Origin of the sequence: Snodgrassella alvi wkB2 (genome assembly GCF_000600005.1) — a bacterium.
GTDB classification, from domain to species: Bacteria; Pseudomonadota; Gammaproteobacteria; order Burkholderiales; family Neisseriaceae; genus Snodgrassella; species Snodgrassella alvi.
In genome coordinates this window covers 977,982-1,035,652 of sequence record NZ_CP007446.1, presented here as the reverse complement: position 1 = coordinate 1,035,652, position 57,671 = coordinate 977,982, and the positions used below count along the sequence as shown (strand labels likewise).

General features: G+C 39.9%; 44 protein-coding genes and 1 tRNA gene (1 of these 45 only partly in view). 16 read left to right on the top strand and 29 right to left on the bottom strand.

Annotation, left to right across the window (positions count from 1 at the left end; all coding sequences use genetic code 11):
- The first annotated feature begins 31 nt into the window (after positions 1–31).
- Together SALWKB2_RS04700 and SALWKB2_RS04695 are read left to right on the top strand one after the other, a co-directional pair.
- On the top strand, positions 32–253 hold the full coding sequence (locus SALWKB2_RS04700) for a hypothetical protein (protein WP_144353285.1): 222 nt from the start codon (positions 32–34) through the stop codon (positions 251–253).
- A gap of 971 nt (positions 254–1,224) precedes the next feature.
- Positions 1,225–1,959, top strand: a complete 735-nt coding sequence (locus tag SALWKB2_RS04695; RefSeq protein ID WP_025330527.1) for a hypothetical protein — start codon at positions 1,225–1,227, stop codon at positions 1,957–1,959.
- Positions 1,960–2,130: 171 nt separating this feature from the next.
- On the opposite strand, the gene argH is transcribed toward SALWKB2_RS04695, so the two are convergent.
- Both argH and tgt read right to left on the bottom strand, forming a co-directional pair.
- Positions 2,131–3,513 carry an argininosuccinate lyase gene (gene argH, locus SALWKB2_RS04690; RefSeq protein ID WP_025330526.1) on the bottom strand — a complete coding sequence of 461 codons (1,383 nt, stop codon included), beginning with the start codon at positions 3,511–3,513 and terminating at the stop codon, positions 2,131–2,133.
- Between the two features lie 123 nt (positions 3,514–3,636).
- The gene (gene tgt / locus SALWKB2_RS04685) at positions 3,637–4,752 is read right to left on the bottom strand and encodes a tRNA guanosine(34) transglycosylase Tgt (protein WP_025330525.1); all 1,116 of its coding nucleotides are present in this window, start codon (positions 4,750–4,752) and stop codon (positions 3,637–3,639) included.
- A gap of 241 nt (positions 4,753–4,993) precedes the next feature.
- Between tgt and thrS the strand changes: the two genes are divergently transcribed.
- From thrS to SALWKB2_RS04640, 9 genes are all read left to right on the top strand, one after another.
- Entirely contained in the window at positions 4,994–6,901 is a 1,908-nt protein-coding gene (thrS, locus tag SALWKB2_RS04680; RefSeq protein ID WP_025330524.1) for a threonine--tRNA ligase, read from the top strand.
- 7 nt (positions 6,902–6,908) lie between these two features.
- A complete protein-coding gene (infC, locus tag SALWKB2_RS04675) occupies positions 6,909–7,442 on the top strand; it encodes a translation initiation factor IF-3 (RefSeq protein WP_080690443.1) in 534 nt (177 codons plus the stop codon).
- Between the two features lie 287 nt (positions 7,443–7,729).
- Entirely contained in the window at positions 7,730–7,927 is a 198-nt protein-coding gene (rpmI, locus tag SALWKB2_RS04670; RefSeq protein ID WP_025330522.1) for a 50S ribosomal protein L35, read from the top strand.
- Between the two features lie 12 nt (positions 7,928–7,939).
- Positions 7,940–8,296, top strand: a complete 357-nt coding sequence (rplT, locus tag SALWKB2_RS04665) for a 50S ribosomal protein L20 (RefSeq protein ID WP_025330521.1) — start codon at positions 7,940–7,942, stop codon at positions 8,294–8,296.
- Between the two features lie 275 nt (positions 8,297–8,571).
- On the top strand, positions 8,572–9,561 hold the full coding sequence (gene pheS, locus SALWKB2_RS04660; protein WP_025330520.1) for a phenylalanine--tRNA ligase subunit alpha: 990 nt from the start codon (positions 8,572–8,574) through the stop codon (positions 9,559–9,561).
- Between the two features lie 341 nt (positions 9,562–9,902).
- Positions 9,903–12,260 (top strand): phenylalanine--tRNA ligase subunit beta, encoded by a 2,358-nt coding sequence (pheT, locus tag SALWKB2_RS04655; protein WP_025330519.1) that lies wholly within the window; start codon positions 9,903–9,905, stop codon positions 12,258–12,260.
- Positions 12,261–12,363: 103 nt separating this feature from the next.
- Positions 12,364–12,666: an integration host factor subunit alpha gene (locus SALWKB2_RS04650; protein ID WP_025330518.1), complete on the top strand. Its 303-nt coding sequence runs from the start codon at positions 12,364–12,366 to the stop codon at positions 12,664–12,666.
- Positions 12,650–12,976: a hypothetical protein gene (locus SALWKB2_RS04645; RefSeq protein ID WP_025330517.1), complete on the top strand. Its 327-nt coding sequence runs from the start codon at positions 12,650–12,652 to the stop codon at positions 12,974–12,976. Before SALWKB2_RS04650 ends, SALWKB2_RS04645 begins: the two co-directional genes overlap by 17 nt.
- 35 nt (positions 12,977–13,011) lie before the next feature.
- Positions 13,012–13,088, top strand: a tRNA-Pro gene (locus SALWKB2_RS04640).
- A gap of 77 nt (positions 13,089–13,165) precedes the next feature.
- Here SALWKB2_RS04640 and tssE read toward each other — a convergent pair.
- The 24 genes from tssE to SALWKB2_RS11605 all read right to left on the bottom strand — a co-directional run bounded on the left by tssE (position 13,166) and on the right by SALWKB2_RS11605 (position 48,839).
- Entirely contained in the window at positions 13,166–13,573 is a 408-nt protein-coding gene (gene tssE / locus SALWKB2_RS04635; protein WP_051506417.1) for a type VI secretion system baseplate subunit TssE, read from the bottom strand.
- A 128-nt stretch (positions 13,574–13,701) separates the two neighbouring features.
- The gene (gene tssJ, locus SALWKB2_RS04630) at positions 13,702–14,421 is read right to left on the bottom strand and encodes a type VI secretion system lipoprotein TssJ (protein ID WP_025330515.1); all 720 of its coding nucleotides are present in this window, start codon (positions 14,419–14,421) and stop codon (positions 13,702–13,704) included.
- Positions 14,422–15,384, bottom strand: coding sequence for a type VI secretion system baseplate subunit TssG (locus tag SALWKB2_RS11620; RefSeq protein ID WP_025330514.1), 963 nt, complete (start codon positions 15,382–15,384; stop codon positions 14,422–14,424).
- The gene (tssF, locus tag SALWKB2_RS04620) at positions 15,381–17,141 is read right to left on the bottom strand and encodes a type VI secretion system baseplate subunit TssF (RefSeq protein WP_158500016.1); all 1,761 of its coding nucleotides are present in this window, start codon (positions 17,139–17,141) and stop codon (positions 15,381–15,383) included. Before tssF ends, SALWKB2_RS11620 begins: the two co-directional genes overlap by 4 nt.
- 9 nt (positions 17,142–17,150) lie before the next feature.
- Positions 17,151–18,728, bottom strand: coding sequence for a type VI secretion system protein TssA (tssA, locus tag SALWKB2_RS04615; protein ID WP_025330512.1), 1,578 nt, complete (start codon positions 18,726–18,728; stop codon positions 17,151–17,153).
- Entirely contained in the window at positions 18,718–21,960 is a 3,243-nt protein-coding gene (locus SALWKB2_RS04610) for an ImcF-related family protein (protein WP_025330511.1), read from the bottom strand. Before SALWKB2_RS04610 ends, tssA begins: the two co-directional genes overlap by 11 nt.
- Positions 21,961–21,981: 21 nt before the next feature.
- Positions 21,982–23,103: a hypothetical protein gene (locus SALWKB2_RS04605; RefSeq protein WP_025330510.1), complete on the bottom strand. Its 1,122-nt coding sequence runs from the start codon at positions 23,101–23,103 to the stop codon at positions 21,982–21,984.
- A complete protein-coding gene (locus SALWKB2_RS11615) occupies positions 23,090–23,728 on the bottom strand; it encodes a tetratricopeptide repeat protein (RefSeq protein ID WP_025330509.1) in 639 nt (212 codons plus the stop codon). The genes SALWKB2_RS04605 and SALWKB2_RS11615 overlap by 14 nt, the downstream gene beginning before the upstream one ends.
- A gap of 13 nt (positions 23,729–23,741) precedes the next feature.
- Positions 23,742–24,515, bottom strand: a complete 774-nt coding sequence (locus SALWKB2_RS04595) for a DUF4123 domain-containing protein (protein WP_025330508.1) — start codon at positions 24,513–24,515, stop codon at positions 23,742–23,744.
- Between the two features lie 3 nt (positions 24,516–24,518).
- The gene (locus tag SALWKB2_RS11610; protein ID WP_025330507.1) at positions 24,519–26,948 is read right to left on the bottom strand and encodes a type VI secretion system Vgr family protein; all 2,430 of its coding nucleotides are present in this window, start codon (positions 26,946–26,948) and stop codon (positions 24,519–24,521) included.
- Positions 26,949–27,485: 537 nt separating this feature from the next.
- Positions 27,486–31,889, bottom strand: coding sequence for a T6SS phospholipase effector Tle1-like catalytic domain-containing protein (locus tag SALWKB2_RS04585; RefSeq protein WP_025330506.1), 4,404 nt, complete (start codon positions 31,887–31,889; stop codon positions 27,486–27,488).
- Between the two features lie 23 nt (positions 31,890–31,912).
- Positions 31,913–32,668 carry a DUF3304 domain-containing protein gene (locus SALWKB2_RS04580; RefSeq protein ID WP_025330505.1) on the bottom strand — a complete coding sequence of 252 codons (756 nt, stop codon included), beginning with the start codon at positions 32,666–32,668 and terminating at the stop codon, positions 31,913–31,915.
- A gap of 123 nt (positions 32,669–32,791) precedes the next feature.
- Positions 32,792–33,544 (bottom strand): DUF3304 domain-containing protein, encoded by a 753-nt coding sequence (locus tag SALWKB2_RS04575; protein ID WP_025330504.1) that lies wholly within the window; start codon positions 33,542–33,544, stop codon positions 32,792–32,794.
- Positions 33,545–33,675: 131 nt separating this feature from the next.
- Positions 33,676–34,428, bottom strand: coding sequence for a DUF3304 domain-containing protein (locus tag SALWKB2_RS04570; RefSeq protein ID WP_025330503.1), 753 nt, complete (start codon positions 34,426–34,428; stop codon positions 33,676–33,678).
- Between the two features lie 131 nt (positions 34,429–34,559).
- Positions 34,560–35,312 carry a DUF3304 domain-containing protein gene (locus SALWKB2_RS04565; RefSeq protein WP_025330502.1) on the bottom strand — a complete coding sequence of 251 codons (753 nt, stop codon included), beginning with the start codon at positions 35,310–35,312 and terminating at the stop codon, positions 34,560–34,562.
- A gap of 119 nt (positions 35,313–35,431) precedes the next feature.
- A complete protein-coding gene (locus tag SALWKB2_RS04560; protein WP_025330501.1) occupies positions 35,432–36,184 on the bottom strand; it encodes a DUF3304 domain-containing protein in 753 nt (250 codons plus the stop codon).
- Positions 36,185–36,733: 549 nt separating this feature from the next.
- A complete protein-coding gene (narI, locus tag SALWKB2_RS04555; protein WP_025330500.1) occupies positions 36,734–37,423 on the bottom strand; it encodes a respiratory nitrate reductase subunit gamma in 690 nt (229 codons plus the stop codon).
- A gap of 12 nt (positions 37,424–37,435) precedes the next feature.
- Positions 37,436–38,071 (bottom strand): nitrate reductase molybdenum cofactor assembly chaperone, encoded by a 636-nt coding sequence (gene narJ, locus SALWKB2_RS04550; protein WP_025330499.1) that lies wholly within the window; start codon positions 38,069–38,071, stop codon positions 37,436–37,438.
- A gap of 9 nt (positions 38,072–38,080) precedes the next feature.
- Positions 38,081–39,634, bottom strand: a complete 1,554-nt coding sequence (gene narH / locus SALWKB2_RS04545) for a nitrate reductase subunit beta (RefSeq protein ID WP_025330498.1) — start codon at positions 39,632–39,634, stop codon at positions 38,081–38,083.
- 13 nt (positions 39,635–39,647) lie between these two features.
- Positions 39,648–43,343, bottom strand: a complete 3,696-nt coding sequence (locus SALWKB2_RS04540) for a nitrate reductase subunit alpha (protein WP_025330497.1) — start codon at positions 43,341–43,343, stop codon at positions 39,648–39,650.
- A 98-nt stretch (positions 43,344–43,441) separates the two neighbouring features.
- Positions 43,442–44,812, bottom strand: coding sequence for a NarK family nitrate/nitrite MFS transporter (locus SALWKB2_RS04535; RefSeq protein ID WP_025330496.1), 1,371 nt, complete (start codon positions 44,810–44,812; stop codon positions 43,442–43,444).
- Between the two features lie 12 nt (positions 44,813–44,824).
- Entirely contained in the window at positions 44,825–46,048 is a 1,224-nt protein-coding gene (locus SALWKB2_RS04530) for an MFS transporter (RefSeq protein WP_025330495.1), read from the bottom strand.
- Positions 46,049–46,237: 189 nt separating this feature from the next.
- On the bottom strand, positions 46,238–46,891 hold the full coding sequence (locus SALWKB2_RS04525; RefSeq protein WP_025330494.1) for a response regulator: 654 nt from the start codon (positions 46,889–46,891) through the stop codon (positions 46,238–46,240).
- Between the two features lie 16 nt (positions 46,892–46,907).
- On the bottom strand, positions 46,908–48,839 hold the full coding sequence (locus SALWKB2_RS11605) for a histidine kinase (protein ID WP_025330493.1): 1,932 nt from the start codon (positions 48,837–48,839) through the stop codon (positions 46,908–46,910).
- A gap of 201 nt (positions 48,840–49,040) precedes the next feature.
- Between SALWKB2_RS11605 and SALWKB2_RS04515 the strand changes: the two genes are divergently transcribed.
- The 4 genes from SALWKB2_RS04515 (at position 49,041) to SALWKB2_RS04500 (ending at position 51,198) form a co-directional block, all read left to right on the top strand.
- Positions 49,041–49,409 (top strand): tlde1 domain-containing protein, encoded by a 369-nt coding sequence (locus tag SALWKB2_RS04515; protein WP_025330492.1) that lies wholly within the window; start codon positions 49,041–49,043, stop codon positions 49,407–49,409.
- A gap of 26 nt (positions 49,410–49,435) precedes the next feature.
- Positions 49,436–49,777 carry a hypothetical protein gene (locus SALWKB2_RS04510; protein ID WP_025330491.1) on the top strand — a complete coding sequence of 114 codons (342 nt, stop codon included), beginning with the start codon at positions 49,436–49,438 and terminating at the stop codon, positions 49,775–49,777.
- 245 nt (positions 49,778–50,022) lie between these two features.
- Positions 50,023–50,364, top strand: coding sequence for a hypothetical protein (locus SALWKB2_RS04505; protein WP_025330490.1), 342 nt, complete (start codon positions 50,023–50,025; stop codon positions 50,362–50,364).
- A gap of 474 nt (positions 50,365–50,838) precedes the next feature.
- Entirely contained in the window at positions 50,839–51,198 is a 360-nt protein-coding gene (locus tag SALWKB2_RS04500; RefSeq protein WP_025330488.1) for a hypothetical protein, read from the top strand.
- Positions 51,199–51,511: 313 nt separating this feature from the next.
- On the opposite strand, the gene SALWKB2_RS04495 is transcribed toward SALWKB2_RS04500, so the two are convergent.
- The 3 genes from SALWKB2_RS04495 to panC form a co-directional block, all read right to left on the bottom strand.
- Positions 51,512–51,889, bottom strand: a complete 378-nt coding sequence (locus SALWKB2_RS04495) for a DUF805 domain-containing protein (RefSeq protein ID WP_025330487.1) — start codon at positions 51,887–51,889, stop codon at positions 51,512–51,514.
- 766 nt (positions 51,890–52,655) lie between these two features.
- Positions 52,656–56,327, bottom strand: a complete 3,672-nt coding sequence (locus SALWKB2_RS12515) for a DNA translocase FtsK (RefSeq protein WP_025330486.1) — start codon at positions 56,325–56,327, stop codon at positions 52,656–52,658.
- A gap of 53 nt (positions 56,328–56,380) precedes the next feature.
- Positions 56,381–57,220, bottom strand: a complete 840-nt coding sequence (gene panC / locus SALWKB2_RS04485) for a pantoate--beta-alanine ligase (protein ID WP_025330485.1) — start codon at positions 57,218–57,220, stop codon at positions 56,381–56,383.
- A 243-nt stretch (positions 57,221–57,463) separates the two neighbouring features.
- On the opposite strand from panC, the gene SALWKB2_RS04480 reads away from it, so the two are divergent.
- On the top strand, positions 57,464–57,671 hold the 5' end (the start) of the coding sequence (locus SALWKB2_RS04480; protein WP_025330484.1) for a basic amino acid ABC transporter substrate-binding protein. The gene runs 596 nt beyond the window's last position; only the first 208 of its 804 coding nucleotides appear in the window; the start codon lies at positions 57,464–57,466; its stop codon lies off the right edge, out of view.

Genomic DNA, 57,671 nt, shown 5'->3' with positions numbered 1-57,671 from the left:
ACCACTTAATCATATTTTCAAGGAGCTAATTATGTTGGAAATCGTCAAACCTTCAAGCGAGAGAATTACATATCCGGTAGCTCGCAGAGATCCGGATTATGGATTTATTGTTTTGTTTTTTTCTGAAAGCCATGGAGTAGTTATTTCTACAACTGAAGAAAATGAGTACAACATTGGCGACACATCTCTTAGTTGGTTATCTTGTAAAAATAGTGATGATTGGGAACCAATCGATATAACCATTTCAGGCTAAAACCAACTGCTATATGTACTGATAACATAATAAAAATAGATTTGAATAAAATTAATACACTTAACATATTTTGATTAAATACATAAAAAATATTAATTTATTCATTAATAAAAGCATGATGAAATAGTATATTTGCCAAAATACATAAGCAGGTCTACAAAGGAGAAACATTGATTAATTATTGATTATCATGCAGGTCAATTTTTTGACTACCTTTATCAGTATCAGGTTCTTTTAATCATCTGAAAAAAATGTGATAGCCAGTATTTAATAAAGAGAAACATGAGGAAATCAAACGAGAAAAAAATAAGAAAAAAGTTAAGAACAGTAAAGAATATAATCTTATAAGCGCTGTTATATTAGAGGCATAGTAATGATTAACAATAAAATAACTTTACACCATTTTACAGACGAGGAACTGATTAACTATGTATGGCAAAATAGTGAAAAATTTACCAACACCTGTTTATAAACAGAACTTTGTAAACGCCTGGATAATCGTCTGAATTGGATAAATCCGCTGCTATTACAGCAATATTGCTATGCAGATTGTAGTGCTTTAATAGCAGATCTGGATATGCTTGCCCGGTTGCGAAACTACTTTTACCCTAAGATTGAATAATAAAATAAACAAAAGGATTTATGAATACATTCATTGTATCAGCTGCTAAAATTCTTTATGACTTAATCTTAAATTTCTATGAAATAAATCCAACTGATTAAGTGAATACAAATTTATCTTAAATTAGTTTTCTATTCAAAATAAGATAATATTTTATTAAACACTCATTATCTATTAAACATACTTCATAAGAAATCAATACATTTGATATGAGCAATGCTATCCATGATATAAGACTAATTATTGTTGATCTTAAATATAATAATAAATTATATAAGCAAAATTTATATAAATAATGATAATATGTTTTATTAATTGTCAGAATTCTTCTTAATTTAAAGGAATTTCTATGTGGGTGAAATTTAAAAAATGTTTTTTTATATTCGCAGTTGTAGAAATAGTTTCTTCATGTAGCCATATAATTGAAAACTCACTAGATACAAAACCATCTACTCATGCTTCAGATACCATACCTGACAATAAACGAACAATAAATAACAAGGATATTCAACCACCAATATCACAGGAAACCATATCTGATATCTCTGTATCAGATTTATTAAAAAATTTACCCGATTATACATCTGATAGCTACACCGCCGATCAAGGTGTCTTCAAAAAAGTAAATATTTATGACAGTTATGCAGCAATTAATCCCAATGCTTTCAAAAAGGTAAATGTTGACAAGTACGGCAAAAGGCTAAAAGCAAAATATCAGCTCAAGCTGAATACAGATAATATTGCAAGCTTGAAACATAATACAACATATCTTGATAACCTGAATATTTCTACGATATTAAAAGAAAGGTTATACAAAGCATATCCTGATAGTAAATATAAACCTGAGTTAGACGCTGCTGTAAAGAATATAGCTGCTTCATTATCTGATAGAAATAATTTTTTTATAAATAACTCAGATCAATTCGAATATCAATTTCTTCCAATGGTAAGCGATTTCTATTTTGATTCAAACGGAAAATTCATTAGTACAAGCTATCGTATTAAGATTCAAATAGAAATCAAAAATATAAACAAACCAATAAAAATAATTGTACCAATAGTATTCAGAGCCAAAAAAATATAATTATCTGAATTAATACTTTAAGCCGGTATGCACTGCATACCGGCTGTTTGATCCTGACAAATTATTCAGAGGAGATAATCTGAATTTAAATCCAATAATATAAATCAGACAAAAATATCTGACCCGTTTTTTTTAATATCCTCATAACCAGCTAAGCTGGTTTAACAAACGCTAAACCGCCTGCAAATACTGACGCCAGCGAGCAATCTGTGCGCGTACCTGAGTCGGCGCAGTACCGCCAATATGATTACGGGCATGAAGACTGCCCTCAGGAGAAAGTACCTGATAAACGTCTTCTTCTATCAAGCCGGAGAAAGACTGTAATATATCCAGCGGTAACTCACTTAATTCCCTTTGCTGCTCTTCTGCCAGTCGGACAGCACGTGCAACGACCTCATGACTATCGCGAAAAGGTAAACCTTTTTTAACCAGATAATCAGCCAGGTCTGTTGCTGTCGCAAAGCCTTGCAACACTGCCGCACGCATATTTTCAGGTTTAACGCTAACACCTCGCATCATCTCTGCGTAAATACGCAAAGTATCTGTCAAAGTATCAACTGTATCAAAAAGCGGCTCCTTATCTTCCTGATTATCTTTGTTGTATGCCAGTGGCTGTGATTTCATTAAAGTAATCAGCCCCATCAGATGTCCTACAACTCTTGCGCTTTTTCCACGTACAAGCTCAGGTACATCGGGATTCTTTTTCTGCGGCATAATACTGGAACCGGTACAGAACCGGTCGGCAATGTCAATAAAGCCAAAACGCGGACTCATCCAGTAAATTAACTCTTCACTCAGACGGGAAAGATGTACCATCAGAATGGATGCTGCAGCAGTAAACTCAATGGCAAAATCGCGATCAGACACTGCATCCAGAGAATTCTGGCAAATCTCTTCAAAACCAAGTAATTGAGCAGTTATCTCGCGTTGAATAGGAAATGTCGTTCCGGCCAGAGCAGCCGCACCCAATGGCATACGGTTTACACGATGACGGCAGTCCAGCATCCGTTCACTATCACGTCCCAGCATTTCCACATATGCCAGCATATGATGGCCGAAGCTTACAGGCTGAGCTACCTGCATATGAGTAAAGCCTGGCATCACCACTTCTGCATTTTTATCTGCCAGATCAACCAAAGCAGATTGTAAATCTTTAATTAACAGAACAATACTGTCTATTTCATCACGCAACCACAAACGAATATCCGTAGCAACCTGGTCATTACGACTACGTCCTGTATGTAAACGTTTACCGGCATCCCCTACTTTCTGAGTCAGTAAATGTTCCACATTCATATGAACATCTTCCAGATCTACTGACCAGTCAATTTTACCGGCAGCAATTTCTGCCAGGATTTCCTGCATACCGGTTTTAATTGCTGCAAGATCTTCTGCACTAAGCACGCCAGACTGATGCAGCATCTGTGCATGCGCCAGAGAACCCTGAATATCACATTGTGCCAAACGTTTATCAAAAGTTATTGATGCTGTGTACTGTTTAACCAGTTCACTTACCGGTTCATGAAAACGGCCTGACCAGGCTTTTTCACTCATACTTGCTCTCCACTATAACTCAACAATATTCAAAAAATTTACTAACTGCAGATTATAACCACTAGCCTGACATCATTTGCCTCTATCATATAAAGACAATAGTCGCTACCGTGCTTTTTCTGATCACAATACACCCCGGGCACGCTCAGCATGAAAGCGTGTTTGAAAATCTTCGAATTTACCAGCTTCAATAGCCAGACGCATTTCTGCAGTCAGTATCTGATAATAGCGCAAATTATGTATCGTATTTAACTGTGCACCCAAAATCTCACCCACACGCTGTAAATGATGCAGATAAGCCCTGCTGAAATTGCGACATGTGTAACAGTCACAGCTTTCGTCCAGCGGACGCTGGTCATGCCGGTATATGGCATTTCGGATTTTTACATCACCAAAACGGGTAAACAGCCAGCCATTACGCGCATTGCGGGTAGGCATAACACAATCAAACATATCAATGCCGCATGCCACACCGTATACCAAATCTTCAGGTGTACCTACTCCCATCAGATAATGTGGTTTATGTGCCGGAAGTTTAGGTCCGATAGCACGCAAAATACGGTACATTTCAGGTTTTGGCTCACCCACAGACAGCCCGCCTACAGATAATCCGGGAAAACCAATTTCCTCCAGTCCGACCAGTGATTGTTCGCGCAGATCCTCGTACATTCCACCCTGAACAATACCGAATAAAGCATTCGGATTATTCAGGCGTTCAAACTCATTTTTACTGCGTTCAGCCCAGCGCAAACTCATTTGCAGAGATTTTTCGGCTTCTCTGGCATCTACATTTCCGTCAGGACACTCATCCAGCTGCATGACAATATCTGAATTGAGTACCGTCTGAATCTGCATAGAAATTTCTGGAGACAAAAACAGCTTGTCGCCATTAATAGGACTGCGGAAAGTACAGCCTTCTTCCGTTAACTTACGCATTTGTGCCAGTGAAAATACCTGAAAACCACCAGAGTCTGTCAGTATTGGCCTGTTCCAGCCAATAAAATCATGTAATCCGCCAAAATCACGGATAACATCGAGTCCGGGTCTGAGCCATAGATGAAAAGTATTGCCCAGAATAATCTGTGCCTTGATTTCTTCCAGATTACGCGGCGACATAGCCTTAACTGAACCATATGTTCCTACCGGCATAAATACTGGTGTTTCCACCGTACCATGATTCAACTCCAGAGTACCACGACGCGCAAAGCCATCCGTGCGCTTTAACGAAAATTTCAGCATATTAAATAATTCAGAGGCAAAAATTATGACAGAATATATCATTATAGCCTAAACCACCACATTTCGCCGACCAAGCATTGCCAAGCAAAATCCAAATCGCTAAAATAAATTATTTAACAGAAGCAAAAGTGCACCAAAGTAACTTTGGCTTCTATTTACCCTTAATAAATATAATCAAAAGCAGCCATTTGATTTTCTCACTTGTATTAAGCGAGTCTGGTCTGTTGTTTGTGGAGTATGCATGCTGAACATCACCCTGCCTGACGGTTCTGTCCGTCAGTTTGAAGCGCCATTAAGCATAGCTGACATTGCCGCTTCCATAGGTGCAGGCTTAGCCAAAGCCGCAATTGCCGGAAAGATTAACGGCAAACTGGTAGATACATGTGATCAGGTAACAGAAGATGCTCAAGTCAGCATCATTACAGCCAAAGATAAAGAAGGTGTCGAAATCATTCGTCACTCCTGTGCACATCTGGTTGGTCATGCCGTTAAACAATTGTATCCGGAAGCCAAAATGGTTATCGGGCCGGTAATTGAAGATGGCTTCTATTATGATATCTGGTACGAGCGTCCGTTTACACCCGAAGATATTGCTGCAATTGAAACTCGCATGAAAGAATTGATTGCACAAAATTATGATGTAATTAAAAAAGTTACCCCGCGCGAAGAAGTAATTAATGTATTTAAGCAGCGTCATGAAGATTATAAGCTGCGCCTGATTGAAGATATGCCCGATGAAAAAGCTATGGGTCTGTATTACCATCAGGAATATGTTGACATGTGTCGCGGACCTCATGTCCCTAATACTCGCTTCCTCAAGAATTTCAAACTGACCAAGCTTTCAGGCGCCTACTGGCGCGGCGATGCTAAAAATGAACAGCTGCAACGTATTTACGGCACCGCCTGGGCCAGTAAAGAAGATCTGAATGCTTACATCCAGCGTATTGAAGAAGCAGAGAAACGCGATCACCGCAAACTGGCAAAACAAATGGATTTATTTCATTTGCAGGATGAAGCACCGGGTATGGTATTCTGGCATCCCAAAGGCTGGTCACTGTGGCAGGTTATTGAACAGCATATGCGTCGCGAGCTGTCTGCTGCCGGCTATCAGGAAATCAAAACACCCATGATTATGGATCGCACATTATGGGAAAAATCCGGTCACTGGGATAACTACAAAGAAAACATGTTTATTACTGAATCAGAAAAACGTGTTTATGCTGTAAAACCCATGAACTGCCCTGGTCACATCCAGATTTTTAATCAGGGGCTGCGCTCATATCGTGATTTACCGCTGCGTCTCGCTGAATTTGGTTCTTGTCATCGTAATGAACCATCTGGTGCCCTGCATGGCCTGATGCGCGTACGCGGCTTTACTCAGGATGATGCGCATATATTCTGTACCGAAGATCAGATTGTCAGTGAAGCAAAAGCATTCAATGAGCTGGTAATGCGTATTTACCGTCAGTTCGAATTCAATGATGTAGCGGTTAAATTATCCTTGCGTCCGGAAAAGCGCGCTGGCTCTGACGCCATCTGGGACAAAGCTGAACAAGGACTGCGTGATGCACTGACAGCCTGTGGTGTAACCTGGGAAGAACTGCCCGGAGAAGGCGCTTTCTACGGACCTAAAGTAGAGTACCATATTAAGGATGCATTAGGTCGCTCATGGCAATGCGGTACCATTCAGCTGGATTTCGTTCTTCCGGAACGTCTGGGTGCAGAATATGTAACAGAAGAAAACGGACGAGCCCGTCCGGTAATGCTGCATCGCGCCATTCTGGGTTCACTGGAACGCTTTATCGGCATCCTGATTGAACATCATGCAGGTGCATTTCCACTGTGGCTGGCACCTGTACAAATGGTAATTATGAATATTACTGAAGCACAAACCGAATATTGTCAGCAACTTGCCACGCGATTAACCGCAGAAGGGTTCCGCGTGCATTTAGACTTGCGTAATGAGAAAATTGGATACAAAATCCGAGATAACAGTACGCAACGCCTACCCTATCAACTGGTTATAGGCGAGAAAGAAAAACAGGACAACAAGGTTGCCGTTCGCAAACGCGGCGGTGAAGATCTTGGTCAGATGGATATTGAAACATTCATTAGCCAGCTGAAACAAGAAGCCTTGTCTCTTCATTAAACCGTGAATAAGGAGTACGACCATCGCTCAAGAACGCGAAGCACGCATCAACGGTGAAATCACCATTAAAGAAGTGCGTTTGATTGGTCCAACTGGAGAACAGTTGGGTGTAGTATCGACTCAGCAAGCCCTGAAACTGGCCGAAGAGCACGATGTGGATCTGGTGGAAATTGCCCCCACCGCCAAACCACCCGTCTGCAAATTAATGGATTTCGGTAAATTCAAATACGAGCAATCCAAAAAACGCGACGAGCAACGCAAAAAGCAGAAACAGGTACAGGTTAAGGAAATTAAATTCCGGCCTGGTACCGATGAAGGTGACTATCAGATTAAATTGCGTAACATTGTTCGCTTTTTGACTGACGGTGATAAAGTAAAAGTTACCTTACGTTTCCGCGGACGCGAAATGGCACATCAGCATCTGGGCACAGAACTACTCAAGCGTATTCAGGCTGATTTAATCGAAATTGGTACCGTTGAGCAGTTTCCAAAAATGGAAGGTCGCCAGATGGTAATGATTATTGCAGCGAAGAAAAAATAATCATTAACCGGAATTTCAGCCTGTCTTAAAAAAGTCTCATTTTATCTCAGTAAAATGAGACTTTTCATTTTATTAAAAACACAAATAATAACTTAACAAATCCGGATATATCTGGTCATAAGTTATTAACGCTATATTGTCTTAGCAGCACAGGTATATTATAATCCGCTTCTTGTGCATCGCCGCTGTGCATGAATCAAATTTTAAGCGGCAAAAACCGTGGTGTGCGGGTTAAAGTGCTGAATTCAGCCACCCCTCGCCTGATCAAACAACAATGGAGTTTTCCCATGCCGAAAATGAAATCCAAATCAAGCGCGAAAAAACGCTTTAAAGTATTGGGTAACGGTGGTGTAAAACGCGCTCATGCGTTCAAACGTCACATTCTGACGAAAAAAACCACCAAAAACAAACGTCAATTGCGTGGCACCTCTATGGTGAATGAACGCGATATGGCTTCTGTTCATAAAATGTTACCCTACGCTTAAGGAGTTTAAATTATGCCTCGCGTAAAACGTGGTGTTACCGCTCGTGCACGTCATAAAAAAGTTTTAGCGTTAGCCAAAGGCTATCGTGGTCGTCGTAAAAACGTCTATCGCATTGCCAAACAGGCAGTAATGAAAGCCGGTCAGTATGCTTATCGTGACCGTCGTCAGCGTAAACGTCAGTTCCGTCAGTTGTGGATCGTTCGTATTAATGCAGCAGCCCGTCAGAATGGTTTGTCTTACAGCAAATTCATGAATGGCCTGAAAAAAGCTGCCATTGTTATTGACCGCAAAGTACTGGCTGATCTGGCTGTATTCGATCAGGCTGCATTTGCTCAATTGGCAGCACAGGCAAAAGCTGCTTTGGCCTAACAGACAAAAAGCTTATCAAAAAGGAAACTTCGGTTTCCTTTTTTTGTATTTCTGCTTTAGTAAAAATTTCCATCATTGTTCCATCAATATTTAGCATTGTTGAACAGATGAATTTCGCGCTAAAATAATCTTTTAGTACACATTTTATTATAAATTGTTATATAGCTCATTTAAGATCTGATATACGGTAATCGATAAAATACAGCTGCCATATTCAGCAAAACTAAAGAGCATCAAAACATTTTTTCATTATATTTTAAGTAAAGAATCTTGTTATGGAAAATGCCAACCGCATCGTTGCCGAAGGCATCGCTGCTGTTAATTCAGCCATTGATTTACCTGCTTTAGAATTAGTAAAAGCCAGCTATCTTGGTAAAACAGGTGAATTGAATGCTTTATTAAAAACATTGGGTAAAATGTCGCCAGAAGAACGCAAAACAACTGGCGCACATATCAATGAGTGTAAAAACCAATTTCAGGATGCATACAACCGACAACGTGATGCATTAAATGAAGCAAAACTTCAGCAGCAACTGGCGGCAGAAGCGCTGGATGTGACCCTGCCCGGATGCGGACAAAATCTCGGGGGTTTGCATCCGGTTACCCTTACTTTGCAACGTATAGTAGAACTGTTTCATAGCATGGGTTTTACTGTAGCAGACGGACCGGAAATAGAAGATGATTTTCATAACTTTCAGGCTTTAAATATCCCGCCAAATCATCCGGCTCGTGCTATGCAGGATACTTTTTATGTAGAAAATGGTAACGTACTGCGCACCCATACATCTCCTATCCAGATTCGTTACATGCTGGATAAAAAAGAACCTCCGATTCGCATTATTGCTCCCGGACGTGTATACCGTGTCGATTCAGATGCAACACATTCTCCCATGTTCCATCAGGCTGAAGGATTATGGATAGAAGAAGGCGTTACTATGGCCGATCTGAAAGCAGTCTTTACAGACTTTATCCGCCGTTTCTTTGAGCGCGATGATTTACAGGTACGTTTTCGCCCTTCCTTCTTCCCGTTTACAGAACCTTCAGCAGAAATTGACATCATGGGTGAACGCGGCTGGCTGGAAGTAGGCGGCTGCGGCATGGTACACCCCAATGTATTAAAAAATGTCAATATAGATGCAGAAAAATATACAGGTTTTGCCTTTGGCATCGGTCTGGATCGCTTTGCCATGCTTCGCTATGGCATTAATGATTTACGCCTGTTTTTTGATAATGACCTGAATTTTCTTAAACAATTTCAGGATTAAGATTACTGATCATATAACTGACAGGTAATACTGAGCGGACTAAATCCCGTAAATATAGCGATTAAGTAGTTAGATTTTACATTCAGCCAGTTATCAATTACTGATTGTACAGAACACCGGATAGCGCATTAAAAATGAATCTCTCAGATTTAACCGACCGGAAACTGCCAGAAAATTATTTAGTCCAATTAAGTAACCTGAACTAATTTCATTAATCAAAGATATTAATTCCAAAAGTAAAAAAAGCGTTTGTAAGGCTTTATAATCGTGTCACTGAGCATGCCTGAATCAGCCTCCGAACTTTTGGATTAAACCGAAACAGAATATATACTGGAAGCATCATGCAATTTTCTCAAAATTGGTTATATTCATGGATTAACCCTGAATTATCTGCACAAGAGCTGGCACATTTATTAACCATGGCCGGACTGGAAGTAGAAGAAACCACCCTGGCTGCCCCTCCATTTCATGGGGTGGTCATCGCAGAAGTTAAATCTGTAATCAAACATCCGGATGCAGACCGTCTCAATATTACACAGGTTGATGCCGGTACAGGAGAACTGATACAAATCGTTTGCGGTGCTCCTAATGTACAACCGGGAATCAAAGTACCTTGTGCATTAGCTGGTGCTGTCTTACCGGGCGATTTCAAAATCAAACCAACAAAAATGCGCGGACAAGTCTCTAACGGGATGCTGTGTTCTGCCAAAGAATTAGGTTTACAAGATGAAGTAAACGGCTTACTGATTCTGCCTGCTGATGCACCAGTCGGCAATAATATCCGCGATTATCTCAATCTGGATGATGCTCTGCAAACCTTAAAAATCACACCTAACAGAGCAGACTGCCTGAGTATAAAAGGCATAGCACGTGAGGTGGGCGCTTTAACCCAGAAACCACAAAATCCAATAGAGATTGTTACTAATCCATCAACACTGGATGCCAGCCAGCCTGTCACCATCGAAGCACCGGAAGACTGTGGCCGTTTTATCAGCCGGATAATTCGCGGAATTAATATTAATGCTGTAACGCCTGTATGGTTAAAACAGCGGCTCGAACGCAGTGGCCTGCGTAGCATTAATCCTCTGGTTGATATAGGTAACTATGTCATGCTTGAGCTGGGCCAGCCAATGCATATGTTTGACGAAGATAAAATCTCCGGCAAACTGATCGTGCGGCGTGCCCATGAAGGTGAAACACTGGAATGCCTCAATGATAAAACCGTAACTCTAAGCAGTAACACACTGGTAGTAGCTGATGAAAAACAAGTTCTGAGTATTGCCGGATTAATGGGTGGTGTTGACAGCTCAGTAACAGACAGCACGCGTAATGTTGTGATTGAAAGCGCATGGTTTACCCCGGATATCATTGCCGGAAAAGCACGGCAGTATGGATTCGGTTCAGATTCATCATTCCGTTTTGAACGCGGAGTAGACTTTAATTTACAACAACAAGCCATTGAACGGGCAACTACGCTGATAAAAGAAATCTGTGGCGGTGAAATTGGTGCAATTACAGAAGCAACCGGTAATCTGCCTGCAGTTAAACAGGTAAAAGTGCGTACAGCAAGAGTAGCAAAAGTATTAGGCGTTGCCATTGATTCAGCCAGAATTGCCATCATCCTGCAACATTTAGGGCTGGAGCCGCAAGCTTGTGAAGAGGGCTTTATCGTTACCTCACCCAGCTTCCGATTTGATATTGAAATCGAAGCCGACCTGATAGAAGAAATTGGCCGCGTGTATGGTTATGAAAATATTCCCAATGATCATACCAATGGCAAATTGAATATGGTAGCTTTGCCGGAAACACAAAAGCCACTGTTTAGTGTTTACCATCAACTGGCTAATAGCGGCTATCAGGAAGTAGTCAGCTATGCATTTGTAGAAGAAGCATGGGAACGCGATCTGGCCGGTAATACTGATCCGATTCGTTTACTAAATCCGATAGCCAGTCAGCTCAGCGTTATGCGCTCTACTCTGTTTGGCGGCCTGATTGAAATATTACACAATAATCTGAACCGTAAACAAAACAGAGTAAGATTATTTGAAGTAGCACGTGTATTTCAAAAACAAAATCAGCAATATACACAAACCACAAAAATTGCCGGTTTAGCTTATGGTTCTGTCTTTCCTGAGCAATGGGCAGTACCCACTCGCAACACCGATTTCTATGATGTCAAAAATGATGTTGCAGGCCTGTTAAGTGCGCATAAAGTAAATTATCGCGCAGCACAGCACCCTGCACTTCATCCGGGCAGAACTGCTGAGATTATCATTGATAATAAAGTAGTTGGTGTTATTGGTGAATTGCATCCGCGCTGGACACAAAAATACGACCTGCCCTTGTCGCCTATTTTATTTGAGCTTGATTTAAGTGCTGTTCTGGCACAAGCCAGGATTACTTATCAGCCAGTATCTAAATTCCAACCAGTACGGCGTGATCTGGCCTTTATCATCCCCGAACAAACTACTGCTGAAGAGCTGATTAATGTGCTGTCTACAGTGAAACATCCAGCCATTCAGGAAATATCTGTTTTTGATGTTTATCGCGGTAAAGGTATGGCGGAAAATACGAAAAGTCTGGCGGTCAAAATTATTTTACAAAGTACAGAACAAACCTTAACTGATGAAGAAGTTGAAGAAATAATGACAAAACTCATTGATACAGCAGCCACAATTGGTGCACAATTACGTACTTAAAAAATTCAAACTGGGCAATTTGCCTGGCTAAAAAATTTACATACTTGAAAACAAAAACTAATTTAGGGATAATAACGCCCTCTTTAATGAAAGAAATTCTGATATGACGCTAACAAAAGCTGAACTTGCTGATATCCTGGTTGAAAAAGTTGCCGGCATGAGCAAACATGATGCCAAAGAAATTGTTGAACTATTCTTTGAAGAAATTCGCAGTACTCTTGAAAAGGGCGAACAAATTAAAATTTCCGGCTTTGGTAATTTCCAGTTGCGTGATAAACCGCAACGCCCGGGACGTAATCCAAAAACTGGAGAAGAAGTACCTATTTCTGCCAGACGCGTTGTTACTTTCCACGCATCACAAAAATTAAAAGGTATGGTTGATCACTATAATGGAAAACAAGCCTAAGCAGTTGTTACCCATACCAGCACAGCGGTATTTTACCCTCGAAGAGCTATGCCGCCTTGCAGACATCAGTGCCGAGCAATTCTCTGTCTGGCAACAGACACATGGCATTATTGTAGGCTATGGCGGTAAGCACTATACCCGTGCTGATGTGATTAAAGTCAGACAATTGCGCGACAGCTTTACACCATATATAGACTCATTTACACGTAATCAGGTAGATGCTGATGGTAATCCCGTCATTAATGCACTGGAAACCCGTCAGCAAATTGAAAAAGTGGTAGATAACCTGAATAGTGTACTTGCTAAGTAATACGATTACTTTTATAATCGCTTCCTTTACAAAGTCGGAGTGTGGCGCAGTCTGGTAGCGCACTTGCATGGGGTGCAAGGGGTCGAAGGTTCGAATCCTTTCACTCCGACCAAAAAATAAATACAGCCTAAGTGGCTGTATTTTTATTTCCTATGATTCATATAAACATCATTCAATACTAAAAATCGATTATCTGAATACCTTAACTGCTTCATGCCCATCAAATGTGGTTGAAAATCGAATATAACCAACCTCTTTTAATTGGCATAATAATTCATAAGCAATAATAAAATCAGTAGATTTATTTTCAACTATTTGAATTTGTAATGCTTGTACGCGTGGTTCATATTTCAATAAAGTAAAAGTAATATATTTCTGTAATACAGACAAGCTGGAAGGCAAATGACGATAAATAATGCTTAAATCTGGTAATCCGTAATCAGGTATGTGTTTAACGCTACCACGCCGAGTGTTTAAAATACGCTCAATATTATTCATAACGCTATAAATATAGCGTTCTTTAAGATCCAGAGTAATTAATGGAACATCTCCAGAAAAATTCAGAGTAATTTTCTCTAATAAAGACGCATCAATCATAATAAACTTATTTACACCTTCATAATATGTAATAATTATTTGAGTTTAATTATTTAACCATTTACCATCAGAATATTTTAGCCATGATAAATCATGTAGTCCGGTTATTGATATCACCAGACAATACTCTATTTTTTCTTATCAGGTAATACTTTTTCTATTTTCTTCGCTACTTTATCCTGAGCTTTCTGCATACCCTGCTGCTGTAATTTATCCATCTGCTCCTGCATAGCCTGCTGAGCTTTTTTAGCTATCTTTTCCTGTTTTTTCTTCTCTTTTGATGCTTTTTTCTGTGCCTTCTCCGCTTGTTTTTGTTGTTTGCTTAAATCCTTAACCTGTTTTTTAGATTTTAACTGAGCCTGTGCTCCTTCCACCAAAATATAATTATTCCTAAATAATTTTAAATCATCTATAGGAATTAGTATTTTCCAGGTTTTATTGTCAGACTCTGGCTGATTAAAGAAAAACACTAATCCCAAATATTGTGTTTTACTATCTATATCTCCTTTTATATTCTGTGTATCAAAAGGATAAATCATACGTATATCTTGTTTAACCAGTTCATCACCAAGAGCATTGTCTGCATTAGTAAGTAAATCATAATAACTGGCCTGATTAAATAGATTATTACTCTTTAATTGAAAAATTACCATTCTGAAGGTATTTTGCTGCGAATTATCTGTCTGGTTTAAAAGATGCGCAGAAACCACCCTGAAATCATAATGATAATGTTTTAACTCAATTGCTTCTTTTCCTGTTTTGCGTACATCCTCATATCCTTGTTGCAATAATCCACAACCAGATAATCCTGTTAGTAAAATTAATACAGACAAGAAACGATAATTCATCTATAGCACTCCGAGAAAAATCGAAAATAGTGCACCAGCTTCTGGCTGCCCTGCAGTAACACCAGCTTTGATTATCTGCGGGTTACTGCCATTTAATTGTGCCTGAGGTAATAAATCAGCACTGATTTTTGCCACTAGCTCTACATCCAGAGCGCATCCCACATATTTCCTGACCAAAGTTTTTAAAACCGTTCGCACAGGCTGATTTTCATAAAGTAAACTTAATATTGCATAATCATTAAGTTTCACAGATATCCTTATTCTGCTATTGGCATCATATAAAAACCGGCCTAGCACAGCCGTATCAAAAGTTATTCCAGTACCTATAGATCGTTGAGGCACGGCATATTTGACAGCAATAAACTCATCTATGACTACCTCTCTGGCAGCAGGAATAACATATTGAACAATCTCTTTTAAACCAAATATATTTTTATTTTTTTTATTTAAATTTTTAATTACACCAAGATAATAACATGGATCAATATCTAATTTGCTCTTACCATGAATCAGTGTCAGTAATGCCCGTGAAAGACGATCTGAAGCATCCGGACGAAATTGAAAATCATAATGAAAACGTTTCCATATCTGGTAAAACATAGTCATCATACGGTGATGAAACATATCCAGAAAGGCTAACAGATTTTCCATCCCGTCTTTTTTTTCTGCACTTTCTGCTATGAGCCAGTTTGGCATGACACCATCTGTACCGATTAAGCCCATAAAGGTAGTAAACACAACCGGTAATTTATAATCATATACAGATTCAGGCAGAGACTGTTTTAGCTCACTTGCAGGAAAACCAAGATATGGCCATGCACAAAATTGAAGAGTTAATTCACTATCACTTTGCAAGTCAGGTACGCGTAAATTAACCTGATGTGACTCCAGTAAATGACAAAACTGAAAAAAATTATATGCCTCTGGAGCCAGCATTAATCTGTTAAATAAACTGACATTCATAAAATTTTTTCATCCACACTTACTGGCCAGCTCAATGTAATAGCTTCAGGCTGCAATATGACATTTACTTTTATAGCCAGATTTAATTGTGCATAAGCTATTAAATAACAGTTCAGAACATAAGCAAATAAAGCAGCATCTGCTTCATTGATAAATCCAGTACTATCCAGTTCGATATCGATTACCAAACATCTAATCATCATACCATGATGTATAATATGTTGAATTTCAGTCTGAACAGAGTGAATAGCTGCTATATTTTTTTCATTTGCCGCTGCTGTCGACCAGTTCAATAAACGCAAGCTATTTTTCAAAGTACCGGTATCTAAGGTAGCCAGATAATTATTACTCATCTCAAACAATAATTGCCATTGCTGATTCTTATAATCCGGCGGGTAATGTAAAGCTGTAGGTACCATTACCATTTGAGCATCTTTTACACCCAGTACAGGCGAATGCAGACTGAGTATTTTGTTATATTTAGTAATCTGGCGTGGTAGATTACCATTAGCGCCAAGAATACTGATTGAAAAAATCTCTTCTTCATCAGGTTGGATTTCACCACTAAAACTTATAAAATTATCATAATGATTGCCGATACCTTGACGTGAGCGGATATAATAATATGGTCTGTCTTTATCAAATATATTGAGCTGACGTTTACTATGCTTAAACTCATTAAAAGGCAAATAATATTTTCTTTTACCACTAATCTGGCTGAATGATTCCACCTCAGTAACTGCACATACCGTTACCTGATCCTTAACTGAAAACGTGGGTGACAATTTGTATTCAGTATGTAATGGAGAACGCACAACCGGTTCTGCCTCTAAATCAAACAAGTTAATTACAGGTACACAAAACAGTTTTAAATAATTGCGGTTAAACACTAGCTCCAGCGGAAAATCCCGTTTTAAATGAAAATTTACCAATAGCTCATGTTTATCATTATTAAAATCTTTTTCACTTAGATTATTTAGTTCAAAAAAAAGAAACTTTTCTTTAAACAGGAAATATTCCATCACTAAATCATGTTCATTTGCCTGCCGGTTCTGTAACCATGTAACTGAATCATAATTAAAATGTGTTCGCTGTAATTTTAGCTTATGATTTATGATGTTTAAATCTTCATCAGTAGTAATATGTGACAAATAATTTGTCAGATAATGATAAATACTCAGTCTGGTTTCTATTTCACCAACAAGATGAAACTTGAGTGAAAAATTGTCTGGTAAACGAATATTCTGACCCGCATTCGTTTGACGAAGTTGTAAACGTAACTGGATGACAGATTGTCCGATATCATTATGTACAAGGCGGAAATCATTTATTTCAACAGGATAGATATCAACTGATTGAGTTGTCCGGTATTCACACGATATACCTGTATTGGTATCAACAGCAGTTTGCAGTATCAAACCGGCAGGAATATGCTGATCATTCGTATAAATCTCTTCATTTAACATTAATTGCACTATCGACATAGAAGCAATAGGCTGAAGATGATGTGGCCATAGTAATGCTACAGAGCTCTCAGTTAACTCTGGCATATCATCATCAATTTTTTGATACAATTTTGCAGCTAAAAAAGCAAATCCTTCAAATAATCGCTCCACCATCGGATCCCGCTCAAGGGAATCCTGCATTTTTAAATACTGTGCTGCATCAGGATGAACCTCAGCAAAATCTTCACCGGCCTCTTTCAGATAACGCATTTCCGCTTCATAATAACGCAGAATATTGTCTTTTTTTTCCATATTTTTCATTTACCTATACAACAATTGATGCGCCAGAAACGGATTGAGTAACACCAGTTCTTTTTTCAGCTCTTCAATTTGTCCAGCTATAAACTCTTTATTATTACCTTTGATAGTGATAAATTTTTGCTGTAAAAGCTTTAACAACTCTTGTTTGATCTGAAAAGTTAATTTTTTATTCCATTCAAATAAAGGTTGCTGTGAAAAGGGCTGATTAAGCTTTTCCAGCAGAGATATTGCAAATTCTGTTTTGCCACTTTTAATAGCTAATCGGGCAAGTAAAAATTGTTTGTAATATAACTGCTCAAGCCCTTCATCAAATTGCACAGTAGACAGCCATTCCATCGTTTTATCAAAACCCTGCTCTGCCAGAATTACAAATGCCTGTGCGTCAATATCTTCGGTTGATGTAAGCTTATTATCGGAAGACAATTGCATTTCTTCTACATTTTGCTGCTGAAAACGTGCATGAACTGCAATCCAGTCTAAAGCCTCACCGGAAGCAAAAGGATGATTATCATTAAAGGATAATGTTTCGAGTCCGGGTACACGGTTAAGCAGAAAAGCCATATCACTGCACAGCATATCAGCCCATACATTTGCTTCAGGTGCCAAATGCTGCATTGCATTCCAGCTCAGATATTGCAAATCAAGATAAAAGTGATTGGAAGCCTCCATAAAACCGGCATGGCATTGTTCTAATAATCCGTTCCACTCTTTACGCTGATACAATGTCTGTAAGCGATTTATCAGTTCCTGTCTCGGAGGAGGAATTTTTGTCAGTCCGTCCTGATGCAAAGGTAACTGCTCAAGCATATCCCATCGGAACTGACGCAATAATCTGTATGATGCATAGGGTTTCTGCTCTTTATCGGCAATGAACTGCCCTACAGTTTTCATTGTCTGCATCAAATCCTGAAAAGAACGTAAAATTACTTCATCATTATCAGTACTATTACTCTGGTTTGAATTATTATCAGTAGTTACTGAATCAGCTTGATTAATAGCTGCCTGAGTTTCACCAGCAGGCACAGGTAATAAGCTGAGTAAGCCATTGAGCTCATCTACTGTCGCTTCAAATTGTGCAGAAAAATTTTCCTGAATCAGCTCACATAATATGGTAATTACCTGATATTCGTTTGATGATAATGTACTTTGGCACAATAAAAATGCATCTTCCATTTTTGTGCCGCCCAGCCAGCGAAACATCGTTTTAATAAGGGTGATACGTTGGGGCTGAAAAGTAGGCGTATATATTGCCTGCATTCCATATATTAATAATAAACCTTTAATCAGTCCCTGAAAGGCTTCACGACGAAACAATACATAAGTCAGATATACAGCTACGCGAATATCTTTACCTACGTTCTGGCAAAGATAATTAGCTGCGTCTTCAATTTTACTCAACTGAATATCGCTGACCTTTTCCAACTCCTGCCGGATATCCAGAAAAGAATCATGATGTGTAACATCTTCCGGTTCTCCCTCCACTGGAGCCAGAAGATATTCAATATTGTCCCATAAAGGTTTTATATCTTCATAGATTTTCCGCTTCTGGAGAACTTTCAGTGCTGCACTAATTTGCATTTTGATCCACCTTGAAAACCTGTTGCGGCAAACTTGCCCCTTTTAACTTCAATAATGTAATCAGGTCGTTAGTTTGTAAATTCTTCAGATTCATTTCTACAACCCTATTTTTTATTATCCACTTAAGATGATAAGTATCATCATCATTTTTACGTGCCTGAGCCTTTTCAAGTAAACGCAAAATACTCAAATCACCAACTACTTCAAGCTGAGCAGTCTTATCTGTCACATCAGACCACTGAATTGAAGCCTTTTTATCGGTACTATCACTAACAGACCAATTCACTTTATGCCAGAAAGATTTTTCATTATAAAATTGAATTTTCTGTTTATTAAAATTAAATGTAATCTGTTTAACTTCGGGAGTTGGCAATGGCATTATTTCAAAAGAAGCGGTATTTGAGCCATCTGAAACAAATTCTAGTAACTGATTTAATTCATTTAAACCAGTTACAAACTGATCATCAATCTGAATCTGATCCATTACAGCAGGATTAACAATCCACTGATTACCAACAAGATTCAGAATTTTATTTAAATATTGCTGATTAAACTGTGCAACAACACCCTTTTGCGGATCAATAAATTTCTGTAATTCAGGCAAAGAGACATCGAGATTGCTGGAAGGATTCAGTGGATAACGATTAGCAAAACGAGAATTCCATTGCGAAACCACCATCTGCTGCCACAATGCATTAATATTGTTTAAAGCCGGAAGCAAAATTGCTTTTTTAGCATCAGCAAAAGGATAAGTAAGTAAAGTGTGCCCGATATCCTGCCATTCTTCTCCCAGATTAGCTACTTGTAAATTAATAGATTCTTCAGCTTTAGCCAGATTAGAACCATCATCACTATTCAAAATAGTATTGAAAGAAAGTTGTGAAGCAGAGGCCTGATTATTAGCCCCCTGAACTTTCTGTACTTCAAGATACATAGCCAGCAGATTTTCCTGATACTGATCCAGTTTACGGCTGGGTTGCTTATTCCTGTCTTCAACTGTTTTAATCAAATCTACAATTGGTTCAAATTCCTGTAAAACTCCTTTGCCTTTTTCAGTCCGGTCTTCCGGATATCCGATACTGGCATTAAACTGAATGGCTGTTAGTAACTTAACAAGTACTGAATTCTTTTTATCTGAATATTTTTTCAAACGATCCATCTGTTTATTCAGACCAGTAACCGGTACCCACTGTATACCAGATAAAAATTGTGTCCATGCTTCAAAATAATCCTGCTTGTACAATGCCATTATCTGTTTACGGATATCCGTATTTTCGTTGCTTTCCTCAGACTCATTCAGCACCCATGAACCATTTTTAAAATGTTCAGGATTAAGTTTATCAATTTCCGGCTTAAACCATTCGTTCCATGCACGTGCAGTAAATGCACCATGCAATTTATTCTTATTTGTCCAGAATTGAGTGCTATCTTTGCCAGCCAGCTGCACTAAATCAATATCCCTATATTTCTCTAATGCAGAATCCAGCAAATTCTGATAAATAACGACATCTTCCTGCTGCTGATTAACAATATTATTCAATACTCCCCGACTTTCTGCCACCAAAGCAGAATCTTCACTCAGAAACCAGCTTCGATGCTTCATCATATTCCGGGTATAAAATCTGAATATATTCTGAGCAGCATCGGCTTTTTGTAAGCCCTGTGTCCGATACAGACGTGATAAATAATCACTTAGAAAAATATTATCCAGACGTTTAGGACGACGTAACATTAAATATGCTTTCAGAGCATTAAAGCCTTCATCCAATGCAACTGCATTACTGGTTTGTTCTGCAATTTCCTCTGTATCCGCTGCATTTGTTTCAATTACGTTAGGTAAAGTCTGCAGTTGCTGTAAAGAATTCAGAACCAGAATAATCTGTTGATCTGCGGGTTTTATCAGCCATTTTTTTGCAGCATTACCATAAGCTACAAATGCTTTATTCAGTAAAATATCATCATGATTAAATCCAAGACGACGGTAAAATGGTTGCGGAACATTATTTATCAATGCAATATGGTGTTGTAAACTGAGTATAGAATTAATCGCATTGTTGCTGCCCGAAGATTTATTCACGCTGGTGATTTGGTTTCGGAATAACTGTGCTTCCCTGTAATTACTGGTAAAAGCATACAGAATCATTAAAAAAATTACAGTACTGATTACCAGACCGGCTTTGGCAAGCCGCTGACTACTGGGCTGTAAAATCAATTTAGCAGGGTGCTGATATAACTGCTCTGCTACCATCGCCCATGTTTCCCACCAGTTACTTTGTTTAGCCTGTATAGCCATACCTGTAAACCAGGGTTGCTGCTCTTCAGAGTAATTTTCAGCCGGATTTAATTTAGTAATAGCAATGGAATCAATCAGAGACAAAAACTGTCTGTCCCGGCTTTTTAAAAAAGCCTGAATAAATAAATCCTCTGCTTTTATTTTGATATCTGAAACAATATTCTCTGTTAGCGATGACCAAGTAAAAACCTGATTAAGAGGAAATTTATTTAAATCAATATCACTTTGAAATACATGGACAAATGGAATTTTCCAGTTTAACAGCTGATAAAATTTTTCCAGCCATACAGAAATATTATCGTGAGTAACCGGGGTTTTGTTACTTTTCATATCACGCAATATAATCAATCCATCGAACGGACAATGATATTTGCCGCGAAAAGGTGGTATGGATTCTATTTCATCCACGTCATTAATCAATACCAGATAAACATTGTCAACCTGTACCCACCCTGTACGCTGTAGCTGCTCACTGACGTCGCAGAAAGCATCCGGTTCTCCATGTACCGCAAGAATATAACAGCGATTTAAAATAGATAAAGGATATTTCTGATTCAAATAATCCTGAAAAGCCACCAAATTCTGCTGTGCAGGACTTTCACGTGTATATTTCGATCGCTCAATAAAGCGGATTGTCCGTTCCTGCCCGTCAATGACAACAAAAATACGCCAGAATAATGGCAGTATAACGCAGAGAAATAAACCGGCCAGTGCCAGTATTATCAAATGAAATTTATGATTTTGCAGCCATTTTTTATCATAATACCAATATAAAAATGCAGTTAATCCGCAAATAAGTATCAACCAGAGGAAACTGCACAATAACCATAATTTGAGAATTTTAGGGCGCTGGGTAATTTTCTGATTCACCTGCGCTAATTTAGACAACTTGCTATTTACACGTGAACTGAATTGTCTTAAAGGGTTCCACCTTAACATAAACGCGCCTGTAATTAAATTTTACTTAACCTGGGAAACAGGTATTATCTTTTCTTTATGATTAAATAGTACTATATAGGAATGTTTATGCGCCTGATAAACAGCCAGCAGCAATTGCATCCAGTCACTCGTATACTGTAATTTTTGAAAGAAATCCGGTTTATCTATACTATACGGTAAAATTTCATAATCTTTTGCTGTTAAATCTCCTGTCATTTCTTTTAATTCCGGCTGAGTTACTTCTTGTGCATGGCTTTCAATCTGGAAACCAGAAACTTTTTCAGTCATGGCTGTAAAAAAATAATCCTGATCCATACGCCACATTTGTGTATCAAAAGCTCGCTGTATTTTTGCTATTTTTCCTTTTCGGGCAAAAATCATTGCCAGATACAATTCAAACTCAGGCTGACACTCAAACCCGAGTAATAGAATTTTTTGATAAAGTTCTTCCTGAAAACGGTCAATAATCCAGTTTAAATCTTCAAACTTAACATAATAATCCGGTATCGCCGGGCAATATCCGCCTTCAGCAATAACAAGCTCCCTGAATACCAGCCAGCTTTCTCTGTCTGCTGCCCATAGCCATAAATATTGTGGGTATTGTTCGGTAAAATATTCTTTTGAAGATAATATCTGAACCAGTTGTGATAAAACGATATGCAAACGGTCAGAATAAACAGAAGAATTGCTCTGAACCGGTATTTCCATACTCATTGATTCAAATACAGATTTCTGCCGCTCTTCTGGAGACAGTCCTAGATATGTATAAAAATCGGAAGCATGATTTAACTGGCCGCAGTGCAATATTACCTCTTCCAGTACCATATATTCCGACCAGTACTTTTGATTATTCAAAATTTTTTCATTATAAACAAACTGATTATTACGCTGGTAAATTAACCATAACTGATACCAGATACAGCGCACCAGCAGAAGTAAAGTTACTATTACTACTGCCGGCATTACAGATATCATCCACTTTTGCCAGTGTACTGTGATTTCCAGTCCGAAATGGGTAATAATTGAATCTGCATATTTTTTATTAATACCAATTGCCAAAGCATATAAGGCCAGCCACGCAAGCCAGCGAACTGGTCTTGGCGGCAGCCATGTAGTCTGACGTTGTATACTATTCGTAATCATGCCAGCCTAAATAATCTAACATAATATCCATAGGCGGTTTTTTACTCTTTACCTGATGCAGGGCTTTAAAAACTACTTTACCCTGCTCAATTTCCGCTTTGGTCATTTTGGTTTCAACTACAGCAAGATTATGCGGTGCTTCTCTGTCTTTAAGAATCGCAGCACTGGCAAACAAAGCCCATGCAACAGAAATATTTTTGGGCAGAATTTCGCCATTAAGGGCCATCACCCCCAGATTGTTCATGGATTTGCCGTCACCTCTGTTCAGACCATTAAAATAATAGCCCATCGCCTTGCCCCAATCCTTTTTTACACCTAATCCGCGCTCATACAATACGGCGAGATTACCATTGGCTTTTACATTGCCTTTTTTTACAGCCTGTTCATAATATTTTGCTGCGGTAGCATAATCCTGCGGTACACCCAAACCCATTTCATACAGCGTACCCAAACTGTTATATGCCCGTGCATCATCATTTTCATTAATGGCTTTCTGAAATAAAACTAAGGCTTTATCATATTGCCGGTTTTGAGCAGCAGCAGCGGCATCATCATATGTACCCGCCCAGGCCATTTGTATCAAAGCAAAGCATAAACAAAATGCTGTCAATATACGTCGTAACATCTTTCAGCCTTTCCTATATAATTTTCTGCAAATTATTCCTAAAAAACTGAACGCGTTCTTCCTGGCTTAAAATCAATCTGGTATCAGCTTCCGCAGCAAGGACATATAGCTGGTTAATTAACATCCTTTCACCGCCATACTCTTCTGCATCCAAAGCAATCCCATAATTGCGCCGGTAATTATATGCATCAGCCCATAACAACAAAGTATCATACTGTTTTTCAGTAAAAACAAAACCATTTACATCAAATTCATTCTGCTCACACTGCGGATAATCGGCCTGATAAATTACCCATTCTCCGGAATCATCAACAAAAAACCAGCGCAACATATATTGATGCAGCCAGTTTTTTTGTGAATTTGTTAACACCATGTTAACCGGATCAAACATATCTGGTGCATAAAATCGAAGTAATCCCTCTTTTTTACCCCATTTCACTTGCATGGCACGGCGAAGATGAACTTCTAAAGTACCAAAAGGATAGTTGCTGTTGAAAGCCAGCAAGCGATTATTCATATGAGTAATTTCACATATTTTTTCCAGTATTTCCCGATGGTTTTCATTCCTGATATCAAGTGCCAGCAACAGCGGCCCTTCTTCCTTGATATGAGATTCGGGTGTTTGCTCAAATAGCAGAGAATACTGCAATGCCGGCTGCCAGTTTTCTATGGCAGCCAGAAGAGGATAGTCACAAGTACATAAATCGATAATCAGAAAAAGAGTTTTCTCATCAGTCTCGTTAGTAAAATTGATAAATTGTGCCAGCACGTCACGATAAGTATTCATTGATTATCTCTCTACAATGCCAACACCTTGTGCACGTGCCTTGCGCAAGCACTCAAGACAAACTGAACCAGGTAATTCCGGTAACGGGAAATTACCGCCCTGTGGCCCCTGAAACTGATGATTACCTTTATATTCAATCGGACCGGGGCTATACAGGCTGATTTTTCCGCCTTTAATTTCTATATAAGCACCACCGCTGGCCAGCTTGATACCGCTTTTTGCATTAACCAGTACCTCATCACCTACAGACTGAACAGAGATTTTTTTCGCCGCAGTAATTTCCACTGCGCTACCATGTGAAGCCAGACGCGCAGTTTTCTTACCGGCTACCAGATTTAAATCTTCTGTCTGAGCCAATACCTGTACAGATTTGACGGCAGTTTGTGTAATGTTTTCACCGGCACCGGTAAATACATCTTTACCCGCCTGCTGATGAATATCCTGACCAACACTGTTAAGAATAGATTTTGGTGAAACCTGCGCCATTCCGGCAACTGCACTGGTTAAAATAACCGGTTTTTCCAGATAAGCACAGTTTTCACCTAAATCAGATAATGTCTCTAATCTGGGTTTGATTGAAGTATGCTTGGCTGTCACGTCGGCAAGATGACTGGCCTGACTGAGTGCACCTTCAATTTCTTTGACTGCTACCGTACGATCCATTTGCATGCCGTTGGCGGCAGCCTGATTTTCAGTAGTCAGATATAATGCTCGTGCAGAACGCAAAGCTCCCCAGCCATCAGTTCGCAGCTCAAAACCTTCTCCACGCTTATCCCGTCCGCTGTCTACCAGATGCCCCAGATTAAGCTGGGTTTTATGGTACTCAGTAGCCATTTTGATATGTTCATGACCGCTGAGGTCTTCCATGCGGATTTTATTATTTGCCCAGGTACGAATTACATTACGGGTACGCCATGTATTCGGAACATGGTCCGGCTGAGTGCTGGTATGCAAAACGCCAATAATATACGGCCGGTCGGGATCACCGTTCTGAAAAGCCAGCTGTACTTCTGTACCTACGTGCAGCGGGAAATGCTGCCCGTACTGCCCGCCCGCATAAGGCTTAGCCAGACGGATGGGTCTGCTTTCACCACCCGGCTGCCAGCCATCCATATCCAGATTAAACTTAACGATGTAACGCCCCATCTCATCAACCCATGCATACGGCCCCTGGCCGGCATCACAGATGGTTCCCGGTATCGTTCCGTCTATAATCGGGTGTTTAATCGGCTCCGGACGCCACTGGCTGTCTGAGGGTATAGCAGAGAATGAATTAATGTAATCTTCATCGCGCGCACCAGAATGATGAACACTGACCAGCAGCCACTGACGAATATTGCCTACTCTGGCATCAGAGGAAAATCCCATGGTAAAACCGGGAGCAAAGCTCTGAACATTACTTTTACCAGTGGCCAGAATATGGCGGGATACAGAATGCTCATGCAAAATTCGGGCATATTCCTGCGCCTGCCCGCTATCTTTATGATGAAAAAATCCGTAGATATAAGGCTGACCAAATGCTGCAGGCTGCTGCTCATTAAAGCCGGCTTTGCCTAGCAGACTGTTATTAGCATCCCGATAGTTATAATCTTTAATCTGTACACTTTCATACTGAGCTTTATAGCGAACATGAAATTCGGATACAGAATATTTTGCCATCAGCCCCTGCATTAATTGCTGTTTCAAATTATCCTTGATACCCTGTGCCGTAGCATTCACATCAAATGAGAGCTGCGCTTCCAGTTTGCTTTCCAGCCCCTCCAGATCACTTTCTAAACCAGCATCCGGTTTGAATGGTAATGCCTGCTGCCGCAGCTGAATATAATGGCTTACATCATCAGCTACAGAAATTACTTCATTGGAAGCTGTCTGTGTAAAGGTAAACCATAATCCTTCACGAGCCAGTACACGCTTAATAAATGCATAATCGGTTTCCCGATACTGCATTCGATGCTCATAGCGCGGTAACGAACGGGATGATTTCAGCAGAAAATCTTCACTGGCAAAACCATGATGACGCAGAATTTTCTCAACAATACTCAGTGCTGTTTCATTCTGGAACAGCCTTGTTGTAGTAATACGGTTCAGTAAAGCCAGACGCGGGACAATAGTAAAGCGATAGCAGGTTTCATCAGCACTGGTTGCTATCTGTTCCGCACTCTGAATAACCCCGTGCCAGCGCCGGTTGTCAGAATCATCGAGCTGCTGCCGGGATACCTGCATCACTCCGCTCCAGTCAATATCCGGAGCCATCTCAAACATTACACGCTGATGAATAAAATTTTCCAGAGGTAAGTCAGCAGCCATATGCGTTGCTTCAAGCTGTAACACGTAATAATCATCCAGCTTTTCTTCCAGATTGAATCTTCGCACCGAAAACTGGTCAAAATTAGCCAGATTTGCGTTCAGTTTCAGATAATAACGCTGTTGCATTTAATCACCCTTTATCAAACCTTTATACATGACTGACAGTTCTGTTTCCGTATCAGCCGATATAGTGCTGATACGGAAAAATATTCCCGCATACAGGTTACTGACTACAAAATTTAAAAAATCAATACAATTGAAAATATATATTTACTCAATTTATATACAGTCCAGTCTGCCGTATACTGCCAACTTTATTCCCGCATAAAATTTAAAAGCAAAACAAAAATATAATATCAGATTCAATCTGCACTTGTTCACAGATCCGGTTAGTTTTCATAGCAGCCAGCCAAATCCGGTTTGAATCTGAAATCACTTTTCAGGATTATAAGATGTAAATATTTTTGAAATTTACATATAACTGATTTAATAATTTTAACACAAAAATACTTATTTTATATATAAATCAACTTTTCAGTTATTTGTGCAACACTATTCATCATTTTTTGCTTTTTATGATTCAAAACCAAATCAGATAATATACTTTCACCTTTGCACAGTTTTATTAGACCGGCAGAGAAATAATCACGCCGGTCGTAAGCCTCAGACAAGCCAGCTTTCCAGCACTTTGGCCATTAGCTGCAAACGGTATTTCGGTAATGATTGCAATTCAGCCGGAACATTTCCGCTGCGCAGTTGCTGTACCAGCTGAATAATTTCTGTCTGGCTGCGATTAGCAATATTTTCCGGTAAGAATTCATTCAGCTCCAGATCCGACATTCCCATACTGTTTAGTGTAGTTTTGCTGATGTTATTTACTGCCTGGTCAGCAATATCACCTTGCGCATTTCGGTAAAATACCTGAGCAAGCGTCTGCGGATCATTGACCCCATTTTGCATAAGCGATACGGTAGCCTGAGTCTGCTTCAGCAGATTTTGCTGATATTGAGCAATTTGATTACTCAGATAATCTGCCATAGATTGCGGATTAATATCTGCCAGTTGCTGTTGCGCCGGTAATACATTTACCAAACTGCCATTCGGAACCGTTATATTTCCGGCTTGTATGGCATTTTGAGCTCCATTTAAAGCCTGACGGGCTTTATCCAGATTACTGAGATTGTTTAGATTTAATCCATTCACCAGTTGCGGATCAAGCTGTTTGAGTAATTCCTGAGCATGCTCCAGCGCACTGGCGTCCCCGCTACTACCCGACGATTCCAGTAATGATTGCAGCTGATTAATATTTTTATCAATTTTGCTAATCATTGTATTTAGCTGTTGTTCAAGCTGAGCGGCTGTTTCGGCACCGCCAGCCTCGGCCTCATTAGCTTGTGCTTCGTTTGCCTTAGCCATTGCTGCTGCCTGACTTTGTGTTAATTCAGCCTGTTTCTTTTGTTTTTCAGCTTCGGCAGCTGCTTTAAGCGCAGCCTTTTGTTCCTCCAGCAGCTGGCGAATCTGCTGTAGATTTTTTATTGTTTCATCGCCATATTTTGCTATTTCCTGAGTAATCTTATCTGCAAAATCACGTCCGTTCCATTCAGTTAGTTTTTCATGGGCTTCTTTTATTTTCTGAATTGATTGCTGCGAATTCTGATACAGATTATAAATATTTTTAATATTTTTACCGTTAAGTATAATTTTACCGGTATCAGGATTGACTGCAATCGCATCAAATCCGTTAATCAGTGCTTCATATGCTTTGCGTTCATTCTCTGTTACAAAAAATTCAGGATTATTAAGCCCTAACAAAATATAAGCCGGATTACCATAGCGGATAGACATATAAGCACTGCGAGCAAGACCGGCGATACCAATAAGATTATTCTGCAACATCAGCGGTGTAATCTGTTTATTAGACGTTGAACCACTGAATACAAGCCGGTGTGCAAAATAACTGGTAAATGGTTCGCGGTCATTCAATATTGAATGCATATATTTGGCACGCGAATCATGAATCTGTTCGTCAAACAGCGTAACTATTTTTCCGAATGTTTTGGAATACTGCTCCGGTGTTTTTTTAATTTTATCCATTAATACCGTTACATCACGCTTATCTTTGCTATTAAGTCGCTCCCAGACACTGGATAAAATTGCCAGAGTATTATCCTTACCGGATACCTTTTCCGGCTTTTTGCCAGTCTTATCTTTTGCGGCTTCCGCTTTTTTCTTACCCTTATTAATTTTATCTTTTACTCTGTCTAATATAATGCCTGTAGCTACAGCACCAATATCCAGATTTTCAAACAGCCCGTCAAAAATAGAACCAGACTTATCCTTTTTATTAGATGATACTATCGGCGGTGTTGCTCCCGTTGCTACCGGATCACCTTCAAATCCATCATCCTGAGAAGGAGGCGGAGGCGGAGCTTTTTTTTCATTTTTTGCCGGATCTCCAAAATAAAGCTTATCGCCTTCTTCATGTATATTTTTAAACTCAGCCGCCTCATCTACATTATTGAGCATATAAATACTGCCGGCAAAAGTTTTCATTAAGAATCCTAATGACAGGAAAGATTCAAAACGAAACTCATGCAGATAATCCGCTTTGAATTCTTTGGCACTTTCCAGCATATCCCAACCATCATTCACCGGATCATAATTTTTATTAATCATGCCATTTAAAAAATCATCGCGTTTTTCTGCCGGTATATCCCCCAAACCGGCCTGCTGCCATAATTTATCATCATCAGCAATTGAATCAGTTGATGCCGGCACTAAACCACCGGAGGCATTAGAAAGTTTTTCATTTGCCTCTTTGCGCCCCTGAGCAATGATTTTTTCCCGTGCGCTAACCTGTTCAGCATCTTCTTTTTCTCCGGCAGATCCTTTTTTGCGTGTAATGGACAGCCCCAGAAATGTAGCATAGCCATCTATTCCGTCTTTAACCCAGCGCAGAATCCGCCAGGCTGTAATATGATGAACCTGCTTCTGCAAACTCTTCGTGATATTGTCGAGAACAGTTGTTTCCAGCCAGGCATTAAACCGCTCTACCATTTCAGACTCTATATCAAATTCATCAATAGTTTTTTTATCCATTATTTCATAATTTTGTAACTTAAACTTAGGAGTTTTTTTCATTTGAGCTTTTAATAAAGGATGTATATCCATTACTTTTAATGGCATACCATGTTGCCAGCAACGTGCATACATATCATGCAAAGTTATCTGAGCTACTACATGTCCCATACCAAAGTTACTTTTAAACTGTGCACCAGGAGGATAGCCGCCGCCTATATCCGCATGTACACCAGGATAAGTATATTCACGAAACTCAGCGCCGCCACCACGCGGATAACCGCCGTCAATACAGATACTTTCAACGGAAAAACTTCTACGCTGTTCATGCCCGGCCACAAAGTGATAGCAGCTTTTTACAAAACGTGCAGCCGCTGCCTGTTCCAAAGACATGGTGCCATGCGCCCAGCCGAAATGACCACTAATCAAGGAAGTTAGCGGAGACATACCTACATTGGCTACCGTATCGAACAAACCAGCCATTTCTATATAGATCGGGATACCTCTAAGCTTGAGATAGATAAATTCAGGTTTAGGTTCAGTCTTCTTATCATCCTTGCGATTGGCATTGATATTGCCAGACTGATTCAGACTGGCCGTGGTATTGGCACCGTTAACCGGACCGCTGTTGTTTGAATTTTTATTCGTACCATTATTATTGTTTTGCTGATTACCCGTATTATTGCCCGGGGCTTTAGGCGGCGCTGACTGCGACCCTTGTCCCGGCTTGGCTCCGTTCTGTGTTGTATTCGGTTTAACGCCACTGCTAGCCGCTTTTTCCTCTTCTATCGCCTGCTTTTGAGCCTCTGCCTTTGCTTCCGGATATTTACGATAGTACTCGCGTAATTCTTTTCGTTGCTGGCGACGTTGTTCCATCAATTTTTCCAGCTGTTTTTTTGCATCAGCATTCTCCGGACGCTCCAGCAAGTATTCCAGCAGCCAGTTAATAAAAGTACGCCCCTCAGCCGCTCCGCGTGAAAAACCGATTACATACAGTTTAATTGCCTGTGGTAATGGCTGATTACTGTTGGCAAAAACCAGCGAGTCTATATACTCATCAAGCTGGTTTTTACGGCCAATTTTTGAATCCATGCCTTTAATCATTTTTTGCGCTGTTGTTAATAATAAAGGCTTTTCATTAAAAACTTTACATAGACCTAATGTGGCGCATAAGCGTGTCAGTGCCCAGTTAATCCGCGACTGCCCATAGCGTGCAAACATTTCACCACTGAAACCCGGATCTAAATCACCGATTTCTTCAAAGCGCGTTCCTACACCCTGAATATAATGCCGGAACCAGCCATTTTCGATCATATCCGGATCCATATTATTTTCATCTGGCGTACCACCGGCGCCCATACAGGCATGGAATAAACGGGCTACATTACTGGTACGAGGATAGGTGTACGCAGCAATCATTTTGGCTTGCGGTGCTGCTTTATCCTGTTTTTTCAGCTCCTCTTCTGAAGGTGCTTGGGCACCGCTGACTACTTTATCCGCCTTTTCATGATTATTGGTACCATCAAAGAAAAAGCTGATTTTAATGATTTTCTGGCACGGCTTGTCCTCTTTAGGACCTTTATAAAAGCAATCACCTCTATTTTCCTGAATTACCTCAATTGAAGCCGGCAGGCGCCCGCCCGGCTCAGTTGGAAAAACCTGTGGCTTATGCATAACCGGCCAGTCAAAATCAACATCTTTCAATGGTGGTAGCTCATCCAGTACCCCCTGAACTGCATCTATGCCTTTTTGAGCTATCTCACCTATACCTGTGCCAATCTCTCCTATTTTTTTACCGGCTTTATTAATTACTTTTCCGATAGCACTGGGTTTATCATTCGGGTCGTCGGTATTGACTTCGGGACGGTTTAAACCAAATATATCTTCTATCATATGCCCCAAATTAAATTGCTTATCGATACTTGAAGATTTAGAGCTGCTATTGGCTTTTGGTTTACTATCATCAGGCTGTTTTGCATTATCAGTCATAATAATCTCCCTTATTAATAAAATTATTGTGCTTTACTGCCACTTACCGGTAATTTACCTTCTGCTTCCAGTTGCTTGATATAACGCGGTAAGATTACCTGCGGAATATTTTTACGTTCCGCTTTCACTGCATCCATTCTGGCTTTGTTGCGGCGATAATCTGCCATCGATTTAACACTTGGGCGTGGCGTACACAATTTCTGGCTTTCGGCAAACAATTTCCAGTGTACCGGATTACGCCCTTCTTCTATTGTTCCATATGTGATAAATAACTGATTACATGGCAGGAAATGTACTGTGATATTAGCTACTTTTCCAAAATCATCACCGGCTGATGGTGGTGGTGGCGGTAAGGGTATTTCTGCTGAATAATATTCATCATATTGATCAATTATTCGTTTTTCTTCCTTATCAACATTTACACCCGCCTTGTTTAACATACGAGGTTTCCATCCAGGATATGGCAATATTTCCCATGTAATTTTCATAGTCATACCCGGTATCCATTTTGCCCTTAGCGCCGCTGCACCACAGGTCGAACCACCTCCATAACGTTTTTTACCAACCAAATAATCATCTATTCCCGGTGTGTCAGGGATACAACCTCCGCCAATACTACCCCCACTCATATTTTCATAATTGTATTCAATTGCTTCTACCGGTGCGGCATACATGCGGTTTTTACCTGAGGTTATGCCGACAAAAGGTTCAAAATGATTGGTACAACCCATTAATTCGATTGCTGCCAGCATCGCCAGCCATATCCATGTTTTTTTCATCTCTTCTGCCTTTCTTGTATTTATAGTTATTGCTGACTTTTTAAAATTCTATCTACTTATATCCTATTATTATCAATATGATTTAACTTTGTTTATTGTCAATAATTATTTGATTATGAATCTTTATTTAGAAGTAGTTACCGGTAATTTTCCTTCTGCTTCGAGCTGTTTGATATAACGCGGTAAAATTACCTGCGGAATATTTTCACGTTCGGCTTTCACTGCATCCATTCTGGCTTTATTACGGCGATAATCTGCCATCGATTTAACGCTCGGGCGTGGCGTACACAATTTCTGGCTTTCGGCAAACAATTTGTAGTGCATTGGTGTATTACGACCTTCTTCTATCGTCCCATAAGTAATAAATAACTGATTACAAGCAAGAAAATGTACCGTGATATTTGCTACTTTACCAAAATCATCACCGGCTGATGGCGGCGGTGGTGGTAAGGGTATTTCTGCTGAATAATATTCATCATACTGATCAATTATTCGCTCTTCACTTTTATCTACATTGACACCTGGTAATTTTAAGCCTTTAGCTTGCCATCCCGGATAAGGTAATATTTTCCAATTAATTTTCATAGTCATACCCGGTGTCCATTTTGCTCTTAATGCTGCTGCACCACAGGTAGCTCCTCCTCCATAGCGTCTTTTACCAACTTCATAATCATCAACACCTGGTGTACCCGGAATACATCCTCCTCCAATACTACCCCCGCTCATATTTTCATAATTGTATTCATAGGCTTCTACCGGTGCGGCATACATGCGATTTTTACCTGAAGTTATGCCGACAAAGGGTTCGAAATGACTGGTACAACCAGTTAATTCGATTACTGCCAGCATCGCCAGCCACATCCATGTTTTTTTCATCTCTTCTGCCTTTCTTGTATTTATATATTTATAGTTATTGCTGACTTTTTAAAATTCTATCTACCTATATCCTATTATTATCAATATGATTTAACTTTGTTTATTGTCAATATTTATTTGATTATGAATCTTTATTTAGAAGTAGTTACCGGTAATTTACCTTCTGCTTCCAGTTGCTTGATATAACGCGGTAAGATTACCTGCGGAATATTTTTACGTTCCGCTTTCACTGCATCCATTCTGGCTTTGTTACGGCGATAATCTGCCATCGATTTAACAACTGGGCGTGGCGTACACAGCTTCTGGCTTTCGGCAAACAGTTTGTAATGCATTGGTGTATTACGACCTTCTTCTATCGTCCCATAAGTAATAAATAACTGATTGCAAGCTAAAAAATGTACCGTAATATTTGCTACTTTACCAAAATCATCACCGGCTGATGGCGGTGGTGGTGGTAAGGGTATTTCAGTAGAATAATATTCATCATATTTATCTATAATATTTAGTTGGTTATGATCGAAATTCATTCCAGATGTATTTAATGCTTTTGGTCTCCAATCAGGATAAGGTATGACTTTCCAATTAATTTTCATAGTCATTCCCGGTGTCCATTTTGCTTTTAGTGCCGCTGCGCCACAGGTAGCTCCTCCTCCAAAGCGTTTTTTACCAACCTCATAAATCTCAACACCTGGTGTACCCGGAATACATCCTCCACCAATACTTCCACCATCCATATCTTCATAATTGTATCCATAAGACTCAACAGGTGCTGCATAAGTACGATTTTTACCTGAAGTTATGCCGACAAAGGGTTCGAAATGGCTGGTACAACCAGTTAATTCGATTGCTGCCAGCATCACCAGCCACATCCATGTTTTTTTCATCTCTTCTGCCTTTCTTGTATTTATATATTTATAGTTATTGCTGACTTTTTAAAATTCTATCTACCTATATCCTATTATTATAAAAATGATTTAACTTTGTTTATTGTCAATATTTATTTGATTATGAATCTTTATTTAGAAGTAGTTACCGGCAATTTGCCTTCTGCTTCTAGCTGTTTGATATAACGCGGTAAGATTACCTGCGGAATATTTTTACGTTCCGCTTTCACTGCATCCATTCTGGCTTTGTTGCGGCGATAATCTGCCATCGATTTAACACTTGGGCGTGGCGTACACAATTTCTGGCTTTCGGCAAACAGTTTGTAATGCATTGGTGTATTACGACCTTCTTCTATCGTCCCATAAGTGATAAATAACTGATTGCAAGCAAGAAAATGTACCGTAATATTTGCTACTTTACCAAAATCATCTCCGGCTGAAGGTGGTGGCGGTGGTAAGGGTATTTCTGCTGAATAATATTCATCATACTGATCAATTATTTGTACTTCTTTTTTATCTATATTTACTCCTGCAGTATTTAACATATGCGGTTTCCATCCCGGATAAGGTAAAACTTCCCATTCTATTTTCATAGTCATACCCGGTGTCCATTTTGCTCTTAGTGCTGCTGCACCACAGGTAGCTCCTCCTCCATAGCGTCTTTTACCAACTTCATAATCATCAACACCTGGTGTACCCGGAATACATCCTCCTCCGATACTACCCCCGCTCATATTTTCATAATTGTATTCATAGGCTTCAACAGGTGCTGCATAGGTACGGTTTTTACCTGAGGTTATGCCTACAAAAGGTTCGAAATGATTGGAACAACCCATTAATTCGATTGCTGCCAGCATCGCCAGCCATATCCATGTTTTTTTCATCTCTTCTGCCTTTCTTGTATTTATAGTTATTACTGACTTTTAAATTTCTATCTACCTATATCCTGTTATTAATATGAATTAATTTTGTTTATTGTTAATATTTATTTGATTATGAATCTCTATTTATGTGTCGTTACCGGCAATTTACCTTCTGCTTCCAGTTGCTTGATATAACGCGGTAAGATTACCTGCGGAATATTTTCACGTTCCGCTTTCACTGCATCCATTCTGGCTTTGTTACGGCGATAATCTGCCATCGATTTAACTACTGGGCGTGGCGTACACAATTTCTGGCTTTCGGCAAACAGTTTGTAATGCATTGGTGTATTACGACCTTCTTCTATCGTGCCATATGTAATAAATATCTGATTACAAGCTAGAAAATGTACCGTAATATTTGCTACTTTACCAAAATCATCACCGGCTGATGGCGGTGGTGGCGGTAAGGGTATTTCTGCTGAATAATATTCATCATATTGATGAATAATATTAGCTTCTGCACGATCAACATTTACTCCGGCTGTATTTAAAATTCTCGCTTGCCAGCCCGGATAAGGTAATATTTTCCAATGAATCTTCATAGTCATACCCGGTGTCCATTTTGCTCTTAATGCTGCTGCACCACAGGTAGCTCCTCCTCCATAGCGTCTTTTACCAACTTCATAATCATCAACACCTGGTGTACCCGGAATACATCCTCCTCCGATACTACCCCCGCTCATATTTTCATAATTGTATTCATAGGCTTCAACAGGTGCTGCATACATGCGGTTTTTACCTGAGGTTATGCCGACAAAAGGTTCGAAATGGCTGGTACAACCCATTAATTCGATTGCTGCCAGCATTGCCAGCCATGCCCATGTTTTTTTCATCACCCTAACCTTTTTGATATTTATAGTTATTGTTGAATTGTACAAATCTTATCTATCAATATCCTATTATTATAAAAATGAATTAACTTTGTTTTTCGTCAATATTTATTTTATTAATCTTTATTTATATGTCGTTACCGGCAATTTTTTCAAGCTGACAGATATCACGCAGTAAGATTACTTGCAGAATATTTTTACGCTGTGTTTTCAATGCATCCGTTCTGGCTTTATTGCGACGATAATCTGCTATTGATTTAATGACTGGGTGTAGCTGACACCGATACTCACGTTGCTGAAATTATATGGTTAAATGATTCTTTTGCGAGTAAGTCTATTTCAGGCGGAAATGTTGATTTAGTAATTCTATCCACCAGTTTAAAAAAATATAGGTAAATTTTAATAATAGTAAGAAGACAGGAAAAACCAAAGATTTTCTGAAAATGAAATTTAAGCTGTAGAGGCAAATGAGCAGGTTAAATTTTAGATTGATTTTTAAATTATAAAAAAGGCAGTACTGAATACCAGTACTGCCTTTTTTTTAGAAACTATTTAATAACGTCTGCTTCTGACCAGCTGTGTTTTACGCTTCAGATAGACTAAAGTACCAAATCCGCTCCAGATATGCACCAGACGGGTAAATGGAAAGATTACAAATACACTCATACCCATAAAGAGGTGTAATTTAAAAATCGGGCTGACATGCGCAATAATATCCGCTGCACCGCCTCTGAATGTCACAATATGCTGAGCCCACTGCATAAGACTAATCATTTCTGCTCCGTCCAGATGATGAGCGGAAACATGGATAGTACCCAGCCCAAGACAAAGCGTAATCAGCAACCAGATTAATACCAGTTTGTCGCGCCAGCTACTGTTGGCCAGTAAACGTGCACAGCTGAAACGCCGGTAAATAAGCATCAGTAATCCGATTAAAGCAAGGGTACCCATTATTCCGCCGGCAATCATTGCTGTCAGCTGCTTGGCTTCATGAGTGACACCAAGTGTATCCCAAACTACTACAGGCGTAAGCAAACCGACCAGATGTCCGAAAAACAGTCCGAGTACACCAATATGGAACAGGATATTGCCAACTCGCAGCAGACGCGGATAAAGCAACTGGCTTGATTCAGATTTCCATGAATACTGATTTGTATCAAAACGAATCAAACTGCCCAGAAAAAAAATACTGGCGGCAATATAAGGAAAAATGCCGAAAATAAATTGATTAAGGTAATACATGCTGTCTCCCGGCTAACTGAATTTTTTATTGCGGAAAAATTGCACTTCCTGCACAGACGGCTGATTTAATAATGGTTCGAGCCCTTCTGCTGTTGGTCCGAATTTTTCCAGAGCTTCGTCCATATTGCGTACTGGTGCAGCCTGTAATGGCTGTGGTTTAACTGGAGATAAAGCGACAACTGCATCCATAACCGGTGCATACACTGATTTACTCTGATGCAGGTTGTCAGCTATATAGCCAATCACATGTACTGCATCAGCAAGTAAATTTTTGGCTTCATCTTCGACAACATGAGACAAAAATTCTAAAAATAAAGGCAGATAATCCGGCAATTCATTATCAGCCGGTTCAAAGCCGTGTTTCTGATATTCTGCCAGTAAATCGACCATCGCCTGACCACGGATGCGATCTTCTCCATGCAGATGTTCAAACATGTGTAAAGCATGTTTGCGACTGCGATCAAAAGTAGCTACATATACTTCTTGAAGATCGATTTCATCATGCGTGCGTAAATGTTCAAAAAATGGCTGTAATACTGAAATCTGATTAGCAGATAACTGATCAGCCAGAATTGAATGCAATTCATCCGTATGGTCTAACCATTCCTGCCTTGGATAGCTTAGTAAAATGGATAAAATTTTATACATTTGTCTGTCCTATGAGGCCGACTGACGATTATTTTTCTTACGCAGTCCATGAAAAATAATCGGTGAAGCTTTGCGTGTACCAAACAGGCTTTCTTTGCTGTGGCCGTTATGGCAGCCATCTCCAAAAGAAAATCCGCAACTGGCTTTTTCCTCAAAAGTATTGCTGACCAGTTCTTTATGTGCACTTGGAATAACGAATCTGTCTTCATAATTGGCAATTGCCATTATCTGATACATTTCTTCAATTTGCGCAGCACTCAAACGATGACCGGACAATTCCTGTAATGCCTGCTCTTCAGAATAAATATTTTTGCTGCGCATGTATTTACGCATATCAATCATGGTTTGCAGCGCATTAATAATGGGTTCGGTTTTACCGGCAGTCAGCAGATTGGCCAGATATTCAATCGGAATTCGCATATCTTTTATTTCCGGAATCAGACCATTCTGACCAATAACACCGGATTCAACCGCAGACTGAATTGGTGATAACGGTGGAATATACCAAACCATCGGTAAAGTACGATATTCTGGATGCAACGGAAATGCCACTTTCCATTCAACCGCCATTTTATAAACTGGTGAATTCTGAGCCGCCTGTATCCAGTCTGCCGGAATTCCCTGAGCCAGTGCTTCTTTGGCAATTTCAGGATCATTCGGGTCAAGAAAAATATCCAGTTGCTGTTCGTATAAATCCTGAGGATTTTCTATCGCAGCACTCTCACTGATCCGGTCTGCATCATAGAGGAGTACACCGAGATAACGTATTCTGCCAACACAGGTTTCTGAACAAATTGTCGGTTGACCGCCTTCAATGCGCGGATAACAGAAAATACATTTTTCCGCTTTGCCTGCCACCCAGTTGTAGTAAATCTTTTTATAAGGACAACCAGAAACACACATACGCCAGCCACGGCATTTATCCTGATCAATCAGGACAATCCCATCTTCTTCACGCTTGTATATAGAGCCGGACGGACAACTGGCCACACAGGCTGGATTCAGGCAATGCTCACACAGACGCGGCAAATACATCATAAATGTATTTTCAAAAGCAGCGTAGATATCTTTCTGAATGCCATCAAAAAGTTTATCTTTTGAACGCTTGGCAAATTCACCGCCTAAATCATCTTCCCAGTTCGGTCCCCAGTGAATTTTATCCATTTTCTGCCCGGTTAATACCGAAACAGGCCGTGCTGTAGGCGGTGTTTGCATCAGCGGGGCATTTTGCAGATGCTCATAATCATAGGTAAACGGTTCATAATACTGGTCAATAGCCGGCATGTTAGGGTTGGCAAAGATATTGGCCAGTACTTTGAGACGATTACCCTGCTTCAGTTTCAGTTTGCCTGAATTTTCACGTATCCAGCCACCTTTATACTGTTCCTGATCCTCCCAGTTTTTCGGATAGCCGATACCGGGTTTTGTTTCTACATTATTAAACCAGGCATATTCAACCCCGTCACGACTGGTCCATACATTTTTACAGGTAACAGAACAGGTATGACAGCCAATACACTTGTCCAGATTTAACACCATTCCGATTTGTGCACGAATTTTCATGATTGTGTCCTTTTTATTCTGTCACCGGTGTTTTGGCCGGTTGATCCAGCCATTCCACTCTGTTCATTTTGCGTACTACGACAAGCTCATCACGGTTGGTACCTACCGTACCGTAATAATTAAAGCCCCATGATAATTGAGCATAACCACCAATCATATGCGTTGGCTTCATAACTACTTTAGTGACTGAGTTATGAATTCCTCCGCGTTTACCGGACAGCTCTGAACCGGGCACATTGACAATTTTTTCCTGTGCGTGATACATCAGAATCATGGTTTCAGGTACTCGCTGACTTACCACTACCCGTGCAGTCAGCGTACCATTCACATTGAATACTTCCACCCAGTCGTTATCTTCGAGACCGGCACGTTTAGCATCAATTTCAGAAACCCACACATGCGGACCACCGCGTGATAAGGTCAGCATTCGTAAATTATCTGAATAAGTACTGTGAATACCCCATTTCTGATGTGGTGTGATGAAATTCAGTACGATTTCAGGGTTGCCGTTGCTTTGATGGCCTTTCACGTTCAGCGTGGTTTTCAGGTCTACAGCCGGACGATAGGAAACCAGTCCCTCACCAAACAGCCGCATCCATTGATGATCCTGATAAAACTGCTGCCGGCCGGTTAAGGTGCGCCATGGAATCAGTTCGTGCACATTGGTATAACCAGCGTTATAGCTGACTTTTTCACTTTCCAGACCAGACCATGTGGGTGATGAAATAATCTTGCGCGGCTGTGCCTGCACATCGCGGAAACGGATAGCATCGTCTTCACGGGCAATGGCCAGATGAGTATGGTCGATACCTGTATTTTTTGATAAAGCTTCCCATGCCTTAACTGCCACATGGCCATTGGTCTCCGGAGCCAGTGTCAGAATCATTTCCGCAGCATCAATAGCTGTGTGCAGTTTCGGCTGGCCTGTGGCCACACCTTCGGACTGGGTGTTGTTAAGTTTGCGCAGTAAATCTACTTCTGCACCAGTCTGCCAGCTAATACCTTTACCACCATTACCGATTTTTTCCAGCAACGGTCCTACTGAAGTGAATTTGTCATAAATAGCACCATAATCACGTTCAACCACGGTCATTTTCGGCATGGTTTTGCCCGGTACCGGTTCACATTCACCCAGTTTCCAGTCTTTCGGGTCAAACGGCTGTGCCAGCTCTTCTGGACTGTCGTGCATCAATGGTGTTAATACCAGATCCTTACGTACTCCCAGATAATCTTTGGCAGTTTCGGAAAACGCTTTAGCCAGACCACGATAAATATCCCAGTCAGTTTTACTTTCCCAAAGCGGTTTTACTGCTTCACTAAGCGGATGGATAAACGGATGCATATCCGAAGTATTCAGATCATCTTTTTCGTACCAGGTGGCTGTAGGCAGCACAATATCTGCATACAGACAGGTAGTAGACATACGAAAATCCAGTACGGTAAGTAAATCGAGCTTACCTTCTGCTGCCGGACGCACTTGTACATCAATCGGCTTAATAGCATCAGTTTCATCACTCATCAGTGCATTTTGTGTGCCAAGCAGATACTTGAGGAAATACTCATGCCCTTTACCGGATGAACCAAGAATATTGGAACGCCAGACAAACAGATTACGCGGGAAATTCTGCGGATTATCCGGATCAGTACAAGCCATATCCAGTGCGCCCGATTTCATCTGCTCAACAGCAAATGCAATCGGATCTTTACCTTGTGCTTCTGCGTCACGGGTCACATCAAGCGGATTACGTCCCAGCTGCGGAGCAGAAGGCAGCCAGCCCATTCGTTCAGCTTTAACGTTGAAATCCAGCTGACTCATATCAGCCATCTGACCGGCATGAGTGGGCGCAATAACTTCCGACATCTTGAGTTTTTCATGCCGCCACTGGCTGGTGTGTGCATAGAAGAAAGAAGTACCATTCATCTGGCGTGAAGGCCGGTTCCAGTCGGCAGCAAAAGCCAGAGGCGCCCAGCCGGTTTGCGGACGTAATTTTTCCTGACCGACATAATGACACCAGCCGCCGCCGCTCTGACCGATACAGCCACACATCATCAGCATATTGATAATGCCACGATACGCCATGTCCATGTGATACCAGTGATTCAGACCGGCACCCACAATTACCATACTGCGACCATGTGTTTCATGTGCGTTTTGGGCAAATTCGCGTGCCACCTGAATCACCAGCTCCGGCTTCACGCCAGTATGTTTCTGCTGCCACAATGGTGTATAAGGCACATCAGCCAGATAATCATCGGTAACGCCATCACCACCAAAACCACGGTCAATACCATAATTAGCACACATCAGATCAAATACTGTTGTTACCAGTATTTTTTCGCCATCTGCATTAATTATCTGCTTAACCGGAATATTTTTAACAATGACTTCTGCTGCATCATCCCCGCCGAAGTAATCAAAAGACACACCCATGATGGCATCATGATTATCTTTAAGTGATATCAGCGCTTTGATTTCTGTACTGTCGGATTTTTGTGCCAGCAGATTCCATTTACCCTGCTCACCCCAGCGGAAGCCTATCGATCCTTTCGGTGCAACAATATCACCGGTATTTTCGTCGATAACCAGTGTTTTCCACTCAGGATGATTGCTTTCATCCAGTCCGCCTGCTATCTGGCTTGCACGCAGGAAGTAGCCCGGCAGCAGTTTACCGTTTTCCTGATTAATCACCACCAGATTAGGCATATCTGTCAGACGACGACAATAATCAATAAAATATTCTGACGGATTCTGCAGATGAAATTCTTTCAGAATCACATGCCCCATTGCCATTGCCAGTGCAGCATCTGTCCCCTGTTTTGGTGCCATCCAGATATCACTGAATTTCACCATTTCACCATAATCAGATGAAACTGCTACTGTTTTTGTACCTTTATAACGCACTTCAGTATAGAAATGCGCATCCGGAGTACGTGTCATGGGTACATTAGAGCCCCATACCATCAGATAGTTGGCGTTATACCAGTCGGCAGATTCTGCAACATCGGTTTGTTCACCCCATGTTTGCGGGCTGGAAGGTGGTAAATCACAATACCAGTCGTAAAATGACAGCGGTACACCGCCAATCAGACTCAGATAACGCGAACCGGCAGCATAGCTCACCATCGACATTGCCGGAATCGGAGAAAAGCCAATTACACGATCCGGGCCAAATTCTTTAATTGTGAATGCATTGGCAGCAGCAATAATTTCATAAGCTTCTTGCCAGTCCAGACGGACAAAACCGCCCTGACCACGCTCAGATTTATATTTTTTCGCCAATTCCGGATTCTGAGTAATACTCTGCCAAGCCTCAATTGCATTCAGAGTCTGGCGTTTTTCACGCCACATACGCAGCAGAGAAGCGCGAATCATTGGGTATTTCACCCGCTGAGCAGAGTAAACATACCAGCTATATGATGCACCGCGCGGACAGCCCCGCGGTTCATGATTGGGTAAATCGGCACGAGTACGCGGGTAATCTGTCTGTTGCATTTCCCATGTAATCAAACCGTTTTTAACAAAAACGCGCCAACTACAAGAACCGGTACAATTTACCCCGTGAGTTGAACGTACAATTTTGTCATGCTGCCAGCGCTGGCGGTAAGCATCTTCCCATTCTCTGCTCTCAGCCACCACTGCCCCATGTCCGGCAGAAAATGTTTCTTTGGTTTTACGTAAAAAATTCAGTCTGTCTAAAAAATGGCTCATGAATTTGTGCTCCATAGAGGCAAAAGCCTCAAACAGTTTCTTATTGATTTATATTTTTTCTGCACCATTATCTATGACAATGGTGCGATCACTTCAAATTAACAACTCGTAACTGATTGTTTGCGAACATAAAACCAGTAATTAACTATCAGACAGCTTACATAGAAAACAATAAAGCCCCATAAAGCCATTGATGCGCTGCCTGTCGCCTCAATCGAAGAACCAAAACTTTTCGGAATCAGAAACCCACCATAAGCACCGATTGCGCCCATAAAGCCTAATACCGTAGCTGATTCTTTAGTGGCATGAGCTTCTGAGGTTTTAACATCGCCCTGATGCAGATGACGATGAAACTGAGAGAAAATCCGCGGCACCTGCGCATAAGTTGAACCGTTACCAATACCGCTAAAAGCAAACAGCAACATAAAACTACAGAAAAAACCAACAAAACTGCCTTCATTGCCACCAATAGGCTGAAATACCAGAACACCAATGACCCCGACAATCATCATGGCATAGCTGATTTCGGTAAGTTTTGCCGCAGACATCTTGTCAGACAGCCAACCACCCACGACACGCAGTACTGCACCAACAAACGGACCTAAAAAGGCAAACTTAACTGCATCCAGATGCGGAAAAGAATGGCTGATTAATAACGGGAAAGCAGCCGAAAAACCGATGAACGAACCAAACGTGCCCACATAAAGCCAGCATAAAATCCAGTTGTGCAACCGCTTGAAAATGACAAACTGTTCCTTTAGTGAGGAATGCATGCTGCCAATATCATTCATCCCAAACCATGCAGCCAGCGTACTGAGCACAATAAACGGTACCCAGATAAAACCAGCATTCTGCAACCAAACCTGTGCAGAACCCTGTGGCGTAGAAATTGTCTGAGACTCACCGCCCATTGCACCAAACAGGCAGCTAGTAATCGCCAGTGGCACAGCAATCTGTACTGCGGATACGCCCAGATTGCCCAAACCGGCATTAATCCCCATCGCCTGACCTTTTTCCGATTTCGGGAAAAACAGACTGATATTGGACATAGATGAACTGAAATTTGCTCCGCCAAAACCACATAAAAGTGCCAGAATGAACATCGTTGTATAAGAAGTATTCGGATTCTGTACTGCAAAGCCCAAACCCAGCGCAGGAATCAGCAAACTGGCTGTAGAAATTGTCGTCCATTTGCGGCCACCAAAAATCGGAATCACAAATGAATAGAAAATTCGTAAAGTAGCACCTGATAATGCCGGCAAGGCCGCCAGCCAGAACAGTTCATTGCTGCTGAACTTAAATCCAACCAGTGGCAGTTTTACTACCGTCACACTCCATACCTGCCAGATGGCAAACGCCAGTAACAATGCAGGAACAGAAATCCATAAATTTCTGCGTGCTATTGCACGACCACCTGACTGCCAGAATTGTTGGTCTTCCGGCCGCCAATCTTTTAAAACTTTACCCATATCAAACTCACTTTATTGGTGCTTAGGGTTTTTCAGAGAAAAATGCATCCAGATTAAACTGATACATACCGTGCCAAACATCAGCATGAAAGAGGTAGAACGTACACCTGTCCAGTCTACTAACCAACCAAACATAATCGGCAACAGAAAACCGCCCAGTCCCCCGGCCAGACCCACTACACCAGACACAGTACCCATATCATCCGGGAACTCATCAGAAATAAACTTGAATACCGAAGCTTTACCGATTGCCATAGCCACACCGACCACAAACAGCAGCACAGTAAATATCGTTGCATTTAAACCAATATGCATATCCAGATGACCACTTACTGTACGAATAGACATTTGTGTTTGCGGATAAGACAACAGAAAGAATGCTAATGCGCAAATCCACATTACAGCCCAGGTAACTTTATAAGCACCGTATTTATCAGACAGCCAGCCACCAAACGCACGCAGTACACCCCCCGGCAGAGAGAAGCATGCAGCCAGCAACCCGGCCTGTTCTAAGCCGAAGTTATATTCCTTAACATAGTAATTCACCATCCACAGCGAAATGCCCACATAGCCGCCAAACACTACCGAATACAGCTGACTGTATTTCAGCACTTGCGGATTTTTCATTAATAACAACTGAGCTTTCAGACTTGGCTGTTTAGCAGAAGCTGCTTTAGGCTCCGGATAACTGAAAAACCAGAACAGTACTGTAATAACCAGCAAAATTACGGTATATAAGCGGGGTACAGACTGCCAGCCATATGCTACAACCAATGCAGGAGCCAAAAACTTATTTACGGCAGAACCAGCATTACCGGCTCCAAAAATACCCATTGCCAAACCCTGACGTTCCTTGCGAAACCATTTGGCCACATAAGGAGTACCAACAGAAAATGAGCCGCCTACTAATCCCAGCCACAGCGCAATCCAGAGAAACTGACTATATGTGTGTGCATATTGAAGCAGCCAGACTGCCGGAACGCATGACAGCATCAGCAGAAAAAATACAATACGGCCGCCAAAACGGTCAGTCCAGATACCTAAAGGCACCCGGATAAGTGATCCGGACAGTACAGGCATCGCAGCCAGCAAACCAAATTCAGCTTCACTAAGTTGTAATTGTTCTTTGATAGGTATTCCCAAAACGGCAAATATCATCCAGATCATAAAACAGACAATAAATGCAATCGTGCTGGAAGTAAGCACTGTTACCGATTTTCTAACACCAGAATCCATTCTGTACCCCCATTAATAATTCTCTTTAGTGTACGTAATCACCTTTTCCTATCCAATTAGTCATCCGAAGCAAAATCATTAACCAGAAAGCACAACGCCAAATAAGCAAAAAGGCCTATTGACAAACTCAATAGGCCTTTATCAAATTCTGATATTCAGTAGTTATTACCCGATACTCAACTCACTTGTTTATTTATCCAGACCATGCTCAATGGCATAAACAGCAGCCTGTACCCTGCTGGCTACATTTAATTTGCGTAAAATATTCTGAACATGCACTTTTATAGTGCTTTCAGTTACATCCAGATTACGCGCAATCACCTTATTACTATTCCCACGTGCCAGCCAGCGCAAAATTTCCCGTTCGCGCGGTGTCAGTGGTTCAGTAATTTTTTCGTCAGCCTGTTCCTGCCTGCGCAACCTTGTTACCAGCTTACTTGTCATTTCAGGCGATAACACACTATCTCCGCTAATCGCTTTTTCAATACTATCCAGCAAAAATTCTGTATCAATATTTTTTAACAGATATCCGCGGGCGCCCAGCCGCATACATTCGAGTAAATCACTACCATCTTCAGAGACTGTCAGCATCAGCACCACCTGCTGCGGATTATGATTTATCATCTGCGGTAGTGCTTCAAGTCCTCTCATTACCGGCATATCCAGATCCAGAAGTACAGCATCCGGCTGGAGCTGTTGCTGCATTTTTACCCCTTCAAGACCGTCTGTGGCCTCACCCACCACCTCAAAACGCTCACAACTATCAATCAGTGCACGCAAACCACGCCGAAACAAAGTGTGATCATCAACAATCAGAATCCGGTACTTGTTTTCATTAAGCATTATTAAATTCCCAAAATTATTCCTGCGCATGAATATACTGACGCGGCACCATCAACTCTACACATACCCCGTTATTTTCACGTGCAAATATTTTTAATTCTCCATTAATCTTGCCGGCTCGTTCTTTCATAATATGTACACCCACATGTCCGTGCAGCCCCTTCTGAATTAGCGTATCCTCGGCAAAACCTATTCCGTTATCTTCAATACAGAGATTCAGGCGATCAGCCAGATATACCAGCCTCACTCGCACAGCATCGGCATGCGCATGTTTACGTACATTTGATAATGCTTCCTGCACAATGAACACTACCTGCAATTGTACATCCGACTCTACCTCATACACATCGCCTTCTACCGACCAATCCGCAACAATATCTGTTTGTTGTTCAAATCTTTTCATCACTTCCTGCAACGAACTGATTAGCCCTTCTGAAACCAGACGTATCCGGAAATTTGACAATAATTCGCGTACATCATCATAGCATTGCTGGATACCCTCATGAATAAAATCCAGAGTCTGTTTAGCCTGCTCTTGTTTATGCTCTGCAAGAGATTTTTCCAGTACTTGTATCTGCATATTCATAAATGAAAGCGACTGCGCGATACTGTCATGCAATCCTTGCGCCATCAGGTTACGCTCTTCCAATATCGCCATCTGCTTATCCAGTTCATTCAAGCGCATACTTTCAATCGCTATCCCGAACTGACTGCAAACAGTTGAAATTAGACGTTGATTTTCTTCACTCAGCGCAAACGGCTTCAGTGCAAACAAGTGCAGCATACCGATTTCATCATCTACTGATTTCACTGCAAATGTCAGACAAAACGGCAGAACCTGCTGCATCTGACAGCAATGATTATTTTCCTCATGAATGACCAGCGATTGATTATTGTAATTAACCACAGACTGATGCAACCGCACACAGCGCCCGCCATCACAGCGATAATCACGGAACATATCTACCTGCTCCTCTGTCAGCCCGTCCGAACCGGCTACTTCAAGCATCTGTGAATGGCGATTTTTTAACTGCACCACACAGGCATCCGCACCACTGAATGCCTTCATTTTATGCATAAATATTTGTACCAGCACCGTCAGATCATGCTGTTCCTGAAACAATGAGGTCATAGCATATAATACCGCTAGCTCACGATTACGCTTAACCACTGCCTGCGTTTGCTCAGCGACCCGGTTTTCCAGCGTGTCATATACTTCATACAATTTGGCGGCCATCAGATTAAAACCCTGTGCTACCTGCCCGAACTCATTGGCCGTACCCACTTTCAGGCGTGTATCAAAATAACCCTTACCAATCTGACTGATGCCCTGATTCAGACGTAATAGCGGCGAAATGACCAAATGATGCAGTAACAGCAAAGACACAATCGCAGATAGTACAGCCATCATTAATACTAGCGCCTGTAGCCAGCGCAACAGCCTAATATTGTGCGTATTATCTTGCTCAATAAGCAAAACCAGCCGGTCAATTACCGCTGTGAATTCTCTGGCCTGAGCAAGGAAAGCTTCTCCGCTTAGTCTGCCCTGTAAATAAGCTTCACGGTCAGCAAGAAAATCCTGCAACTGCTCCTCAATTTCCTGAACTTGGGTTAATAACTGTTTATGGCGCTGGCCGTTCATAACCCCGGTATCATGCAATTCGTATAAATGACCAAGTATTTCCTTAAATTGACGCTTTTCATCCGCAAACTGCTGCTCTGCACCCGGTGTTTTCGTGACCAGTACCATATAAAACACCCGCTTGCGCAGACTGCCGGCTTCATTGATTGCCATTCCCAGCTCTTCCAGCCGCCATGAGGTATTCAACGACAACCCTACCAGACTGGTAGCCAGAAACAGCCACACAGCAATCAGCACAACCAGGACTTTTGATAACTTCTGTCCGCGTAAAAACGACCGATCAAACTTTTGCCACAGATTTTTCATAACACCCCAATCAGAAAACTGGCAGCACTATAACGCAAAAGTCGAAATACAGATTTGATATTCATTTTAAAATTGATATCTTTGCCAATAAAATATATAATATATTTACTATTTTTTAATATATTTAATAATTGAAATAATAAAATAACTTATTTTAATATATTTTAGATTTGTATTAACTATAAAAAGGAGTGGATTGCTATGACTTGGACTTATGCACAAAGTACTGGTATCTTGAAACATAATGGTGTGTTTATTATTTCTGGGTATGCAGGTTTTGGTAAAGGGAAATTTAACCCTTCAATGCAATGTGTGAGTAATGTTGGTCCTCTACCCAGAGGTAAATATATTATGAAAGAGCTTATCTTGAAACATCGAAGCTGTGGTGAATATGTAATCAGGTTAGCACCTGATCCAGGTAATAATATGTGTGGTAGATCCGGTTTTTTAATTCATGGTGATAGTAAAAAGCATCCCGGTTCTGCTTCTCATGGTTGTATAATTCTAAATACAAAGTATCGAAAAGATATGTGGAACAGCGGTGATAAAATTCTAGAAGTAATAGCATAATAGATAAAATCTAAGGATGAAGAAAAGTGAGAAAACTTTTACTAGTACCACTATTAGCAGTCTTACCTATATTAAGCTTTGCTAAAGGGCCTGATTGTGATTCCTGGCCAATGAATATAAGTGAGGGCTGGTTAAAAAATGCTGGTATAGTTGATATCATAAATTTAGATGAATCTAAAACTAAGTCAACATTATTGGCATCTGAGAAAAAAGCAAAAGGCTTATATACCCAGATTTATCACTTTATTTTTTATGATACAACAGGGAATACTTATGAAATCATTACTAATAGTGATGCTTCTTATGAAGAATGTTCAATGAGTGGTGTTGATATCTATTTAATATCAAAAAGTCATATAAACAAGTAAATAAATGAGATGTTATCATTAGCTACATATCTTTTAAGGAAAATCATATATTTAAAAATAGATATATGATTTTCTTCATAAATTTTTAAATAAATTAGATATTTTTAAACTAAAACTTAAATGAAATATATCAGTAAGATGTAATGTATAATTCTAGATAAAAAGTATCGAAAAGATATGTGGAACAGCGGTGATAAAATTCTAGAAGTAATAGCATTATAGATAAAATCTAAGGATGAAGAAAAGTGAAAAAATTTTTACTAGTAACACTATTCGCAGTCTTGCCTATATTAAGCTTTGCTAAAGGGCCTGATTGCCATTCCTGGCCAATGAAAATGAGTGAAGTCTGGTTACAAAATGCTGGTATAGTTGCTATCGAAAATTTAAATGAACCCAAAACTAAGATAACATTATTAGCATCTGAGAAAAAAGCAAAAGGCTTATATACCCAAATTTATCACTTTATTTTTTATGATTCAATAGGAAATAGTTATGAAACCATTACTAATAATGATGCTTCTTATGAAGAATGTTCAATGAGTGGTGTTGATGTCTATTTAATACCAAGAAGTGTTTCATACAAGTAAATAAATGAGATATTATCATTAGTTATATATCTTTTAAGGAAAATCATATATTTAAAATAGATATATGATTTTCATCATAAATTTTTAAAATAAATTAGATGTTTTTTAAAATAAAACTTAAATCATATCATTTATTCAGCTCTGAAATAGTGAAATTTTGATTACAGTAATTTATAGTCTTAGTATCAAATAAATATATAATTAAGATGTAATATTTATTACATTTTGCCATCTTAAAGATTATCTTGAAACATCCACATTGTGTTACATTTGTAATCAGGTTAGAACCTGATCCAGGTAATAATATGTGTGGTAGATCCGGTTTTTTAATTCATGGTGATAGTAAAACGCATCCCGGTTCTGCTTCTCAAGGTTGTATAATTCTACCTATAAAGTATCGAAAAGATATGTGGAACAGCGGTGATAAAATTCTAGAAGTAATAGCATAATAGATAAAATCTAAGGATAAAAAAAGTGAAAAAATTTTTACTAATAACACTATTAGCAGTCTTACCTATATTAAGCTTTGCTAAAGGGCCTGATTGCTATTCCTGGCCAATGAATATAAGTGAAGGCTGGTTAAAAAAAGTTGGTATAGTTGATAACATAAATTTAGATGAATCTAAAACTAAGATAACATTATTAGCATCTGAGAAAAAAGCAAAAGGCTTATATACCCAGATTTATCACTTTATTTTTTATGATACAACAGGAAATACTTATGAAACCATTACTAAAAATGATGCTTCTTATGAAGAATGTTCAATGAGTGATGTTGATGTATATTTAATATCAAAATTAATATCAAATATTTATAAACAAGAAAATGAATGAGATATTATCATTAGTTACATTATTTTTTAATTAAAATCATATAGTTAAAAATAAATTAAATATTTTTTAAACTAAAACTTAAATGAAAATATAAGAAAAATGTAATATTTATTACATCCTGCCAATCTTGTTGTTATCTTCTTATAATTCAAAATGAAAATTTATAGTTGACATTTTTTACAATAGCAATAAATTTTTCAATTAGTGGTTTATTTTTATCATCATAATATATATAACCCTCTGACTAAATAAAGACAAAACTAAACTTTTAGTTTTGTCTTTATTATTTTCCAGAGGGAATGTCTGCAAAATACTAGAATAATCTTTGCTCAAAACGGTTTGGCTTACCCGGCAACAGCATCAGTATGATAAACCAAATTTGCCCGATGACCGGTATAAGAGTAATCAGAATCCACCAGGCAGAACGGTTTGTATCATGCAGCCGTCTGAACTGAAGTGACAAAGTCGCTATCCACACAGCAAAGCAGACTACCAGAAAGACAAAATCAATCGTCCAGTCGCCCCATGTATAGATATCATTAATCGGATGTCCGAGCATTTTTTCAACTGCATACGTCAAAATTATTCCAAGAACATAGTTAATCACAATCGGCCACCAATAATCAGCACGATTAGAAGTCCCTGAAAAATTTAGAATGTTATGCCAGAACCGTTTGTAAGATTCAATCATAAATTCATCTCCAGATAATTAATATATTTACATTTATATAAATTTTAAAATTAGGATTTATATTTCAAACATTGCCAAATTATCTTAAGACTTATCTATAAACGATTCAAACAACTTAACTTTAAAAACAATTACTTACAATATTTATTTATTGATAAAAATTGATATATATTTTTTTTATAATTTATCAATTATGAGAATTTATATACTTTAATTAATATATTTGTATATTTATTTGCGTTTTTATACGTACAAATCAAAATTAATTAATTGTTTGACATTATTTAAGCATAGACCGCGTTTCAGCGTAGCAGACAATTCTTAATAAATATGACATTTTATTAAAAAAAGGCTGTAAAATGTATAAATTAAACAACATTATTACAATCAATTCATTTTAATCATACAAATAAATACAAAGAATTAACTCAAATACTTAATTGGTTTAATATTCAGACTGAAAAATTTAGTTTAAATCTTCTATTTATCGTTTATTTTATAAATATCTACATATCAGTAATTGAAAAAATTCGATACTATAAATTGATACTAAACATACTTTACTACTAAATATTATTTTATTAAATTTTTCATCAGATGCTGAATACTGATATTAACTATTATGCAGCAATACTGTTTTTTAAAATCATCACTTTAATAAAATACTTGTACATAATATAGGGTTACATTTCATATTGATATAAAAAAACGCATATACAAATATGCGTTTAAAAAATCTATTCAAAACAAACTTATTCTAAAAGGACTATCCATCCAGATGGCTATTTTGCGGAGCCAGTACAGTGCGATTGCCATTTCCTTCAGCAGCAGACACGATACCTTCTGCTTCCATCTGCTCAACCAAGCGCGCGGCACGGTTATAACCGATGCGCAATTGTCTTTGTACAGAAGAAATACTTGCCTTACGAGTTTTGATTACCAGCGCCACTGCTTCATCATACAGAGGATCAAGCTCATCATCGCTACTGCGAGACGATGCATTGCTGAACATATCATCATCACTGACCCCGGCTGTTAAAATATCATCAATATATTGGGGCTCACCAAACTGTTTCAGATAATGTACTACACGATGCACTTCTTCGTCGGCAACAAAGGCCCCATGTACACGCTCTGGATAGGCAGTACCCGGCGGTAAGAACAGCATATCACCCTGTCCGAGCAAGTTTTCAGCACCCATCTGATCAAGAATGGTGCGACTGTCTACTTTACTGGATACCTGAAAAGCAATACGGGTTGGAATATTGGCTTTTATCAGTCCGGTAATAACATCTACACTGGGACGCTGGGTAGCCAGTATCAAATGGATACCAGCAGCACGGGCTTTTTGCGCCAGACGTGCAATAAGTTCTTCAATTTTTTTGCCGGCTGTCATCATCAAATCGGCAAATTCATCAACAATCACAACAATAAAAGGCAATTTTTCCAGTGGCTCAGGATTATCCGGCGTAAGTGAGAACGGATTAAACAGTTTTTGATTGCGTGCACCTAGCTCGGCAATTTTCTGATTGAATCCGGCCAGATTACGCACACCGGCATGACTCATCAGCCGGTAGCGTTTTTCCATCTCGTTTACGCACCAAGTTAGCGCATTAGCAGCCAGCTTCATATCCGTAACCACGGGCGCCAGCAGATGAGGGATACCTTCATAAATGCTCAATTCAAGCATTTTCGGATCAATCATAATCAGGCGTACATCTTCAGGTGTAGCTTTAAATAGCATAGACAAGATCATGGCATTAACACCTACCGACTTACCAGAGCCTGTTGTTCCGGCTACCAAAAGATGTGGTGCTTTAGCCAAATCCGTTACCACAGGCTGACCGGTAATACCCTGACCAAGAGCCAGCGTCAGTTTTGAACGGGATTGCTGAAATACCGAAGCTGAAAAAATCTCACTAAGACGAATAATCTGTCGTTTGGGGTTAGGTAATTCCAGCCCCATACAGGTTTTACCAGGAATCGTTTCAACTACCCGGATAGAAGCAAAGCCCAGACTGCGTGCTAAATCTTTTTCCAGATTAACTACCTGACTTCCGCGAACACCCTGTGCCGGTTCAATTTCATAACGAGTAATAACCGGGCCGGCAAATGCATCGATGACGCGAACTTTAACCTTAAATTCAGCCAGTTTTTCTTCGATGGTGATACCATTTTCCAGCAAGGTTTCTTCACTCTGTTGTGCTGCGGGATCATAATATGGTGGTAATAATAAATCCATCCCCGGCAGCATAGGTTTTAACTGTGGTTTATGCACCGGTGTGACAGCTGCTGTCTTATGCAAAGCTTTTTGCAGTGCCATACCGATAGCAGTTTGCGATGACTGAGCACTATAGTCTTTTTGTTCTGTGGGTAGTGACTGCCGGTTATTTCGTGTAACTACTCCAGCGCTTTCGACAACCGGTACAGATTCAGTCTGTTGTTTATCTGTTTTAATTACTTCAACATGATTAACAACTTCCGAACTGCCTTGTGGTTGAGTTTCAATATTTGGCAAAAATGCAGATATATCTGTATTAGCTTCTTCTTCGTTGTAATGTTCATGCAAAGGGAAATAATCTGGTGTTTCTGTCTGCTCTTCAATTTCAGCAAAAAATGGATCTTCTGTAGCCAATACCGGAGTTTCTGCCACAGCAACATCTCCATCACAATCATCAGACAGATAGGGAGTGTTTCCAATACTAAAATCAGAATTCTCATAATAAGAATTTTCTGAATTATTATTGACAGTTACTGCCTGCTTTACTGTTGGCATATTCTGAGAATAATGAAACTGACTTCTTCTCGGGCGCAGATTTTCAGTAAAATTTTCATTCTGCTGCTGTACTGGCTGCTGATTAAAAGAATCGCTATAGTCAACATTACTGCTGGTGTAATCTTCTGCTACAGGATGATTTCCAGCCGTAACTGTAGTAATAGATGTTGGCGGCATGGAATGAAAAGGTGTAAATCTTGTTGACAGTGGTGCCTGTGCACTGCCGGCAGCATCTGTAAAACCTTTGTCTGCAGACATATCAGCAACTGGTGCTGTCATTTTTACTGTATGGCTTTTACCGATACGTGCAGCTGCCGGAATAACACTTTCTCTGACTACCGGTCGCTGAAATTTCTGTCTGTTTACCGGTGAATCGGTTTTGGCCAGATTCGCATATATTTCATCTTCAGCTATTACCGGTATGCTATAACCAGAATTAAACTGCTGGGCATTCTCGTTATGGCGCTGTCTTGCCAATCGCTGACGCAGCAGATTCAAACGAATATCTTCTTCGTTAATAATTTGCACGCCATTATGTTCTCTCCCGAGTCTATGCTCATGAACTGACTGCTCAGGAATAGTAGTTACAGAATGCGGCAAGTGCGAAGGAGCACCAACAGAATTACCGAGTTTGTGATGAGTAGCCTGTTGTAAATCATCCAAATCAAAATTTTTTAATGCCCGGGCTTTTAACAAAGCAGCCTGTTCGGCTTTAGTACGCGAACGAACTTTATTTAATATCGGATCATCGACTGTAATTTCTTTCGCATTGTGATTGCGCTGCTGATTCTGACTGTTTAAAGGTTTGTACTGCCATTTAAGCTGAATAACTTCAAGAGCAGGCGCCTGTTCACTAACCGTATCAGTAAGCGGATGAGTTGCCACTTTACGGGTAGCTTCTGCCAGAGTAATTACTTCCAGATTTTTATCCGGAGGGAACACCACAGCGGTTTCAGCATGCTCATCACTGGTAATCAATATGTTTTTATCTGTCTGATCATCATTATCGATATCAGTCTCTTCGTCTGTATCCGGCAGGATATTTTCTTCGGCCACAGCTTCGGCATGAATATCATTACCATCGGCTGCATCTTCTTTTAAAGATTTAAACAATTTGACCGGGAACAAAGGGTTATCCTTTATTAGCGGCAATTCATTATCAGTTTCGGCTATATCTTGTAAATTATCTCCATTTTCACTGACTGTTTTATCCGTTTCACTTTTTACCGGTATAGGGGCGGATTCGATAACTGTAATCTGAGGAGTAACCGGTTCAGATTCCGATTTTTCAGTTTGTTGTTCTGGCTGACAGCTCTCACCAGTACTATTAGCCGGTACAGCCGGGTGAATTTCTTGATGATTATTTATAGTATCTATTGCTTCAGATTCAGTCTTTGGCAACTCTGCTTCTGACGGTTGTTCTTGTTGCACTGAACTTTGAACTGTCTGATTGCGCTGTACAAGCTTTTGTGCCAGATAAAAAATACGGTTTTTCAAAGAAGGTCTGGCAAACTTCAATACCGGAAACTGACCTGCCTGAAGCCGGTTTTCATAGCGGGTCAGATAGGTCAGTTCCAGTTGCCATTTGCGTTCCTGAATATTACGCCACCAGAATAAAGCGCCTATAGCAATAATTAACAGTATTAATACAATCCACCACATACGTGTTCACGCTGCCTTATGGTTAATATCTGGTTAACAGACTATTTTTATTATTAATGCGACAAATTGACTTCTATATTATCAATTAAACGGGTAGTTCCCAAAATTGCAGCAGCCAGAATAACCAGATTTTTATCGGATATCTGAGCCTTTGTCAGTGTTTGTGCCTGCCTGATTTCAATATAATCAACCTGCCATCCATTTTGTTGCAAATAAGTTGCGGCACTATTTTCCAAAGCCGAAAAGTTAGTATTTCCCAGCTTAATTGCATCGGCAATATTTTGTAACTGTGCAGACAGCTGTGCTGCCTGTACATGCTCCTGTGCCGAAAGATAACCATTACGGCTGGATAAAGCCAAACCGGTTTGTGCACGTTCAATTTCTACCGGAATGATTTCTACATCCATATTCAGATCCTGAACCATGCCTTTTATCACAGCCAGTTGCTGATAGTCTTTTTTACCAAAACAGGCAACATCAGGTTGAACAATATTAAACAATTTAGTTACTACTGTCGCCACACCGCGAAAATGCCCCGGTCGGCTGCGCCCGCATAACTCATTCTGGATTGCCGGCGGTTCAACAAAATAACTCTGCACACCATTTGGATAAAGCTCGCTTTCATCGGGTGCAAATACCACATCGGCACCAGCTGCTTTAAGCTTTTCTACATCCTGCTCTAAAGTACGCGGATATTTATCAAAATCTTCCCCGGCACCAAACTGTATCCTGTTAACAAATATACTTATTACCACTGAATCAGCATAAGCTTTAGCTGTACGTACCAGTGACAAATGACCTTCATGCAGATTACCCATAGTCGGTACCAGGGCTACACGTTCAGCCTGCCTGCGCCATGAACGCATTTCAGCAATGGTATGTATTATATGCATAAATTATCCTGTAAAACTAAAACACACATAATTTATATACTGTTAATAAATGTCATGTATATGTGAGGGTGAAATTATAACACTGCAAACCTACATTACAGAGTATCTATAAAGCTTGTGTCATCATTTAAATATGTTACTATCAAACCAGACATGGCAGTAAGGATGCGTATTATCAAATGTAAATTTTTGTATAGAACATATTTCCTAGCCAATTAACCCATCTAAACTCAAGGAGCATTTATGAAAATCAAACACTGGTTCGCCGCTGCGGCCATGTGCTCTGCACTGGTGCTAACGGCCTGTGGCGGAAGTAAAAATAATTCAGAATCTGCATCTGTACCTGCAACTACACAGTCTGGTGCCGATAAAACTTATATTGTGGGCACAAATGCCGAATTTGCCCCTTTTGAGTCACGCACCGCTGATGGTTCACTTACCGGTTTTGATA

Excerpts from the sequence above, each read along its gene's own strand:
- SALWKB2_RS04570 (WP_025330503.1), bottom strand. The coding sequence starts at position 34,428 with ATGAAAAAAACATGGATGTGGCTGGTGATGCTGGCAGCAATCGAATTA.
- SALWKB2_RS04530 (WP_025330495.1), bottom strand. The coding sequence starts at position 46,048 with ATGGATTCTGGTGTTAGAAAATCGGTAACAGTGCTTACTTCCAGCACG.
- SALWKB2_RS04560 (WP_025330501.1), bottom strand. The coding sequence starts at position 36,184 with ATGAAAAAAACATGGGCATGGCTGGCAATGCTGGCAGCAATCGAATTA.
- SALWKB2_RS04695 (WP_025330527.1), top strand. The coding sequence starts at position 1,225 with ATGTGGGTGAAATTTAAAAAATGTTTTTTTATATTCGCAGTTGTAGAA.
- argH (WP_025330526.1), bottom strand. The coding sequence starts at position 3,513 with ATGAGTGAAAAAGCCTGGTCAGGCCGTTTTCATGAACCGGTAAGTGAA.
- SALWKB2_RS04575 (WP_025330504.1), bottom strand. The coding sequence starts at position 33,544 with ATGAAAAAAACATGGATGTGGCTGGCGATGCTGGCAGTAATCGAATTA.
- SALWKB2_RS04495 (WP_025330487.1), bottom strand. The coding sequence starts at position 51,889 with ATGATTGAATCTTACAAACGGTTCTGGCATAACATTCTAAATTTTTCA.
- SALWKB2_RS04525 (WP_025330494.1), bottom strand. The coding sequence starts at position 46,891 with ATGCTTAATGAAAACAAGTACCGGATTCTGATTGTTGATGATCACACT.
- SALWKB2_RS04515 (WP_025330492.1), top strand. The coding sequence starts at position 49,041 with ATGACTTGGACTTATGCACAAAGTACTGGTATCTTGAAACATAATGGT.
- tssJ (WP_025330515.1), bottom strand. The coding sequence starts at position 14,421 with ATGAATTATCGTTTCTTGTCTGTATTAATTTTACTAACAGGATTATCT.
- rplT (WP_025330521.1), top strand. The coding sequence starts at position 7,940 with ATGCCTCGCGTAAAACGTGGTGTTACCGCTCGTGCACGTCATAAAAAA.
- SALWKB2_RS04565 (WP_025330502.1), bottom strand. The coding sequence starts at position 35,312 with ATGAAAAAAACATGGATATGGCTGGCGATGCTGGCAGCAATCGAATTA.
- SALWKB2_RS04595 (WP_025330508.1), bottom strand. The coding sequence starts at position 24,515 with ATGAATACTTATCGTGACGTGCTGGCACAATTTATCAATTTTACTAAC.
- tssE (WP_051506417.1), bottom strand. The coding sequence starts at position 13,573 with ATGATTGATGCGTCTTTATTAGAGAAAATTACTCTGAATTTTTCTGGA.
- SALWKB2_RS04535 (WP_025330496.1), bottom strand. The coding sequence starts at position 44,812 with ATGGGTAAAGTTTTAAAAGATTGGCGGCCGGAAGACCAACAATTCTGG.
- SALWKB2_RS11620 (WP_025330514.1), bottom strand. The coding sequence starts at position 15,384 with ATGAATGTCAGTTTATTTAACAGATTAATGCTGGCTCCAGAGGCATAT.
- tssA (WP_025330512.1), bottom strand. The coding sequence starts at position 18,728 with ATGCAAATTAGTGCAGCACTGAAAGTTCTCCAGAAGCGGAAAATCTAT.
- narI (WP_025330500.1), bottom strand. The coding sequence starts at position 37,423 with ATGTATTACCTTAATCAATTTATTTTCGGCATTTTTCCTTATATTGCC.
- narJ (WP_025330499.1), bottom strand. The coding sequence starts at position 38,071 with ATGTATAAAATTTTATCCATTTTACTAAGCTATCCAAGGCAGGAATGG.
- SALWKB2_RS04585 (WP_025330506.1), bottom strand. The coding sequence starts at position 31,889 with ATGACTGATAATGCAAAACAGCCTGATGATAGTAAACCAAAAGCCAAT.
- SALWKB2_RS11615 (WP_025330509.1), bottom strand. The coding sequence starts at position 23,728 with ATGTTACGACGTATATTGACAGCATTTTGTTTATGCTTTGCTTTGATA.
- SALWKB2_RS11605 (WP_025330493.1), bottom strand. The coding sequence starts at position 48,839 with ATGAAAAATCTGTGGCAAAAGTTTGATCGGTCGTTTTTACGCGGACAG.
- pheS (WP_025330520.1), top strand. The coding sequence starts at position 8,572 with ATGGAAAATGCCAACCGCATCGTTGCCGAAGGCATCGCTGCTGTTAAT.
- SALWKB2_RS04540 (WP_025330497.1), bottom strand. The coding sequence starts at position 43,343 with ATGAGCCATTTTTTAGACAGACTGAATTTTTTACGTAAAACCAAAGAA.
- tssF (WP_158500016.1), bottom strand. The coding sequence starts at position 17,141 with ATGGAAAAAAAAGACAATATTCTGCGTTATTATGAAGCGGAAATGCGT.
- tgt (WP_025330525.1), bottom strand. The coding sequence starts at position 4,752 with ATGCTGAAATTTTCGTTAAAGCGCACGGATGGCTTTGCGCGTCGTGGT.
- SALWKB2_RS11610 (WP_025330507.1), bottom strand. The coding sequence starts at position 26,948 with ATGCAACAGCGTTATTATCTGAAACTGAACGCAAATCTGGCTAATTTT.
- SALWKB2_RS04610 (WP_025330511.1), bottom strand. The coding sequence starts at position 21,960 with ATGTTAAGGTGGAACCCTTTAAGACAATTCAGTTCACGTGTAAATAGC.
- panC (WP_025330485.1), bottom strand. The coding sequence starts at position 57,220 with ATGCATATAATACATACCATTGCTGAAATGCGTTCATGGCGCAGGCAG.
- pheT (WP_025330519.1), top strand. The coding sequence starts at position 9,903 with ATGCAATTTTCTCAAAATTGGTTATATTCATGGATTAACCCTGAATTA.
- SALWKB2_RS04580 (WP_025330505.1), bottom strand. The coding sequence starts at position 32,668 with ATGAAAAAAACATGGATATGGCTGGCGATGCTGGCAGCAATCGAATTA.
- SALWKB2_RS04645 (WP_025330517.1), top strand. The coding sequence starts at position 12,650 with ATGGAAAACAAGCCTAAGCAGTTGTTACCCATACCAGCACAGCGGTAT.
- SALWKB2_RS04700 (WP_144353285.1), top strand. The coding sequence starts at position 32 with ATGTTGGAAATCGTCAAACCTTCAAGCGAGAGAATTACATATCCGGTA.
- narH (WP_025330498.1), bottom strand. The coding sequence starts at position 39,634 with ATGAAAATTCGTGCACAAATCGGAATGGTGTTAAATCTGGACAAGTGT.
- rpmI (WP_025330522.1), top strand. The coding sequence starts at position 7,730 with ATGCCGAAAATGAAATCCAAATCAAGCGCGAAAAAACGCTTTAAAGTA.
- SALWKB2_RS04605 (WP_025330510.1), bottom strand. The coding sequence starts at position 23,103 with ATGATTACGAATAGTATACAACGTCAGACTACATGGCTGCCGCCAAGA.
- SALWKB2_RS12515 (WP_025330486.1), bottom strand. The coding sequence starts at position 56,327 with ATGTGGTGGATTGTATTAATACTGTTAATTATTGCTATAGGCGCTTTA.
- thrS (WP_025330524.1), top strand. The coding sequence starts at position 4,994 with ATGCTGAACATCACCCTGCCTGACGGTTCTGTCCGTCAGTTTGAAGCG.
- SALWKB2_RS04650 (WP_025330518.1), top strand. The coding sequence starts at position 12,364 with ATGACGCTAACAAAAGCTGAACTTGCTGATATCCTGGTTGAAAAAGTT.